This is a genomic window from Allobaculum fili, from assembly GCF_020969955.1.
GTDB lineage: Bacteria > Bacillota_I > Bacilli_A > Erysipelotrichales > Erysipelotrichaceae > Allobaculum > Allobaculum fili.
The window spans coordinates 1-41,236 of sequence record NZ_JAHDSX010000020.1 but is presented as its reverse complement, the minus strand read 5'-3'; the positions used below and the strand labels follow the sequence as shown (position 1 = coordinate 41,236).

The 41,236-nt window shown below is 49.8% G+C and carries 31 protein-coding genes and 1 rRNA gene; 3 read left to right on the top strand and 29 right to left on the bottom strand.

Annotated features, from left to right (window positions below):
• Positions 1-266: 266 nt before the first annotated feature.
• From Afil_RS06085 to Afil_RS06035, 11 genes are all read right to left on the bottom strand, one after another.
• A complete protein-coding gene (locus tag Afil_RS06085; protein ID WP_230267679.1) occupies positions 267-5,876 on the bottom strand; it encodes a SpaA isopeptide-forming pilin-related protein in 5,610 nt (1,869 codons plus the stop codon).
• A gap of 143 nt (positions 5,877-6,019) precedes the next feature.
• Positions 6,020-6,820, bottom strand: coding sequence for an isopeptide-forming domain-containing protein (locus Afil_RS06080; protein WP_230267678.1), 801 nt, complete (start codon positions 6,818-6,820; stop codon positions 6,020-6,022).
• The gene (locus tag Afil_RS06075; RefSeq protein ID WP_230267677.1) at positions 6,807-7,655 is read right to left on the bottom strand and encodes a class C sortase; all 849 of its coding nucleotides are present in this window, start codon (positions 7,653-7,655) and stop codon (positions 6,807-6,809) included. The genes Afil_RS06080 and Afil_RS06075 overlap by 14 nt, the downstream gene beginning before the upstream one ends.
• A 109-nt stretch (positions 7,656-7,764) precedes the next feature.
• Positions 7,765-9,324, bottom strand: a complete 1,560-nt coding sequence (locus Afil_RS06070; protein ID WP_230267676.1) for a SpaH/EbpB family LPXTG-anchored major pilin — start codon at positions 9,322-9,324, stop codon at positions 7,765-7,767.
• A gap of 325 nt (positions 9,325-9,649) precedes the next feature.
• A complete protein-coding gene (gene lepB, locus Afil_RS06065; RefSeq protein WP_230267675.1) occupies positions 9,650-10,252 on the bottom strand; it encodes a signal peptidase I in 603 nt (200 codons plus the stop codon).
• Positions 10,218-10,502, bottom strand: a complete 285-nt coding sequence (locus Afil_RS06060; RefSeq protein WP_230267674.1) for a hypothetical protein — start codon at positions 10,500-10,502, stop codon at positions 10,218-10,220. The genes lepB and Afil_RS06060 overlap by 35 nt, the downstream gene beginning before the upstream one ends.
• Positions 10,503-11,492: 990 nt before the next feature.
• The gene (rlmD, locus tag Afil_RS06055) at positions 11,493-12,710 is read right to left on the bottom strand and encodes a 23S rRNA (uracil(1939)-C(5))-methyltransferase RlmD (RefSeq protein ID WP_230267673.1); all 1,218 of its coding nucleotides are present in this window, start codon (positions 12,708-12,710) and stop codon (positions 11,493-11,495) included.
• A 97-nt stretch (positions 12,711-12,807) separates the two neighbouring features.
• Positions 12,808-13,578: a putative RNA methyltransferase gene (locus Afil_RS06050; RefSeq protein WP_230267672.1), complete on the bottom strand. Its 771-nt coding sequence runs from the start codon at positions 13,576-13,578 to the stop codon at positions 12,808-12,810.
• A 288-nt stretch (positions 13,579-13,866) separates the two neighbouring features.
• The gene (gene thiI / locus Afil_RS06045; RefSeq protein ID WP_230267671.1) at positions 13,867-15,066 is read right to left on the bottom strand and encodes a tRNA uracil 4-sulfurtransferase ThiI; all 1,200 of its coding nucleotides are present in this window, start codon (positions 15,064-15,066) and stop codon (positions 13,867-13,869) included.
• Complete coding sequence (locus tag Afil_RS06040; protein WP_230267670.1) at positions 15,050-16,177, bottom strand: cysteine desulfurase family protein; 1,128 nt, start codon at positions 16,175-16,177, stop codon at positions 15,050-15,052. Before Afil_RS06040 ends, thiI begins: the two co-directional genes overlap by 17 nt.
• Positions 16,174-17,958 carry a septation ring formation regulator EzrA gene (locus Afil_RS06035; protein ID WP_230267669.1) on the bottom strand — a complete coding sequence of 595 codons (1,785 nt, stop codon included), beginning with the start codon at positions 17,956-17,958 and terminating at the stop codon, positions 16,174-16,176. The genes Afil_RS06040 and Afil_RS06035 overlap by 4 nt, the downstream gene beginning before the upstream one ends.
• Before the next feature lie 468 nt (positions 17,959-18,426).
• Between Afil_RS06035 and rpsD the strand changes: the two genes are divergently transcribed.
• A complete protein-coding gene (gene rpsD, locus Afil_RS06030; protein ID WP_230267668.1) occupies positions 18,427-19,041 on the top strand; it encodes a 30S ribosomal protein S4 in 615 nt (204 codons plus the stop codon).
• Between the two features lie 368 nt (positions 19,042-19,409).
• On the opposite strand, the gene Afil_RS06025 is transcribed toward rpsD, so the two are convergent.
• The 13 genes from Afil_RS06025 to Afil_RS05965 form a co-directional block, all read right to left on the bottom strand.
• A complete protein-coding gene (locus Afil_RS06025; RefSeq protein ID WP_230267667.1) occupies positions 19,410-20,162 on the bottom strand; it encodes a hypothetical protein in 753 nt (250 codons plus the stop codon).
• 88 nt (positions 20,163-20,250) lie between these two features.
• Positions 20,251-20,718, bottom strand: a complete 468-nt coding sequence (locus tag Afil_RS06020; protein WP_230267666.1) for a hypothetical protein — start codon at positions 20,716-20,718, stop codon at positions 20,251-20,253.
• A 290-nt stretch (positions 20,719-21,008) separates the two neighbouring features.
• Positions 21,009-21,317 carry a single-stranded DNA-binding protein gene (locus Afil_RS06015; RefSeq protein ID WP_230267665.1) on the bottom strand — a complete coding sequence of 103 codons (309 nt, stop codon included), beginning with the start codon at positions 21,315-21,317 and terminating at the stop codon, positions 21,009-21,011.
• A 268-nt stretch (positions 21,318-21,585) separates the two neighbouring features.
• A complete protein-coding gene (locus Afil_RS06010; protein WP_230267664.1) occupies positions 21,586-22,887 on the bottom strand; it encodes a M16 family metallopeptidase in 1,302 nt (433 codons plus the stop codon).
• Positions 22,877-24,106 carry a M16 family metallopeptidase gene (locus Afil_RS06005; RefSeq protein ID WP_230267663.1) on the bottom strand — a complete coding sequence of 410 codons (1,230 nt, stop codon included), beginning with the start codon at positions 24,104-24,106 and terminating at the stop codon, positions 22,877-22,879. Before Afil_RS06005 ends, Afil_RS06010 begins: the two co-directional genes overlap by 11 nt.
• A 709-nt stretch (positions 24,107-24,815) precedes the next feature.
• Positions 24,816-26,117, bottom strand: coding sequence for an NlpC/P60 family protein (locus Afil_RS06000; RefSeq protein ID WP_230267662.1), 1,302 nt, complete (start codon positions 26,115-26,117; stop codon positions 24,816-24,818).
• A gap of 1,230 nt (positions 26,118-27,347) precedes the next feature.
• Positions 27,348-27,878, bottom strand: a complete 531-nt coding sequence (locus tag Afil_RS05995) for a tRNA (cytidine(34)-2'-O)-methyltransferase (RefSeq protein ID WP_230267661.1) — start codon at positions 27,876-27,878, stop codon at positions 27,348-27,350.
• A complete protein-coding gene (gene rdgB / locus Afil_RS05990) occupies positions 27,871-28,476 on the bottom strand; it encodes an RdgB/HAM1 family non-canonical purine NTP pyrophosphatase (protein WP_230267660.1) in 606 nt (201 codons plus the stop codon). Before rdgB ends, Afil_RS05995 begins: the two co-directional genes overlap by 8 nt.
• Before the next feature lie 508 nt (positions 28,477-28,984).
• Complete coding sequence (locus Afil_RS05985) at positions 28,985-29,149, bottom strand: hypothetical protein (RefSeq protein WP_230267659.1); 165 nt, start codon at positions 29,147-29,149, stop codon at positions 28,985-28,987.
• A gap of 102 nt (positions 29,150-29,251) precedes the next feature.
• Complete coding sequence (locus Afil_RS05980; protein WP_230267658.1) at positions 29,252-30,214, bottom strand: hypothetical protein; 963 nt, start codon at positions 30,212-30,214, stop codon at positions 29,252-29,254.
• Positions 30,193-31,944 (bottom strand): threonine--tRNA ligase, encoded by a 1,752-nt coding sequence (thrS, locus tag Afil_RS05975; protein ID WP_230267657.1) that lies wholly within the window; start codon positions 31,942-31,944, stop codon positions 30,193-30,195. The genes Afil_RS05980 and thrS overlap by 22 nt, the downstream gene beginning before the upstream one ends.
• 541 nt (positions 31,945-32,485) lie before the next feature.
• A complete protein-coding gene (locus Afil_RS05970; RefSeq protein ID WP_230267656.1) occupies positions 32,486-32,761 on the bottom strand; it encodes a hypothetical protein in 276 nt (91 codons plus the stop codon).
• Positions 32,762-32,908: 147 nt separating this feature from the next.
• On the bottom strand, positions 32,909-33,718 hold the full coding sequence (locus Afil_RS05965) for a DNA alkylation repair protein (RefSeq protein WP_230267655.1): 810 nt from the start codon (positions 33,716-33,718) through the stop codon (positions 32,909-32,911).
• A 257-nt stretch (positions 33,719-33,975) separates the two neighbouring features.
• On the opposite strand from Afil_RS05965, the gene Afil_RS05960 reads away from it, so the two are divergent.
• A complete protein-coding gene (locus tag Afil_RS05960; protein WP_230267654.1) occupies positions 33,976-36,144 on the top strand; it encodes a Tex-like N-terminal domain-containing protein in 2,169 nt (722 codons plus the stop codon).
• Positions 36,145-36,303: 159 nt separating this feature from the next.
• Here Afil_RS05960 and Afil_RS05955 read toward each other — a convergent pair whose 3' ends face one another.
• The 4 genes from Afil_RS05955 to Afil_RS05940 form a co-directional block, all read right to left on the bottom strand.
• Positions 36,304-37,539, bottom strand: coding sequence for a hypothetical protein (locus Afil_RS05955; protein WP_230267653.1), 1,236 nt, complete (start codon positions 37,537-37,539; stop codon positions 36,304-36,306).
• Positions 37,540-37,665: 126 nt separating this feature from the next.
• The gene (locus Afil_RS05950) at positions 37,666-38,088 is read right to left on the bottom strand and encodes a nuclear transport factor 2 family protein (protein ID WP_230267652.1); all 423 of its coding nucleotides are present in this window, start codon (positions 38,086-38,088) and stop codon (positions 37,666-37,668) included.
• A 94-nt stretch (positions 38,089-38,182) separates the two neighbouring features.
• Complete coding sequence (locus Afil_RS05945; RefSeq protein ID WP_230267651.1) at positions 38,183-40,072, bottom strand: heavy metal translocating P-type ATPase; 1,890 nt, start codon at positions 40,070-40,072, stop codon at positions 38,183-38,185.
• Positions 40,073-40,074: 2 nt separating this feature from the next.
• On the bottom strand, positions 40,075-40,290 hold the full coding sequence (locus Afil_RS05940) for a cation transporter (protein ID WP_230267650.1): 216 nt from the start codon (positions 40,288-40,290) through the stop codon (positions 40,075-40,077).
• 221 nt (positions 40,291-40,511) lie between these two features.
• Between Afil_RS05940 and Afil_RS05935 the strand changes: the two genes are divergently transcribed.
• Entirely contained in the window at positions 40,512-40,886 is a 375-nt protein-coding gene (locus tag Afil_RS05935; RefSeq protein ID WP_230267649.1) for an ArsR/SmtB family transcription factor, read from the top strand.
• A 109-nt stretch (positions 40,887-40,995) separates the two neighbouring features.
• Here Afil_RS05935 and rrf read toward each other — a convergent pair.
• Positions 40,996-41,103, bottom strand: a 5S ribosomal RNA gene (gene rrf / locus Afil_RS05930).
• Between the last annotated feature and the right edge of the window lie 133 nt (positions 41,104-41,236).

The following is a 41,236-nucleotide window of genomic DNA, read 5'->3' as shown; positions in this document are numbered from 1 at the left end:
ACCGGATCCGAAGTATGAAGAAAACGATGAAGAATAAAAAATACGCCAAGCGGGATCTCGAAAGGGATCCCGTTTAGCGTATCTAATATTCAGTCTCGCGTATACCCGTCGATTGTTTGACACTTACAAACAAACGGAGAATTTTCAAACTGTTCACCGACTCCGTATAAAAATCGCCCCGGATCGAAGGATATTGCCGATCCGGGGCGATTGATTTTGAATACGGTGTTTCTTAAGTCTGCTTTTTGGATTTGTGATTTGGAATTTTAATCCTTGCGGCGAAGAAGCAGCACAAGACAGGCTGCACTCAGAACCAGTGCACTTCCGCCTGCATAGAAGATAGACGTACCAACACCGCCAGTCTCTGGAAGTTCGTAAATCGGATGGTTCTGCACTTCAAAGATCACATTGCGATCCGTCTCGGACGCATTGGAATACGTGACCCCATTGCCGTTTGCCGGATAGATGACTTCGAAAAGCTGGTCGTTTGCCGAAGAAGTCCAGTATTTAGGGCAGGGCTTGCCATCTTCGCCGAGCTCATACACGTAATACGGATCGTTCCGGATTTCCAGATTGTCGATCACCGCATCCGCTGTCTTTTCCGTCGAGTCGGAAGCATCCTGCGGTGTGACCGTAATGGTCACTTTCTTAAGCGGCTGCTGTGATGCATCGTTCGGATCGGATTCTCGGTCATAAACGCCAAAGGTATAGTTTCCTGGCAGAAGACCGGCTTCAGAGAACGATTTGCGAATCGTGATTGAGAAGACAGGTTTCTTGTTTGTGAAAGTCAGATAAAGAATCTTATCCGGACTCAGTTCGGAAATGTTCACCCTCCCTTCTCTCGGGCGCTCGTTTTCCGCCGGGAAATGCTGTAAATCCTTATAAATATAGAAGTATTGAGGATCTTCGATCGAATTCGGATCGTATCCGGCCGGTACGCTCGTTTCTTCCACTTTGTACCAGATATTCGGCTCCAGTTTATTTCCATGCGCTTCGTTTGCGATAATCTGCCCGTTCGAATCCGTAGTGGCAGTGAAAGAATAACTGTTATTTTCATTCGCTTTAAACACCCCATTCGTCACCGTTCCCGCAGTGAATGAAAACGTTGCTCCGGCAAGGCCCTGCGTGGCATTGTTGGCGTCGACTTTTTTCAGGGTTACTTTCGGGGTGATGTTCACGCTCGATGAAGTACCGCCAATCGTATTGGTGGCCCACTTGGTAAACGTAGAAGATGGTGCGTCTTTTCCATAGCCCAGCCACGTGCAGCTGTTACTGATGGAGAATGAATTTTCTCCAGGCGGAACCTGAAGAGAAGCGGAATACGTAATGTGAATTCGTTTCTGATCCGGAAGGTTACGAATGATGACAGTTCCTTCTTCTTTACGGAATTCAACCGTAAAGTCGGTATACGCTGCTCCATCTGCTGTGACCTGAATCGTATCTGGAATGATTTCAATGACATCCGGATCATACGTATCCTGCAGATCGATGGTATCTGCACTCTCAATCAGATCCAGTCGATTTTCATTGAGATCAATCGAGTATTCAATCGTCGATTTCCCGGAAAGTGCAGTTGTATCGTCGACCAGCGTTGCGGAATCTTTCGAAATTGGATTGGACAGTTTCGTATTTTTCGTCTCTTCGTCGACTCCAATTCGGTTCTGGTCATGATACAGGTCAACATGGTTCACCACGGAAATTCGAGAATCCGATGCGATCGCTTCATCCCAGTCCACATTCAGCTTGGAAATCAAATGGATGGTGAAAGCCTGGCGAGGACTAACGTTGCTGACAATAATCGTTACCTTCTGCCCTTCAACGGTAATGCTGTCGATGGTCGGCTGATTTTCGCCAGTATTCGCCAGGAAGGCTCCTACGAAACTTGCATTATCAGAAATCGTATCCACAATTTTGAACGTTCCAGAGTAAGGGGTATTCGAATTTGTATCACCGCCCTGTCTGTTTACAAGAAGGGTCCAGTCATCGTAAATTTCATGATTCGACAGTTCGCCGTCCGCAATCTTTTCATCCAGAATCGGCTTGAGATTTGTATTGAATAGAGAAAGAACACTGTTCAGATTTGAATCATCCAGCTTTTTAAACTCGCCGTTCTGATACGCGAACCGGCTTCCGGCACTTTTATGGATGCTGTAGTACGAACGGAAACCATATTGCGCATCCGCCAGCTTTTTCGTTTCATTTCCCTGAATGGCTGAAAAACCATTTCCAGTGGATATATTGGCCTGATTGCGTTTCCAGATCAGATCCTGCTCCCCTCCGTTGAACGAATTTTCATCAGGCGTGGACTGGAGCAGAATATACAGCTTCTGCTTATCTCCATTTTCATCGATTAAAGAATAGTTCTCTTTAAACCGGATGTTTACGGTTCGATTATCGGAAGCATACGTCACTGTATACAGATCTTCATCAATCCGGCTTGTCTGGCTGTTAAAGGCAGTTAAAAAATCCTGATACGTATAAGAAGGCAAGCTGCCTGCTGGATAGCTCGTCGAGGTATGACTGACATCTCCCTCGATATTCTGGGTGCCGTCAAACGCGAATTCAAGGGTTCCTCTGTACAGACCAATCACGGATTCTCCTGGTACGTAATGGGTGAAGTACTCGCCCGACAAATTCGTCTGATTGGTAAGGGTATCCGAAAGGGTTGATTCTTTGCTGATCGTCGATCCGCTGACCTCAACCAGCCAGATTTGTCGACCGGCTTTCCATGTACCATTGGCCTCATGATCTTCCTGCGTGCTGAGATAAGAGACGCCGCGTTTTACCGCGCTCAGTTCTTCACTTGTAACGATCAGATGGGAAACGTGAATGTGCTGCTCCACAGGGACTACACTGTCTCCAATGCCTACGCCGACGGAACCATTCAGTTCGTTTGTAAGCATCAGGTTATCCGCACCGTCTTTCGCGCGAACATAGTAAATCAGTTCGTAGCTGAGTGCGTGTTCCGGTGTGTGTGCCCCTTTTATCTCATCCACTGAAGCCTTGTATTTGGAAAGATCAAACTGAAAACTCTGCTGGTCGTCCGGCAGTTTGAACCAGATCGTCCCCATCGCTTCTTTTCCAGGATCCTGTCGGCCGTCATAAACTTTCAGAGCTGCATAGCCTGTAAAGCTGAACTGATCGGAAATGGTTCCGCTGACGGAAAGCTCGTCGGTCAGAGCAGCCGATCCTACATTTGCCTTTCCATCTTCGTTGATTTTGATGGAGTACTGTACGGAGTGGATGGGAACTGTGAATTCAGTGACATTCGTCTTCTGACCCGCTGCATCGTAAACATCGCCGGTCATGGTCATCGGCGTGTTTTCTGTCAGCATTTCGCCCTTGGCTTTGGTTACAATCTCAGATTTCTGAATGTTCTGAGAAACGGTTCCCGAATGCGGTCCTGAGCTGCTGTACGTGTCGCCTGTATACGCCAGGTTGGTATACGTCATCTGTTCCTTATTCTCTGTGGCCATTTTCACCATCAGTTCCCGGTCAATCCGGATTTGGCATTTAATGTAGTAACGCTGGCCCCTCGACATGGTTTCAGGTGCTGGGATCCGGTATTCGCGAATTGTTCCATTATCCTGGTCTGTAAAAGTTACTTCATTTATAGGAATAGAGGTGTAATTCTGGTCATCGGATGAAGACTGGCAGTCCACCATGGAGACATAGGACAAGTAGCCAGGCTGCACCACATGGTCCACCTGAAAGTTCATGTAGTCGGTGACAACGCCGACAGGCCAGTCATCCATGTTGTATTCGCCGGCAATGACGCTGAGTTTGTAGGTCAGGTAGAGGTTCCCGTCGTCATCCGTCCTTGTTTCCTGTCCAAGATTGGATTTCCCAACGGTAAGCGTGCTTTGAAGCCGGTCATCTTCCCAGTCATAGCCTCTGCCATCGCTCGTACCAAATCGAATGCGTGAATCGTTTCGAATGTCCTGTACACCATGATTTAGCGCGTTTTTCGAATATTTGGCGGTATAAGTCAGTCTGTACTGCGTATTGGGCTGCAGCGTTCCTAGATAAAACCCTGCACGCGGCGCCGGTGCGCCTTCTACCGTATGCGTTACAGTTTCTTTTGGATTCGTTACGGGGTGATACGTAAGTTCAAGCGGGTCACTGGAGCCATTCCGGCTCAGAACGCAGCTGTACTGATCCTGTGGAATCTCCGTCGCGGTTCCATCCCTTGCAACGGAGAAAAACTGAATATTTTCATAAGGGGTAAAACCTTCTTTAAATTTCTGGCTCCATGAGCTGTAGTTGGGCCACCAGTCATCGACGATTGCATCGGGAGCAATCTGATCATCCGTCACAAAGCTGATCTGATAATGAATGATTGTGTTGCCCTCTTCGTCATAGGAATAGTTCTCGTGATTGCCGCCTTCTGGATTTTTTGCTTTTTTGAAATCGTGGACGGTCACATCGTTGTAGCTGGACAAGGTATCAAACTTAAAGGTGTAGTTTTTATCTCCAATCTGGTATTCCTGATTCGGGTTTTCCCAGATTTCTTCTCGATTGGCTAAAAGCGAATATTCGAATTGACCTGTTTTAATATCATTTTCTTCCAGTTCCAGATAGTTGCTGTAATCGATATGGAGATGATCTTCTGTTGGACAGGCATGAAGTCTTCCCAGTTCGATTGTCTTCGTTGATCCATCTTCTCTTTCGAAGGTGTGCATGAGAGGCGTTCCCTCTGCTGCCATATTGGAATGGAGGAAAGCAGGAATCGAATAATAGAATGAATGATTGTTGTCCACGATGGTTGTGTATTTCAGATTTTCATAATTCACGACCATTTTGAACTCGACGTTCATCTTGTACGTAATGTCATTTTCCGTGTTATCGTCATCCGGCTCAATTTCTGTCCATTCGGTCGGGGTGTTTCCTGAATTCTGAGGATAGCGATAATAAATCTTCGCTGCAGTCGGATGTTCGTTATATCCCTCGTCGCCGAGATTTCCTTCCGGATTCGATTCTGGAAATTTGGCTGCAGGACAGGACTCTGCTGTTTCGTCAGCCTGCGGTGAAATTTGAGCAGGTGTGTAAGAGAGGACCTGATTTGCGGCAGCCGGATTTGCGTTCTCCGCTTTTTTTGACGCTGCGCTTTCTTCCGTGGAAGCATCTGTTGAAGCTGCTTCAGCGGGATCGGCATCTAAAAGAACACGAACCGTTCCATAGACATGTTCATTGGCTACCGATTTGGAAACGATCTCTCCCTCATCGGCTTCCACAACATCCAGCGCTTCTTCATTTCCTTTAATGACAACCGCGCCTTTCAGTTTTCCCTCATCTTCGACAAAGGCGAGATCGCCTTCCGATGCCTGGTCAGCCGAACGCAGCAGGCCGCCCTCAAGAAGAGGATCCATCCAATCCTTGACGGACTGACTGGCAAAGCTGCTCATATCTGCTCCGGCATAGCTGTAGACAAAACGAAGGAAGCTTTCCTGAAGGTTTGTCGTATACGGATTTCCTTCCCAGGCTCCATATCGGGAATATGGTGCTTCACTGCCGTCTTCAAGAACCTGAAAGTTAGATGAACTTACATGTGAGCCAACTTGCGAAAGAGCGATTGCTGCCGCTTTGCCAGAAGAAGACGGCTCAGCCATTACATCCGCAAAAGCCGCTGTCCAGACGGATTCATCTTCCACATCCGCCTCGAGGTTGGCTTCGCATTGTCGTGTATGTTCGTGTTCAATCCGGGTGCAGTTCTCCTCGCAGGTATCGCTGTGTACATGTTTTTCCATACCGCAGTAGTACTGAGGTCTTGCCAGGGCTGTTGCAGGCAGAATCAGCGTATAGGCAGTCGCAAAAAGAGTCAGTATGGAAAGGACTCGGATTAAAATCGGATGTTTTTTCTGAAAGAATCTTTTCATTCCAGACATACGCTTCCTCCATTTCTTAATTGCTTCAAAACCGTGAATCGGATTTCCCTGCAGAAAGCCTGACGGCGTGGAAAACCCGCTCGTCGGCTGAAGGATCTCCGGTTCATTTTTTATGCGTAGTTCTTATTTCGCGTTTATTTCGATGTTTCTTTTCGCTTCAGGAAATACAGACCGATCAGCAGAAGACCGGAAAGAATAAACAGGCTTTCAAAAAGCGTCATTCCGGTCTGCGCTCCTGTTGGCGGCGTTTTTTTCGGTCTGGGTGCGCTGTTTGAGCTGCTGATGGAATTGCTGGTCGATTTACTGGATGAATGCGATGAATCGTCTGAGTTTGAAGAGCTCATGCTCGATGAAGTTGAACTCGAAGAAGATTCGGAAGAAGACGAATCCGAGGACGATGTAGAACTGTCAATCTCAATATCCGTATTCATTTTCGGCAGGGCGATTACATCGTAGGTATAGGTCTGTTCTTCTTCATCGAAATTTGGAACCGAAATTAAAAACGAACGGATGGGCTTGTAGCCAGGAGACGCTTCGTTCTGCATTACGAGATACAGACCTAACGGACACTCGCCAAAGCTGGCGATGCCGTTACGATCCACAGTCTGTGTGGTTCCCTCGATCTTGTGTTTCTTTACGAAATCTTCCAGATATTCAATGACCGCTTCTCTTTGCGGGTTGGAAAGATCCGCATTCGTTTCGGCAAACGTTTCATTCAGTTGAAATTTTGGATTGGTTTCTTCGTCGAGAACGATATCCGCCACCGGAATGATCGTCATGGAACCGCCGGAGATTGGCGTTCCATCGGCTTTGTGAATCGTCATCTGCAGAGAACCTGTTCGACTCAGATCAATTTCTTCTGCGGCTCGAACTGTCATCGGCACCATCAGCATGAGAGTCAAAACAATTCCAAACAGTTTTTTAAATCGAGTCATCGGCTTCTCCTTTCTTCGACTTTGGCTTTCTTGTCTTTATAAGCATCACGATGAGCAGGACCCCGAGAATAATGGCGCCGATCCAGAGGGCGACGATTTTCTCGTCGATCATTCCCGCTTCCTGATCCAGTGACCACTCCTCAACGTTTTCCGTACGCAGACCCGTGATTAAAATGCGGTGCGTGTTGATTCCATACGGAGTGCAGGTAACCAGAGTGACCTGGTCTTTCGTCGGATCGATCGTCAGCTGATCGAGTTCAGCCGGCAAAACGATTCGAATCGAGTCCACCGCGTACGTCAGTTTTTCGCCTAGAACGTTTAAAACGAAAAGGTCTCCTTCTTCCAGCTGATCCAGATCTGTGAACAGCTTTGCGGAAGGAAGGCCTCTATGCCCTGTAATGACCGCATGCGTTCCCGTTCCGCCAACCGGAAGAGACGAACCTTCCAGATGACCGGCTCCTGCAGCCAGGACGTCTTCGGAAGTTCCGTGGTAAATCGGAAGATTCACCTTGATTCGCGGGATCGAAATCGAACCCATGACCGTTGAATCCCCGATTTTTAACAGTTCGCCGTACTGCGCATGCTGTTCTGGGGTTGGATGATAGCGGTCTGCTCTTGTTAAAAGATCCGTATTATAGGCATTGGCCTGTTCGCGCATGGCTTTCAAATCTTCTTCATCTGTTTCCACAACCGCCTGCTCATAATGGGCAATGGAATGCGATCCAAGCGTGGTGTTCCACCAGTTTGAAAAACTTGGATAGGCCAGAAGACCAAGCCCGGCGATGAGAATGACAAGAATCAGAATTGTTCTTAGATGTTTCCTTAAAAACTTCAAACCCGTCTCCTCCTCTTTTCTGGAGAGTCTGGAAAACCTGGAAAATCACTCTTCCAGGCTTTCCAGACTCAGGGAGTCAGACTCCCTGAATCCTGTGGGTTATTGAAGATTAGTCTTCTTCTTTTTTTGCTTTCTTGCCTGCAGCCAGTGCGATTACTGCGCCAGCAGCAAGAATTCCGCCAGCTGCATAGAACAGAGTCGTACCCATGCCGCCGGTTTCAGGCAGGTTGGAGATTTTGGAGTCAACTACCGTAGCACCTTCGTGGTTCTCGCCTGATAAAGTTACTGTCGCTGCAGCTCCGCCGTCATCTTCTTTATGGCTGGCTGTGATTGTAATCGTCGTATCAGCAGCCAGCTTATAACCTTCCGGAGCTTTCGTTTCGACAAGGGTGTATGTTCCTGCATCCAGACCAGTCAGTACGAACGTTCCATCTTCACCAGATGTGAGCTTCGTTGTGTCGTCCTGCGCTGTCGACCAGCCGCTAAAAATGCCGTTAGTGAATGCAGCAAACCGATCGCCTTTCTTAAGAACGAACTCGGCTCCCTGAAGGGTGTTTCCCATGTTATCTGTCTTCGTGTTGGTCAGTTTATACGTGAAGACATATACATAGTCCTCTTTGGTCTGTCCTGTTCCTTCCCCATTCGGATTGTTGGAGTACTCCAGATAAACCTTGTTGTTGTTATAGAGCCCAGAAACGCCACTTTCAGCAACCATAGCGTGCGCATTCAGTTTGGCATTGTAGGTAACAACAACGCTGATTGCGTCATTCTCCTGAATTTCCGCAGGCAAATGAGCTTTCAGGTTATCGATAGTTACTGTCAGATTCTGGCCATCCTTTGCAGTAGTTGTTGGTACTTCAATTGCAGTAGTATTGTCGCCAACGAACATCTCTGCAGTCAGATTGCCTTCACTGACATAGTCAATTCCAGCACTCAGCGTGTCATGGAATACCAGCTTATAAGAATCGTAGTTTTTGATGTCCGCATACTGTGCAACTGTAGCAGTCAGTCTGAACTGGAAGGTGTCGCCAATTTCATGGTCAGCCGTTTCCCCCCAGCCTGCTGTATTGCTCTCATCATGATTGTCGTTGTCGCTAACTTCTTTATCGACGGTTGGTTTCGCGTTTTTCGGTGTAATTACTACATCAGTATTGGCGACCTGGAGAATGCTCAAACCAATAACGTCATCGGCAGATGAATCAACCGCTGTTGTATCTTTGATCAGATAGTAGCCAGGTGTGAGGTCAGTTGTGTTGGATGTAATTGCTTTTCCATTCTCGGTCAGAATTGGATGCAGTAATTTAGCAAGTGCCAGGCTTTGTTCTGCATTAAGACCATCAATTGCGTTAGCCACAGCCGCAGCATTCGGGTTGTCTCCGAGTGCTGTAATTTTGTCTGCCGAAAGCGGGCTATCGTCTCCTTTTAATGCAGCAATAATTGCAGCTTGCTCTGTTGTATCAGCGCTGGTTCCCCACTCGATGTCCACAAGTTTGTCGCCTTCCAGCTTACCGGTAAAAATCTGATAAGCCGTAAAAGCATGTCCCTCTGCAAAATTGGAGACAGTTACTGTCGTTGCTGAGATCGGCATCGCATTCATCATCGGCGCTGCAGTTCCGAGCATTGTCGAAAGGGCAATCGCGGATGAAATTAAAAATTTTCTGGATTTCATTGTTTTTCCTTTCTGTTGTCTTTTTCTCTTTTTGGGCTGTTCGAATTCAACTCCTGACGATTCAGATCTCCTGCAGTAAAGGAAGGTAAACGTCCGGGATAAATCAAGGAATGATGTTGGATCGAATTGATTCAGCCTTTCCTGTTTTGATACGGGTAAAACCTTCTTTTGTCTGCGTATCCCTTCTTTCTGGCTTGCTTAAGCCATTTTGTATGAATAAGGCGACTCTGCCTTCCCTGGCAAGAGACCTTTACTGCCTATACGAATTGATGTGAATCGGATCCATATTCGGAAGGACAATGAATCCGGATTATGGAAGAAACAGTTAACTGTCGCCGGCTGGTCCTGGGTTGGGCCAGAGGCGGAAGACGAGCCGTCCAACAATATCTTCAGAAGCGATAGGGCCGATTTCTGCGTTTCGGGAGTCCTTGGAAATGCTTCGATGATCGCCGAGAACGAACCAGCGTCCTTCGGGAACTTGATAAGGAAATTCGATATCGGGATCTCCGTACGCTTTGTCTGTCAGATAGGGTTCATCGATTTCTTCTCCATTCACAAAAACGGTTCCGTCTTCGTGAATGTCGATCCAGTCGCCTGGACCGGCCATGACGCGTTTTACGAGAATTTTGTTGTTGTAGTAGAAGGCGATGACATCGCCCGTTTCGAATTTGCTGTTTTTGATGGCGGCAACGATATCGCCTTCTTCCAGAGAAGGCGCCATGCTTGGTCCGTAAATTTCCAGAACGGGCATCCATAACATGGAAATCAGAACGGCCACCGCTGCCGCGACCAGGATGGTCTGAAGAATGCCGCGAACCGATTTCCAGTAGCGTTTTCGATAGCGGACGCGATCGATTTCGCTTCGGATCTCGGATACGGAAGGCATGTCTGGATCAGAGGGCTTCTTCGGTGCATTCTTCTGATTCATGATCGGAATAATTCTCCTTCAGACTTTCGAGATAGAGAGCAGCTGCCTGATCGGCTGCTTCAAATACGCCGGCCAGTTTCAAGGCCGCATGTGCCAGCGATTCGCTGTTTTCCAGATGGATCTGTCGCTGCGCAAGCTGAGCTTTCAGTTCTTCGTTTTCCTTGCGAAGCTTCTGATTTTCTTCCCGGGAGGCGAGCAGCAGTTCGAGAAGTTCAATGCGGGATTTGCGGCGCAGAGAGTTTTTATTCATAAACGCCTGTCCTTTCCACGAGATGAATCGGGCATCATCGATTTGAATTTTTCTTAAGGATTGTAAAATCTCTTATCTTCGTTCTTTTTCAAGTTCGTAAAGTTATACGAAAGCGGGGCGCTCGGGCTGCCGTACAAAACCCGGACTCTCTTCCTGAGGATTAGATGGTTTATGATGATCTTCGTGCGTTCCTGGTTTTACCCGAGACGGGAAAGCAAGGAATTCGATGTGCTGGGAAAGAAAGAGATGAGCGGGTCATTCGAAAAACGAAATACTAATGAAATTGAGGTGCAGGATTTTTGAGCGAGAGCAGGCTTCTTTGCTCAGCAGACCAGTTGGCGTTTCTGGTCATATGGCTTGCCTGGGCAAGCGAGTCAGCCCCTCAATGTATTTAGAATAGTGTCAGCTTTCGTGGCTTGCGATGTACTTTTTCTTAACGGTTTTGTCTAAATTAATCAGTATTCAATTTATGATGCTTTTATTCTGACAGTTTATATATATTTGAATTATTTCAATCGTTTGCACTTTTTACTTTCTGGTATTAATTTATCCAATTTGAATTTATTTATATTTCAACTACGGTAATTATTTTTAGCGAGAGCCTTGGTGAAATCCGACGGATTTATTTGCGTTTCTATACCTTATTTTTATTTATTTCTATCCTTTGATCTTTCGCCGAAAATGGCCTGTCCGCTCCTTTGGGCAGCTTTTTTTCCTGCGCGGATTTGCGCTGTCCTCTGTCTTCAGGCCCCCTCGGATCGGGTGCCTTTCGTGCCGTTAAGAAAGCCGATCTGCGCTAAAGAAAAATCCTCATGCATCTGGAAATCATCCAGAGGCATGAGGATTTTGTTCTGTGAATCTATCCCTCCTGTTCGGATCTTCAGCGTCTCCATCGTCTGACAGGCCACGGATCGAAGAGATAAAACGAACAGAAGGAGCAGAAGGGTTTGAAGGGAATGGAAAGAAGATCGATCGATTCCGTTTGGAATTTTATTTTTTGAGAGAAAGCTTTACGGCTGTCTCTACGTGCGGAGTCTGCGAGAAGAAATCAAAAGGCTGTACGCATTCGATCGCGTATTTCTTCTGCAAAACGTCCAGATCTTTTCCTAGCGTGGACGGATTGCACGAAACGTAGATCAGATTTTGCGGCTGTGCTTTCAGGATGGCGTCTTTCATGGTACGGTCCAGACCGCTTCTCGGCGGATCGACGACCAGCGTATCGACATGACGTTTCTGCGAAATCCGCTTCAGTTCCGTTGCCGCATCCTGACAGACGAAGGAAAGGTTTTCCTTGCCGTTGAGCAGTGCGTTTTCACTCGCGTTGGCCACTGCGTCTTCTACGGATTCGATACCGATAATTTCTTTAGCTTTATCCGCCGCAAAAAGCGAGATGGCTCCGATGCCGCAATAGGCTTCGACCATCAGATCGGTATGATCCGGCAGCCAGGATTCGATCAGCGTATATAAAGCGAGCGCCTGTTTCGTGTTGAGCTGAAAAAACGATTTGGGCAGAAGATTCAGCGTGAACTCGCCCAGCGTAAGCGTCATTTTCATATCGCCGCCCAGATGCAGCATCTGACGGCCAAACAGTTCGTGTTCCGGATCGTCCGGTTCCTTAATGGACTGCCAGACGGAAGCGGCATGATCTGACTTTTCCAGAATCTGCTCAACCAGACGTTCCGGGATGTCCATCTTTCCGGTAACCAGAACGATATGGATTTTGCCGTCAAATTCTTTCAGAACCAGATTTTTCAGGCCTTCCGGATGTTCTTTATCGGCAACGGGAAGTCCGGACTGGTCGATCAGCGTATTGAGTTCCATGCGGGCCCGTTCCAGACCTTTGGCATGAATCAGACAGCGTTCAACAGGAACGAAATCATTGGTTTCCCGCGCATACATGCCCGTGGTGACTTTGCCGTCTTTTAAGCCGAAGGGAAGCTTGCAGGCGTTGCGGTACTGCAGAGGATCCGGATTTTTGATGACAGGAAAAATCGGTCCTTCATAGTGCGCATAGCGGCGCAGCGCTTCCTTAAGGATCTGCTCTTTCATGCGGATCTGGCCTTTGTAGTCGACATGCATCAGCGCACAGCCGCCGCATTCTTTCGAAATCGGACAGGGCGATTTGCGCCGGCGCGGGGCTTCCTGGACGATCTTTTCCACATGACCCTGCGCATAGCTGCCGAAGTCGTGATCAATATCGATATCCACGATTTCATCGGGAATCGCACCGGGTGTACGAAGACCGCCTTCTTATTGACGTAGGCGATGCCTTCGCCGTTGATTCCCCATTTTTTTATTTTTGTTCTCATTTTGCTTTTCTCCAGGTGCTGATCACAAAGTCAAAGGTGACATCCAGACCGTTTTTCAGGTTTTTGACGCGCTCAAGGCCCTCAGCAGGTGACTTGTAGCGATACGGTGTCATTTCCAGCAGGCTCCAGACGTCATCGACATGAACGAGCTCGCTCAGCTCCGTACGATCGACAAGTTCAAAGCCTTCCGGCTGTTTTGGCTCATCGTTGAGACGGACGTTTTCATACAGGACTTCCTTCAGTTCCTTATGATGGTTTTTTCCGGGTCCGACTGTGATCAGTAAACCGTCCTCTTTTAAAACCCGTCTGGCTTCCTTTGCGGGGATCGGCGTAAAGATCGATGTCAGCAGATCCGCGCTCAGATCGGCAAACGGCAGTTCAAAAATGCTTCCGACAATGTATTGCGTCTGCTTGTCCTGACCGGCGGCATGTGCAATGGAAGGACGGCTTAAATCGATGCCGTATCCTTCTTCGACTTCCTTGGCAAAGCGTCGGGTGTAATAGCCTTCTCCGCAGCCAAGATCGATGTACATTCTGGGATGGAGGTCGTGGATCTTTTTCGCGATGGCTTCGCGTAAAAAATCATAGGCGCCGCTTTCGAGAAAGCGGGTACGGGCAGCCGACATGGCTTCGTTATCGCCGGTGACTTTCTGCTTGCGGCAGAGATTGACATACCCCTGTCTGGCCTGATCGAACGCGTGATTGTTCGGGCATTTCCAGGTGCGGTTTTCCTTATGCAGGGGCTGATGACAGATTGGACAGTTCATGCCCTCATTATAAAGCGCCCCTCGCTATTCTCCGGTTTTAGGCGCGTCTGGATTTTGGCGTCCGTCTTCTTTGCTTGCGGAAGGGTTGGGAAGCTGGAGCCCAAAGATGTCAGAACGGGTGACAAAACGGGAACAGAGGCTCTGTGTGCGCCTCGCATCTGGATCGAGAAGGAGACGGCGAATGCAGCAGGCAAGGAGCAGAACGCAAAACGCAAAGTTCAAAAGAAAAGCAGGGAGAATTTCGAACTGGAAATTCTTCCCTGCCTGTAGTTTTGAATACATTCTGGCTTAGAACAGATCGTCTTCCGCTTTATTTGGTTCTTCGAAATGAAGGCGGATGGTTTCCGCGTATTCAATGCAGTCGGAAACCATTTCCTGCCAGTCCCAGCGTTTTTCGTACTCGATGCATTTTTCGAGTTTCGGACGGGTTACTGGATTTTTCGGCGTGAAAATCGTGCAGCAGTCTTCGTAAGGCAAAATGGACGTTTCGTACGTACCGATCTTTCGGGCGATATCGATGATTTCGGTCTTATCCATGCATACGAGCGGACGGATGAGCGGCATGTTCGTCACGTTGTTGATGACGTACATGCTCTCCAGCGTCTGGCTGGCTACCTGGCCAACGCTTTCTCCCGTACCGATTGCGAGACAATGGCGTTTTTCCGCAAGTCCTGCTGCAATGCGCATCATCATACGGCGCATGAGCGTAATCGCATAGCTTTCCGGCGCGTTCTGATAAATGGCCAGCTGCAGCGTGGTAAACGGAACGACATGAACGACAACATCGCCCTGATACGGAGCGAGCAGCCGGGCGAGCGCATACACTTTTTCACGCGCTTCGGCGGAAGTGTACGGCGGGGCGGCAAAGTGCACGCATTCGATATGCACGCCGCGCTTCATCATGAGATAGCTGGCAACCGGAGAGTCAATACCGCCGGACAGCAGCATCATCGCCCGTCCGCCGACACCGACCGGGAATCCGCCGGCGCCTGGAATTTTCTCGGACATGATGTAGACCGCATCTTTGCGGACTTCGATCAGGATCGTCACTTCCGGATTGTGGACATCGACTTTCCAGTCGCTGCTTTTGAGAATGACGGTCGCCGCTGCGCGGTTGATGTAATCCGAATCGTGCTCGAACATTTTGTCGTGGCGTCTTGCACGGATTTTAAACGTGTGCGGAGTGCTTAAGTCCACACTGGCTTTAACGCCTTCGAGAATGGCGTCCATCGTCGGCTCCGTTTTAATCGCCGGAGAAAACGAGGAAATGCCAAAGACTTTGGAGACGATGTCGCACACTTTTTTTTGATCTTCGTCATGAAGATAAAGATACATGCGGTCGTACTGGGTTTCGAGTTCGAGCGTCGGAAATCCCTTGAGCGCTTTTTTCAGATTGTCTTTGAGCTTTTGAATGAAGTTCTGCCGGTTCTTGCCTTTCAGAGAAAGTTCGCCGTACCGGATCAGAATATGGTCATAACGGTAATCCATAAGCCTGGATGATCTCCTTTACACTGTCGATAAATGCGTCGGCCTCTTCGATGGTGTTTTCGCCCGAAAAGGACAGGCGGATATTGTGGGTCGCTTCCTTTAAGGAACAGCCCATGTTCAGAAGAACCGGGTTGGCCTGATGGGAACGGGACTCGCAGGTGCTGATGGCGGAAACGCAGATTCCCCGCTCATCGAGCGCGTTCTGCATGACCTGGCTGGTCATGGCATCAAAGCAGAGGCAAAGAATGGAGGAAGCCGCATTTTCCGGGGAGAGAACGTGCGCGCCGGGAATTTCATCGAGCCGTTCGATGATGTGATCCCGGACTTTTTTCATCTGTGCCTGGGTCTGCTTCTGGCCTTCGAGTGCCAGACGGATCGTCTTGGCCAGCGCGATGTGGACGGGCGCGTTTTCGGTGCCGCCGCGCATGCCCTGTTCCTGCTGGCCGCCAAAGATCAGCGGCTGAAGGACAAGGTTCTTTTTCTTCTTGAGAAGTGCGGATCCTTTCATGCCGTGGATCTTATGCGCAGACATCGTCATCAGATCGAGCTTTTCAAAAGGAATATCCACTTTGCCAAAGCTTTGCGTGCAGTCCGCATGGAAGACGCAGGTGGGATGGGTATGGACAACATCCGCAATCTCGCCGATCGGCGTAATAGCGCCGGTCTCATTGGAGACGTGAATGAGCGAGACGAGCAGGGTGTCCTTCGTCAGCGCGTCCTGTACGTCTTTGGCGTGAATGGTTCCGTCTTCGTGAATGGGCAGACGGACCACTTCAAAGCCGATCGATTCGAGAAAGTTCATCGCGGCCGTCGTGGAGGAATGTTCCGAGTTGGATGTGATAATGCGGTTTCCCCGATTCCTGTTGGCTAAAGCATAGCCGACGATCGCCATCGAATTGGATTCCGATGCACAGGAGGTAAAGAGGATTTCTTCCGGGGAGCATTTGAGCATGGAAGCGATGCGCGAGCGGCTCTGTTCGAGAAGCTTTGCTGCTTTTCTTCCCTGCTGATGAAGGGAATCCGGGTTTCCGTATTCATCGAGCAGTTTTACAAAAAGAGCAGCAACTTCCCTGCTCACAGGGGTGGTTGCTGCATGATCGAAATAAATCATACCTGGTTCATGACCGCCGGATCCTTGCGGGCAATCAGCTTCTCATAAATTCCCGGATGAAGCGTTTCGATAGCCTGCATGGCGATTTTGAGTGCTCGGGTATATTCCCCGTTCTGGAAGCACATTTCCGCTTTGGTCAGATCCGAATCAAGGGCCGGATAGGAAGAGCGGAAACGGTTGCCAAAGACGATGGCGTTTTCTACCATGACCGCTACGCCGGTGAGGTTGCTGGCGTTGGAATACAGCTTGTAAATGAAATCGATGGCATCCTGCAGCGTGCCGTTCAGCTTGTCGATGTCGAGCGTCTGGCTTTCGAGTACGTTCTGTACATCCGTAATTTTCTGTTCGCCGCGTTCGAGGTCCTGGTTGAAGGATTCGGATATGGCGGGCAGATTGCGAATGCTGGTGTTCAGACGCACTTCGTTGAGAATCAGCTCGAGCTTGATGAGCTGTTTGCGGGCGCGGCTTTCATCGGAAGAGGCACCGAGAAGCAGCTGCTTCATGTTGGCGACTTCCTTGCCGAACGCATCCGTACGGCTGATGAAGGAGCGGAATCCGCTGATGACTTCGACCTGGTAAACTTCGCTTTCTTCGAGCTGTTTCTGAATCTGGTCGCGCTGCGTCTTCAGCTCGTCGAGCTGTTCACGCGCCTTGGCAAAACGGGCGGTCCAGTCTTCGAGACCGAAGCGGTCCTTGATGGACGCGTACAGACGGATAATTTCCGCCAGTTCGGCTTCGCTCTGATCGACGGTGGCGAAGTTGTTTTCCAGGCTGGCCTGGATTTCGCTGAAGGCTACATGCTCCTGTGCGATGTCTTCGTTGAGGGCGAGCACCTGATCCGTGATGGCATCGAGCGCCGGCGCGGCTTTTTTCAGGTCGCCTTCATCGAGGCTGGCCACGGCATCTTCGAGCGCATTGGAAATGGCGTCGAGCTTGTCGTCTACGCCAAGGTAGGACGCGTCAATGCGTTCTTCTTCCATCCTGGCCACAGCCGTCTTGACTTCTTCAATCGCCTGCGGCAGTTCGGTTTTGGCCCGGCTGTACAGGGACGGATACACTTTTGCGATTTCTTCAAACTCATCGCATTCGTTCTGAATTTTGTCGCAGTCTTCACGGACTTCGGCAAAGCGCGCCTGGCCGAGATCTTCTTCAAGCTTCTGCAAAGACGTCTCCATGGAACTGATCATCTTATCCATGTAGGCGGTGCCGCTGAAGAAGCTGTCGCGTTTTTCGGCATAGTCCTTTTTCAGCTTGTCGGCGCGTTCAATAATGCGGGAGGCATTTTTGCGGACTTCGTCTTCGCGGGAAATGACGCGGTCCAGCGATTCTTCCACGATGCGGATTCTTTCTTCCGTATCGTCGAGAACGGTTTCGACTTCGTCCATCGCGCGGGCGGCTTTCTTATATTTATGACGGGTAAAGTATTCCGTCGCGCGGTTGTACAGATCTTCCGTGGCTTCGATCGACTGCAGACAGATCTTGTATTTCGGCTTGATCGACTTGAACCGGTCCGCAAGATCTTCGTTGTTTTCGGCAAACTGTCTGGCCTTGCGGTATTTGAATTCGAGATTGTTGTCGAGCATGTCGTTGACATCCGCTTCCAGGTCGTGCAGACGGCGGGAAACGCGTCTTTTCTTCATGGAGCGGGAAATGATGCCAACGATGATCAGAATAACAATCGCAATTCCTATATAAATCATGACCTCAATCGGAACGTGTCTGGTCACATACGTGTACATATTCAGGCACCAGTCCCGGACTTGGGTCCAGAGATTTTCCATATATAATCCTCCTGACATTCGGCTTTATAGTATAACAGACAACGCACACAAAACCACGCGGGCTTGGCCTGCCTGGACTATGGACGTTCTTCAACAGTTTCTATTGTGTCACAAAAAGCCGCGTTCCGTCTTCGGGATCTCTTCAATTTTGAGCAGGATTTTTTCTGCGGCTTTTCCCTCTACAATATTATTGCCCGCTGCGTACTGGATCTGGACAGTCCTGAAGCGTCACTTCCGGCTTAGGTTTGCGAAAAAAGGCGATGTCCGATCGGTTGTCATCTGGAAGGTTTGCTGATATAGTGGTTTGGCATGATTCAAACAGCATACAAATGCGTGAGTCAGGCGCCTGAGCTTAAGAGATGCGAGTAACAGCCAGCTGTTCTGAAGAAAACATCGTCCCAGGCACCCCTTACGAAGATTTGTATCCTGGTATTGTTTTTTTGCGAAGACAATAGGAGGAAAAACTAAATGTCCAGAATGACAGGTTCTACCTGGAAAGTTTCCCGCCGCCTGAGCTTCTCCATTTCGGAAACAGGCAAGGAACTCGCCAGACGTCCTTATGCTCCCGGCCAGCATGGAAAAACGCGCCGAATCAAACTCACTAACTACGGTATCCAGAAACAGGAAAAACAGAGAATCCGTAACGTTTATCAGCTCTCTGAAAAACAGTTCGCCAACCTCTACTTCAAGGCAAGCCGCATGGGCGGTTCTGCCGGTGAAAACTTCCTGGTTCTCCTCGAAAGCCGTCTCGACAACCTCGTATACCGCATGGGCTTCGCTCGCACACGCCGCGCTGCCCGTCAGCTCGTCAACCACGGTCACATCCTGGTAGACGGAAAGAAAGTGGATATCCCATCCTTCTCCGTTCGCCCGGGTTCCGTAATCGAAGTTGCTGAAAAAGACAAAAACAAACCGTTCATTGTTGATGCTCTTGCAGCTGCTCCAGCTGCCGTTGACTTCGTTGAAGTGGACAAAGATCAGAAAAAAGGCAAATACCTCCGCACTCCGGAACGTGCCGAACTGTTCAAAGACCAGCCAATCAACGAACTGCTCGTTGTTGAGTACTACAACCGCAAATCCTAATAGATTTCAAAGTAAGTCTCATGAGTTTAAAAAGCCGAAGATTCGTCTTCGGCTTTTTCTTTTTGGGTGCATTTTCAAAAAATAAGGTCCGCTCTGCCGGCACAATTGTGTCGCAAAGCGGACCATTTTCTGTCGATCCACCTGTTGAACGGACGAAACCCGACTGAACGGACTCGGTGATCCGGCATGCCCTGCAGCGGTGTATCTCTGCGGCCATGCAGCCATGCAGGCGTACATCCGTACAGTCCGGCAGGCCGCCATTCTTTTCTTTCAGCTGCCCCTGCCCAGCTCAGACAAATCTGAAATCCGCTGGACATATTCGTCTAGAGGTATTTGCCGGACATATTTACTGGATGTATGTCCCTGGCTTATTTACTTCCCTTTCGTGTGCGCTTTCTCTTTCTGGCTTTGGCCGCTGCGACATTTTCCAGACGCTCAACGACCCGATCGACCTGCGCTCTGGCTTCTGTGATCCACAACTCCGCCGACTGGTTCTGCAGCTGAGCCAGTTGATCGCTTTGCGTTTTCCAAAGTTCGAGCGCGTCATCATACGCGCCTTCTTCTATACAGGCAATCAGATATACCGTAAGGGCAAAATACAGGGAATCAAAACGTTCTTTCGTCCAGCCCCAGACGGCATAGCCCTGTTCCAGCAAGGCGATCCATCGTTTACAAAGCGGCTTTCTCTGCGCGGGCAGTTCGTTCCAGTGTTCGAGCAGCATTGCTTCGGCCAGACTGGCGAAGGCTTCGCAAAGCCGCCAGTTCGCTGCGGCTTCGGACTCGAGAAAGCTCTCGGCCATACAGTCGATCGCAATGGCGCCCTGCCAGTACAGCCGGTCGGCTTCGCTTCGCGCTGCCAGCTCCTCCACGTTATGAAACCGTCGTCTCCAGATGTCGGACTGGACCGCTTCCTCGGGCGGAAGCCACATCTTTTCATAATCTGCCCGCCGGGGATGCACCGCAAAGAACCGGCGGATATAGCGGTCTTCTACCGTTTTCTTTTTCCAGCCGATCGTCAGGCGGTATTCCGTATTCTTACCGGATGCGGCCGCCTCCAGAATCTGCAGTGGCACCTTCTCTTCCAGTACCGGGTTTTCTTCCTGTTCAAAACGAATGTCCATAGCTGCTCCCTGAGCGATTTCCCATTTCTAAACCGTTCGCAAAACCGTTTTCTTTTCGCTCAGTCGTTTATACGGTTCTCCTGGACGCTTAAGCTTCTCGATCCGGATTTTTTTCGTATTCTTCGCCTTCTGCCGGCAAGTCGGGAAGAGTGACTTCCCTTTCGGTTTCCGATTTTGCGGATACGCCCTCGAGCAGATCGCCATAGCGCATTTCCGTCATCCCGCTTTTAAAGGGAATCGGACTGTCTTCATCCGCAATGAGCTGTACGCAAAGCTTGCCGTCGTGGATGCACAGATTGATTTCTTCGAGATCCTCAATCTGCTCTTCATCAAGCGGACAGTAAATCAAGCCGATCTCTTCGTCTTCGTATTCCACAATGGCCTGGTTATGACCCAGAGGGGTGATTTCGAGATCTTCCAGCAAAATTCGATCAAATGACTTCAGGGGAAAATAAAGCGAACGCGCTTCGAGTTCCTGTTCTTCCTGCCGCAGCTCCTCCTGCTCTTTTTCCTGCTGGCGAGCGCGCGCTTCGCCAAGTTTATCCAGTAATCCCATACTCTTTTCCTTTCCTAAAATTCTCAGATCCCCTTTGTTTTACTGGAAACAAGCTTGTTGCCTGTCGATCGATGTTTCGCCCGTTCGATCGGCTGACTCTGCCGGCTGTTTCCGTTTTTCTTGCGAATAAACGATCTTTCGTTTTCCGCACGCCCCTTAAACGAGCAGATCCGTTTTCTGGCTCCGCCCTGTTTTTCCTATTGTACCTGTCCAGTGTAGACTCGGCCAGCACGGCAAAACGATCCGTCCTGGAAGAGGGGCGGATCGTTTTGGACTGTGTATGGGCGGTATCAGTGTATGTATTCAATCTTTTCGGCGATCAGGGTGACGTTCGAAACGGTTCGTCCGTCTTTTTGAAGCGGTCTGGACTGAATGCGGCCCTTCGCGGTAATCCAGGCGTTCAGGCGGGCACAGCTGGCTAGCGTTTCGGCTGCCCCGCGCCACACTTCCAGACTCATCAGATCGCTTTCAAACTCGCCTTTGGAATTGGCGAACGGGCGTTCGACCTCGATCAGAACGCTGCACGTTTTCCAGCCTTGCGGATTGGTTTTCAATTCTGGAATCGAAGCGATTTTGCCTGCCAGACAGAACTGATTCATGTCTTTCCTCCTTTCCTTCTCTCTTCTCTTTCGGATAAAGCTCTGCTGAAAACACGCTCAGTATAGAAAGAAAGGCAGAATCGCTCAAATCGCCTATTTCATGACAATCGAAGAAAAAGTGGCCATTCTCATGCATTTGATTGATGAGAATGACCGCTTTTTAAATGAATATCATGTTTTCGGCGCATTTGATCCATTCCGGATCCAATCGTCAGTCTGTCGATTGGATCCGGTTCAAGGCTCGTCTCGAAATAGGGATCCCAGCCGTTTACGCCACTAAGCCTTCAGAGGGTTCTTCGTCCAGGAAGTCTTCCTCCTTGCTGATCGGCTGCACGAACGTTTCGCTCGTATGGCTGAAATCGAGCGAAGCGATGTAGGCGTTGAGATCGTCCAGAGTAATGGAGTTGAGGATGTCGAGGTCTTCAAACGGATCCCCCAGACCGAAGCCGTAGCGAACGGTTGCGGACGCCAGACCGTCAAAGTTGTCGTACATGCGAATGGCGCTTGCTTTGTCCCGGATCAGAACGGATTCGAAAATTTCCTGGGAGAGCGGCTGCTTCTTGTTGAGAATTTCACTCATCGTCCAGCAAAATTCTTCCGGTCGATCGCTCTGCGCGTAAATCAGAATGTAGGCGTGATCGTCATCAAGATCCGCTTCGGCACCGAAGATCGATCCGATGATTTTCTGATCGATCCAGTTCTGGCATTCCGGATTCAGCGTGGAAAAGCGTCCGTTCAGCCACAGGTTCAGCATGTAGTCCTTGCGAATCTGATCGCGGGTATCGCCCGTGAGCGGCTTCATCTTGACGCCCAGGCAGACGTAGGTCAGATCCACGTCCATCGGGATGATGGCCTTGCGCCGGCACACGTCTTCCGGCTCTTCAGGGAGCACTTTTCTGGAAGGAACCGCCAGCTTCGCCGGGTATTCCTTTTCCTTGTTTTCGATCCAGTCCATAAGCGGGTCGAGATCGTGACCGGTCACGCCGACCAGAACGAGATTGGACGGGTCGTACCAGGTCTCGTAAAACGCCTTCAGATCTTCCGGTTTCATGTTCTGAATGTCTTCCGGGCGGCCGAGAATTTCCTCGCGCATCGGATGATTGACGTACAGCGAGGAAAAGGTTTCCCGCAGCAGGCGCATTTCCGGCTCCTGCTCGTACTGCGAGTACTCGGAAAGGATAATTCCCTTTTCCTTATTGACGCTCGCTTCATCGATGTCGAGCGTCTGAACAAAATCGATCAGGATATCGAGGGGCGGAATCGGATCGTCGTTGGTCCAGATGTAGTAGCACGTTTCGTTATAGGACGTGTAGGCGTTGCTTTTGGCCTGTACGGCGGCGAGATCGTACGTCACGTCTTTTCCGTTCAGGCGGAACATCTGGTGTTCCAGAAAGTGGGCACAGCCCTGCGGATGATCGATCCGCTCGCCGTTGAGATCATCGCTCAGATTTGTACTTCCCGCGGGAATGCCGATCATGAAGAGCGAACGGGCGTAATCGGGTTTATGAATGAGAATGACTTTCATGCCGTTGGCAAGCGTCTTCTCTTTTCGTTCCATGTTAAGCGGCATACTGCTCCTTTCCCTGCGGTCCTTTCGCTTCGGCCTGCATGACCGAAGACGTTACCGCGAGTTTCAGCTTGCCGGCTGCGCGGGCTACATCGTCAAGGGTAACGGCACGGACGCTTTCGATCACATCGCCGATATCGTCAGTGCGGTGCAGAATCTGGTTCAGGAATTCCTGTTCAATCATGCGCGCGGCACTATCCGACTGGCCCTTAAGGCTGTCGATCATTTCGGCTTTGACCATTTCAAAAGTCGCCGGATCCACTTCCTTGTTTTTCACCTGCTCCAGAATGTGACGGACGAGCTCTTCGACTTTAGGCAGCGCGCTGCGCGCCGCGCCGGTCGTGATGAGCAGCAGGCCGGAAAAGCGAACGAGCGATGTGCTGATCGAATAGCACAGGCTGTTTTTCTCGCGCACTTCTTCAAACAGAAGCGATACGGAGCTTCCGCCTAAAAGCGAGTCGAGAACAAGAAGCGCATAGTAGTCGTCATCGTCGGGAAGAATGTCCGTCGTGTACACCTGACAGAGGGCGCTCTGCGCGATTTCCCGCTCTTCGCTGACGCGAACAGGCGTTGGAAACGCTTCAACTTTTTCCCACGTTGTGTAAATGTCCTGCGAGTCGATGGATCTGTCGATATGGCGGCTGAATTCTTCCGAGAACGTACCGCAGCTGATCATTTCGCAGGGCGTCTTCATCAGTCTGGAGTACAGGCTGCGAATGTCTTCGAGGGTGACGCGGTCAATGTCTTCGATGGCGCCGCGGATCGGGATCGATACGGATTCGTAGTCCGTAAACGCCTGAAACGCCATTTCCAGCGAGCGCAGATCCGGCTGCTGGGCCATGGAGCTCAGGTTGAGACGCAGCAGATACTTGGCCTCGTCTAATACCGGCTGGGTAAGCAGCGGATGAAACAGGTGCTGGTCGAACAGATCGATCAGTAAAGCGGTATAGCTTTTTTCGCCGATCAGATTTTCCCGCAAAAAGCGCATGCCATATTCGATGCGCAAATAGTTGCCGTAGGCGCAGAGGCTGTATGCACAGCGGGTGCCGTACGCCATCGCACTGGCTTTGCCGGCGGCTTCGCGGCTGCTGTATTTCTCAGTACTTCGACTGAGCATGGCATTGAGCAGATTCCAGGATGTGATGTCTTTTCGCTCAAGAGGAACAAACCAGCGAACGCTCAGTGAAGTTTCAGTAAATTTTTCGGTTTTGATTTGTTTCATAAATGTTCTTTCGTTTCTCTAGTTTACCGTTCGAGAACCGGCTTTCTGGATTCAAAGACGGGATTCTTTTCCAGAAGAACCGCTCTCAAAACGAGCGCGTGAGTATCGAGTTTGCCTAAAAGATAAGGGGCAGTACCATTTTTGAAATCTTTAAAAACGGCTTTTCTTTCAATAGATCACCGCTAACACATTACCAAAGTTTGGAAATCCCGGGGAAATGAGCTCCTGATTCGGAAAGTCCAAAGATAGCAAAGGATAGACATTATACAATTAAGATTGTTTTAGTGCCATAAATATAGTTCGCCTATATTTTTGCGTTTCAAGTGAATACGGTGTTTACGCAGTCTGATCGTCTGGCGATGTTGTCTGACCGAAGCTTTTTTCTTTTTTGCGCTTCCTTATTCCTGTGCGATTCATATGCGCTGATAAATCTGCAGGGTATCCTGTTCCCTCCTCGTTTTGCGCACCCGTTCTGAAAATCCTCCTCCTTCGACCTGGCCCTTTCTGCAAGCGGTTTCACTCAAAAAGACGATACAAAAAGCCGGAATGAGCCTTTTTTCAAAACGCAGAAGGTTCATATCCGGCTAAGAATCGCTCTGTACGGGGATTTTCTATCCCGGCAGAACCAGGAATGGGATTTTATGCTTTTGCGGCTTAGAAGCCATGAAAAAAAGCCGCCAGCGAATTGCTGACAGCTTGAAGTTCATTTCTAGCGTACGTGAATGTAGCCAATCAGTACGGAAGTGCAGTTTACAGAGAAGAGAACGGTTGTGTTGCCGTTGAATCCGCCGTGTACTGCCATGCCGTTACCGGCATAAATTGCAACGTGTCCGCTGTAGATGATGATATCACCTGGAACAGGGTTGCTTGTCCAGTCACCGAGTACTGCGTAATCCTGAGGCCATCCGTGGAAGTTAATGCCGGCTGCCGCAAGAGAGTTGGTAACGAGCATCGTGCAGTCCTGGAATACGCCAAGCTGGCTCATGGCTGCCTGATAGATGGTGTTGGCCTTATCATAGGAAGGCGCTGGATCTGGTGTGGGTTCTACTGGAGCTGGATCCGGCTGCGGAGTCGGAGTTGGATCCGGGGTAACGATTGGATCGGAATAATCCGGCTGAGTATCAACAGGGGTCACAACGCCAGGTTCTTCGACAACGTCGTTAGGATCTGGTGCAGGTACTGTCGGCTCTGTTGTATCCAGAATTTCCGTATTGTCGGTTACAGGCGTATCTACCGGTGCTTCTGGTTCTACAGGAATCAGAGTTGCGACACCGTTTTCGTCTACGTTGTAGCCGTCGATTGTGGTGCTGGTCATCAGGGAACCGTCTGCGTTGAACGCGTAAGTGGTTCCGTCAACATCCTTCAGTGTATCGGTGTTAAGAACGCCGTTTTCGTTATAGTAGTAACGTCCGCCGTTTTCATCGCGCCAGCCAGTCTTTACAAGACCCTGGTCGTCGGAATAATAAACCGCTCCGTCAGCCTGAATCTCACCGATTACGGTACGTCCATTTTCGTCAAAATAGTAACGTCCGCCATCGAGATCCTTCCAGGAATTTTTTACAGCCTGTCCGTTTTCATCCAGGTAAAATTTTCCAGTTGCGTCGTTAACCCAAGTGGAAGCTACCGGGAATCCTTTTTCGTTGCTGTAGGTACCGTCTTCGTTCCAGCCGGCTGCAAGAGCACCACTCTGCTGGAAGTTATAGGTCATACCCTGGATTTCTGATTTGCCGGTTACGGCCTGACCGTTATTATCAAAGTAATAAGTTTCGTTATTGATATTCTGCCAGCCGCGCTGCATTTCTCCGTTCTGATCGAAATAGTATGTTGCGCCGTCGATTACCGTGAGACCTTTCGCTCTCTGGTGATCGTCAAATACATAATAACTTACTTCTCCATTGGAATGCCAGCCAGGCTGGACTTCGTAAGCATGAACGGTAGAAAGAATGGGGCCGGAAGCACAAAGACATAAGGCAACTGCCAAAAGTTTACTGTGTTTTTCAACAAAATTCATTTCTATCTCACCTCTTTTTCGAACATCCATACCTTAGCACGACTTATTTTGAGACGCAAAATTCCCCAAAAAATATCTTCGGAATTTCTTAAGAATTTCTAACGTGGTTTTTTCCTGAGGCCCTTTAAGTAAAGGACCTCAAAATAGTTTGTGGGAATTCGTGTGATAATTCATGAAATTTTGAAAGCAATTCGCACACTTCTCTATTCCATTTAGAACAACATAAATGATGTTTTTTTTTCAGAAGAAAATCGGATATCCAATATGTATGATTTCGTCAACCATAACGATTCATAAACGGCTTTTTCCCCGATTTTGACCCAATTGGGCCGTTTAAGGGACGTTCAAGGACAGACAAATACCCGAGTATGTCGGTTTTTGGACGATAAATTGGCTGGCCGCTATGAGCCAGAATCGCAAAATGGATGATTTTCCTCTTCTTTTCGGGGAGTTTGGCACCCTCATCCGGTCCGGTAAATTCTTAACGGCTGTTAACTTTTAAAGCCGGCCCTGTTTCCTTTCTTTTCGGCCTGCATACGGCAAGAGCTGCCTTTGTTCAGCCTTCAACCGATCCGTCAGACCATGGATCGAAAAGCCGTCCGCTCTTTCTATCGCTCTTTCTATATAGAAACGAAAGAGAAAGCCTCTCCATGCGCCTCACGCATTCCTAGCCCAGGATGTCCGGATGCCTGCAGACTCATCCCTGTACGCTTACTTCCTGCTCAGGCCCACACGTCTTTATTCTCTTCTTGGCAAACTCGTCTTCGTCAGGTGCTCAGTCGAGCGGCTGGATCCGGATCTTTCTGTATTTCTGTCTTCTCCTCCTGTATTCCCTACTTCCTGTATTTCCTATATAAGGAAAGGACCGGTTCGAAATGCGCCAGGCAGCGGGCTGTTTTCGGGTTTATTTGCGTCCAGAAAGGTATCGGATTGAACACGCCTCAGGATTAAGAAAGCCTATAGATTTTTATCCCTTTATATATTTTTATCCCTTTATATATAGAAAGGCATTGGAAAAAAGCGTCTCGTTTTATAAGCGAATAGCAACGGAATAACATAAAGACTTTGAGCGGAGGTCCATCAAAAAAAGCCGTCTGAACCAGGACAGGAAGGTTTCGCTTCATGTCTATTGTTCAGACAGCCATATGTGTTTTCTGTGAGCGGGTCGCAAAGGGTCATACAAGGTTTCTGCCGGGCGTGCAGTTCTGCCAGCAAACAGGAGAGGATGTTCTAGTCCTGTACAGGCGGCTGATAGTTTTCCAGAAAATCTTCGCCTTTGAGCTGCTCCGAAAAGGAGAGATTTGGATAATTTTGCTGGCGAAGCGCCTCATACACCATGATCGCCGTGCAGTTGCCCAGGTTGAGACTGCGCGCGTTGGGCACCATCGGCAGGCGCATGCACCTCTCGATATTGCGCTTGAGAATGGCTTTATCCACTCCCGTGCTTTCCTTGCCTAAAACAAAATAGACATCTTCATCCGGGTTGGAGAAGTCAAAGGAAGAAGGCGGCTGCTTGCCGTAACGGGTCAGAAAGAAGCAGCGCTCCTCGGGGTTTTTCGAAGCAAAATCGTCCCAGTTTTTATAAATGCGGATGTCCGCATCCTTTATATAATCCATACCTGCCCGCCGCAGATACTTGTCTTCAAACGTGAAGCCAAGCGGTTCGATCAGGTGCAGAACCGATCCCGTGGCCATACAGGTTCTTATTATGTTGCCAGTATTTGCCGGTATTTCGGGCTCATAAAGTACAACGTTAATCATTATTTGCACCTGACTTTTTCTTCCAGTCTTTCATCATCTGCTCCAGAGCATTGTGCCGATGACTGGCCGCGTTTTTCTTTTCCGGAGCAACGTTGGCGCTCGTCGTGCCAAATGGCGGATAGTAGAAAATCGGATCGTAGCCAAAGCCGTGTTCGCCTTCGATGCGATCATGAATCCGTCCTTCCATTACGCCGCGGTAGACGTGTTCGGTACCGTCCTCTTCGATCCAGGCGATGGCGCAGACGAAGCGGGCGGATCTTTCGTCGCCTTTTTTATCGGCAATCTCATCCAGAATCGCCTGATTCTTAATGTCGTAGCTGGTGTCTTCTCCCATGAAGCGGGCGGAATAAATGCCGGGGGCTCCGTTCAGGGCATCCACTTCCAGACCGGAGTCGTCCGAAAAGACGGAAGCCTTGACCAGCTTATGCAGAGCACGGGCTTTAATGAGCGCGTTTTCTTCAAAGGTTTTTCCGTCTTCTACAATTTCCGGTTCCTTCTCAAGATCTTTCAGGGTGCGAATCTGCACGTCCTTTCCGAGCATCTGCCCAAATTCTTCGGCTTTATGCGCGTTGCCGGTCGCAATCCAGACCGTTTTCATTGAGATTCCTTCTTTCCATATCGGTTTACCAAAGATTCAGTCGGCTTAATCTGAACCACGCATTTTGAGCTCGTATTCAGGATTCGCTGGCGGCTCTGCAAAAGCCGATGTTTCTCGTTTTCCGGGGGTATATTGCCGTTTTTGGATAGGCATCGGTCATTTTCGACACACTAACGGCGTTTTACGGCAAAATCAAGCTTCTACTTTCAGTGTACTGAGCGTTGTAAGCCCTTTTTCTTTCGGAAAGCAGCTGTCGATCGGCTTCGATTTTTTCTCTGGTAAAGCGGGACTGTCGTCCTGTTTTCGCTTTTACGTTTGCGGATTTCAAAAAGAGTCTATCAAAACGGCGGACATCTTCCTATTTAGAGTACTGCACATCCGGAAGAATCCAGAATTCGGACCGGAAGACGAACGCTTTTGATTTTGAAAACAGCGCCGCGAAAAAAAAGAAGACAGCTTTTGCGGCTGTCTTCTTCTCATTTTACTGGATCTTGAATCCGTCGCCGGTTCAGTTTTGCCACAGTTCCTTTTGCAAAACGGGTGCGGGCGTATTGAAATACGGCGAATGTTCAATGTTTTCGAAAATGAGAAATAACATGTACTGCTCAAACGTAAGGCCTAAAGACTGGGCTTTATCTTTCAGAAACTGTACATGTGCCTGTTCTTCGTTCATGACATGGCCCTCCACAAGCTCAGTGTAGGCAAAGCCTGAGGAAGGAAAAAGTCCAATGCCTGAACAAAGAAAGGACTGGCATTTTTATTTCTCAATCGTGTCTTACTTTACAAGCAGACCTTCCGGCAGTTTCATGCCAAAGACGTCGAGGAATTTGGTGATGTCTTCTTCTACATCAGCGGCTTTTTCAAAGTGGATGTTCTGCTGTGCCCAGGTCTTGGCTGCGAGTTTCGCATTTGGAACACCGAGTTTATCCGGTGTGAGCAGATCGACATCTTCTTCGATCTTGGCTTCGTCTGCCGTTTTCAGATAGTCAGCCATTTTGTCGATGGCATTCTGGTAATCTTTGGCGTGATCTTTCTTCACGAACAGAGCGGCCTGCGGATAGCCTTTCTGGCTGGTTTCGTGTTTTTCCTGCCAGAGCTGCTGCAGATCGGCCTGTACTTTCAGTTCGGTACCGTTTTCCTTGGCTTTGGCTACAGCACCAGCGGCTGCAGGCTGTGCAAGCAGAGCGGCATCCACTTTTCCGGAAACCAGAGCGGTAGACGCTTCGGCTACCGACGGATAGTATTCGCTGGTCGCCTGCAGATCCGGATAGACTTCATCAAAGACAAGTCCAGGAACAGCGCCTTCGCCAAACAGAGCGATTTTCATATCCGGCGCATTCCAGGTTTCATCGGCGCTGACTACATACAGGTTGCCCCAGGTCAGAACGCCTTCAAGCTGATAGGCTTCAGCTTCTTTCCAGGTTTTTACACCCAGGTTGATTGGAGCGACGATCATATCGTAGTCGCCCTCTTTCTTGGACAGTTCGCTGACCAGCAGATCCTGGCCTTCAACATATTCCACATCCGCGTCATCGACTTCGAGGCCAAGTGTAGCTAGAGCCGGTGCACCCTGCGGGCAGAGTACTTTCAAAGGTTCAGCAAGAGCCGTTTCCGATCCTTTGGACGATGTGGAAGATGCTTCGCTGCTGGATGCAGCAGGAGCTGGTGAGCTGCAGGCAGCCAGGCCGAGTGCGAGCAGTCCGCACAGGGCGGGTTTTAATCGATGGTAAAGAGACATTTGTCGTCAACCTCCTTCTTAAAGCGATCAAGAGCCTCATTGAGCGTCAGAGTTACCGCGTCCTTGCTTCCGGATTTACGGATGGTTACCGTTCCGGCTTCCATATCGCGGTCGCCGACAACAAGCTGATACGGAATTTTCTTCATCTGGGCTTCACGAATGCGGTAGCCGAGTTTCTCATTGCGATCATCGACGCTGACACGCATGCCGAGTTTTTCGAGGGCATCTGCCACTTCTCTGGCGTACGCCGCATGTTTTTCCTGATGAACCGGAATGACAACGAACTGTTTCGGGGCCAGCCACAGCGGGAAGTGACCGCCGAAGTGCTCAATCAGAATACCGATAAAGCGTTCGATGGATCCATAAATTACACGGTGCAGCATGAGCGGTGTTTTTCTCGAGCCGTCCGCATCTACGTAAGTGCATTCAAAACGTTCTGGCAGGTTCATGTCGAGCTGGATCGTTCCGCACTGCCAGTCACGGCCGAGGGAATCCTTGATATGGATATCCAGTTTCGGTCCGTAGAAGGCGCCGTCGCCCGGGTTTACGGTGTAGTCCTTGCCGGCTTTGACGCAGGCATCCGCGAGGGCTTTTTCGGATTTATCCCAGATTTCGATGGTTCCGATGTAGTCCTTTTCCGGACGAGTGGACAGTTCGATCGTGTACGGCAGACCGAATACGCCGTAAATCTGGTCGATCAGATCCAGAACGCCCTTAACTTCGGATTCGATCTGATCCGGAGTTACGAAAATATGCGCATCATCCTGGGTAAACGTACGAACGCGGAACAGACCGTTCAGCGCGCCGGACGCTTCGTGGCGGTGAACCTGACCCAGTTCGCCGATTCGCAGCGGCAGATCCTTGTAGGAGTGCAGGTCGTTGTTATAGACGAGCAGCGCACCCGGGCAATTCATAGGCTTGATGGCAAAATCGCGGTCGTCCACTTTGGATGTGTACATGTTGTTCTTGTAGTGATCCCAGTGGCCGGAGCGTTCCCAAAGTTCACGGGACATCATGATTGGTGTCTTGATGAACTTGTAACCGTTTTTGGCATGAATGTCGTACCAGTAGTTTTCAAGCAGATTCCGCAGAATCATACCATCCGGCAGGAAAATCGGCATACCTGGTGCATATTCCGAAACCGTAAACAGGTTCATTTCACGGCCAAGTTTCTTGTGGTCGCGTTTTTTCGCTTCTTCGAGCGCTGCCAGATAGTCGTCGAGCTGTTCCTTGGTATCAAAGGCAATACCGTAAACACGCTGAAGCATTTTGTTGTTCTTGTCGCCTTTCCAGTAGGCGCCGGAGTGCTTGAGCAGTTTTACGTTTTTCAGTTCTTTCACGGAATCCACGTGCGGTCCGCGGCAGAGGTCGGTAAATTCACCCTGCGAATAGACGGTGATGTTTCCGTCTTCGAGTCCGTCGATCAGATCTTCCTTGTACAGATCGTCCGCGAACATTTCACGGGCTTCTTCCTTGGACACTTCGCGGCGAACAATGCGCTTGCCGTCCTTGGCGATCTTCTTCATTTCCTTTTCGATTTTGACGAGGTCTTCATCGGTCAGACTGACATCGCCAAGATCCATATCGTAGTAGAAGCCATCGCTGATGACCGGTCCAACCCAGAACTTTGCCTGAGGATACAGACGTTTCACTGCCTGCGCCATCAGATGGGCTGCAGAATGGTTCAGCGTAGAAAGATGTTCATCTTCAAGAATGTTGATGAGTTCCATAACAGTTTCTGTCCTTTCTTGCGAGTGTGATTTCATGCCTGTCGAATCTGTTCCGCTCTCCGACAGACGCTTTGCCTTTTGGGCATAAAAAAACGGCAGGAATCCATAAGGACGCCTGCCGTGCGCGGTACCACCTTAGTTCAGACTGCTTCTTTCTTCCAGCAATGAAATGCGTTCGATCTTCATGTCGAACAAGAATCCGATCGTTTGAATTCGATATCCAGCGGATCGGGTGGAACAGGAAGAACCATTGACGAAACAGCCAGCTCTTGACGCCTTAACGCGGACGAACGGCACACCTTTTCAGGGGCGATTCCAAGGGAGTAATCTTCCGGTTCTTCAAAGAGCTCGCATCGACCGCTCTTCTTTCTGGATCCAAATCTCGGAAAACCATGTCCTTTTCAGCATCGTTGCCCTGATTATAAGGCGCTCTGTGAACTTCTGTCAAAACGATGCCCGCACCATGCAGACTTTCCCAGAGCTTTTGTGCGAACCGGCAAAAGATAGAAAGCGGCTTCTACTTTGCCGGTCTGAATGCACCTTATCGGCGGCGAAAGCGGCGGGTCAGAACAGGAACCGCACAGAGGACTGCCGCCAGCGTTGCCGCTGCCGCAAACAGCCATTCCGCCGGAAAACCTGGCATCGTCAAGCCGTCTGGAAAGAGCAGGATTTCGATCGCCGACTGCACATGGGCGATCAGAACCAGGATCGAAAAGCCGAAGACTACAGCCAGCGCAGCGATGCCGGCTTCGAGCAGAGCGATTTTCTTTCCGGATTTTTCGATGGTACCCGTAAGCAAAGAAGATTTGTTTTTCATAGTTGTACACCTCATCCTTCTCTTTTCGAAAAGAAACCGGCTTTCGATCGACCTTTGAGGAAGGATCGAACCGCTTTCTTTCTTTACCTGCATTTTACCGGCCGTAAACGAGGCCCTTTGGGATGGGGTGAATTTGGCAGAAATCGTTTAGCGCTTTGCTTCTTTCAGTTTCTTTCGCAGGGCACGAAGCTTCTCCTTGTCGTCATTGGAAATGCGCAGGCTTTCCACGCACTTGGCGATCGCCCGCAAACGAACATCCCGAGAAATCGCTGGATCCTCCAGAATGGACCAGGCCAGATCCGGCTTGTAAATCATCACTTCACAAAGCATCCAGCCCTTTATGTCGATCAGCTGTTTCGTGTCGTTTTGCCCTTTCGCCTGCAAAGCCAGATCGACCCATTGTCTGGCATCCGGCCGTTTTGGGGCCCGCTTTAAAATCCAGAGGAGACCAAGGCGCACAGCGTATTCGTTTTCGTTTTGGAGAAAATCGCTGGCCATGCTCAGCAGATCTTCATCGCTTAAATACCGAAAGCTCAGTCCGTCCGTAATCGCCCAGGATGTGCAGGCACACAGAAAATCTTCTGCGGCGCTTCTGGCTTCCTGTGGATCTCGAAGTTCATTGAGAAGACGAACGTGCAAAAGATCTTCTTCGTAATAGAGATGCGGCTTTTCCTGAAGAAATGCTGTCTTTTGCACCGGGGTCATTTTCTTTTTAATCGCATCCAGGTCCCCGACCCGAACGCCAAGAACGCGGGACGAATCGATCGTCGGCGTCAGCGAAGCGGAAAAGGCGGCCCGTCTGGGATTGGCGTACGCTTCGATCTGCGTACGAATGGGCAGCCTTTCTCTCGTTTCATCCAGCTCTTGTACGGGATCGTGTGCCTGTTCGTATACTTGCTCGTATACATGACCGCACATTGGCTCGTGTCCTTGTTCTTTTTCTGCATGAGCTTTCATGGCCTTTCTTCCTTTCTTTTTCGCCAATTCGTAATTGGAAATCCTCATTCTCTACAATATATATATTCGTCCAGATCCGTTGGCTTTTTCGTCGGCTCTATGCGGCGCATCCAGACGCTTTTGGAACGCTTTTATCCGCTTCGAGTTTCTTGTGAACTGCCCTTTGACTGGGCTTCAATTCAGCTTCGATTCGGCCTCGATCCTGCATCTGTCATCGATCCGATTGCATTCTCTCTTCTGGATGATATCCTGAAAAAATGGATATCTTAAAACGTACCGCCGAACTTCTCGGCCTGCCTGAGCGTCAGGTTCAGGCTGCACACGATCTGCTCGAAGAAGGAGCCACCATTCCTTTTATCGCCCGCTATCGCAAGGAGCAGACCGGTTCTCTCGATGAGGACCAGCTGCGAAACATTGAACAGACCTGGAAATACCAGACCGCTCTGCAGGAGCGAAAGGAAACCGTTCTGGCCGCGCTTCAGGAAAAAAGCGTTCTGAACGACGATTTGAAAAAAGCCGTTCTCGATGCTGCAACTCAGGCGGAGCTGGAAGAAATTTATCGTCCCTACAAGGAAAAGCGCAAAACCAAAGCATCCGCCGCGATCGAAGCCGGGTTTGGTCCGATTGCGGATTCTCTGTTCGAACTCAAAACCCGTCCGGATACGCTTGATGACGATACCCTCGAACAGGCCGGCTACATTCTCGCCGAACGCATTGCCAACACCCCTGCCGTCCGTCAGGCCGTTCGCAAGGAGCTTCTTGAAAAAGAATCCCTGACGAGCACGCTGAAAAAAGATGCCGAAGATCCGCAGGGCATTTATGAAATGTTCTACGACTTCACCAATCCGATCAAAACCATTCCGCACCATCGCGTCCTCGCTATGGACCGGGCGGAAAAGGAAAAAGTCATCACCGTATCCATTACCAGCGACAACGAAGACATCGAACGCCGGATCCGGCAGATCCTTTTTGGCCGCAAGCCGGTCAGCGACTGGATGATGGCCGTCATTCATGACGCGCTCATCCGTCTCATTCTGCCTTCCGTCAAACGCGAAATCCGCAGTGAGCTGCGCGAAAACGCACACAAAAAAGCCATTCAGGGCTTTGCATCCAATCTCGAACACCTGCTCATGGCTAGACCGTTAAAAGGACAGGTCATTCTCTCATGGGATCCAGGCTACCTGAACGGATGCAAGCTGGCCGTTCTTTCCAAAGAAGGCAGCCTGCTCCATACGTGCGTCGTCTATCCGTTCAAGCACGGATCCAAAGTGGCTCCGGAAGCCCGCTTTTATCAGGAAGCCGTCGCAAAAACGAAGGAACTGCTGCGCCGCTTCCATCCCACGCTGATCGTCATCGGCAACGGTACTGCCAGTCAGGAATCGATCGAACTGATTTCTTCGATTCTTCCCGAATTCCCGGAAGTTTCCTATGTGATCGGAAACGAAGCCGGCGCTTCGGTTTACTCCGCTTCCCCGCTGGCCAAGGAAGAATTCCCGGATCTGCCCGTCGAAGAGCGTTCCGCCATTTCCATCGGGCGTCGCATACAGGATCCGCTTTCCGAACTCGTGAAAATCGATCCCCAGTCTCTGGGCATTGGCGAATACCAGCACGATGTGTCCCAGAAGCAGCTGCGCGAAACGCTCGACTTTGTAACCGATAAAGTCGTTAACCGCGTCGGTGTCAACGTCAACACGGCTTCCGTCAGCCTGCTTCGCCATATCGCCGGTCTGAAAAAGCCGCAGATCAGCAAAATCCTGAAAGCCAGAGAAAACCGTCCGTTTACAGACCGTACGGAACTGGCGAGTCTGCTTTCCGATACGATTTATGAGCAGAGCATCGGCTTTTTGCGCATTCACTCCGGATCGAACCCGCTTGATAACACCGGCATTCATCCCGAAAGCTATCCGTTAGCCGCCCGGATTCTGGAAAAAACGAATCTGTCTTTAAACGACATGCACAGCGATGGGTTTTCCAGAACGCTCAAATCCCTGAATGCGCAGCGTCTGTCTCAGGAACTGGGCAGCGATCCGTATACGGTAAGCGACATTTTAAGCGAACTCGCCTCCCCCGGACTCGACCCGCGTGACGCGCTCGATGGCCCGATTCTGAAGAAAGGCATTTTGCATCTGGAAGATTTGCAGCCGGGAATGGAAATGGAAGGCACCGTCCGCAACGTCACAAGCTTCGGCGCGTTCGTCGACATTGGAGTTCATGAAGACGGTCTGGTCCATATTTCCCAGCTGGCAGACCGCTTTGTCAAAGATCCCAATGAGATCGTTCATGTCGGTCAGGTCGTACGCACCCGCATTCTTGAAGTCGATCCCAAGCGCAAACGGATTGCACTGACCATGCGCAGTCAAACGGCACCGGAAGCTTCGAATCGTTCCGCCGATCGCAAAAATCGCAGACTGCCAAAACGTCGATAGACGAAACAAAGGCAGGCAAAACGAAAATAAGCCAAAATAACATCAAAAAAAAACAGTCCTCGATTGCAGGAAGCGTTTGATCGCGTACCCGCAAAGAGGACTGTTTTTGTATGTTCAACTATCTGAATGCTCCGATATCTGGATGCTTCGAGTCACGACTCAGGCTTTTTCTTTTTTAAGCAGCTGATCGATGGTCGGACCCTGACGAAGACTGGGAAGCAGAGCCGACATGCCTGCATAAATATTGAGCAGGCAGAAGACGAGGAAGAAGAGGCCGCTGGCTTTGTTCATGTACGGAATTTTTGTCAGCAAGTCGATTCCGCCTGTTACAAAGCCCATGCCCGAGCAGAACATGGCCAGCGAACGATACGCCGGTGCCTTTCGCGTGGCCGGAATGATCGCGACCAGATACAGACCCGCAAACAGCTGAACCACCCCGAAAAACGTCGGCTGAATCGAAAAGGAAATCACGTCATGCAAAGACTGGAGCGAGAGCGTAGATCCTGCAAACAGACCAAAGCAGACCGCGAAAATCAGATTAAGCGAACCGTAAGGCGAACCTTTAAACATATTGATCAGGGCACTGCAGTAAAAGATAATGCCAAGAACGATACGAATAATACCGGCAGACATCACCGAATCATCGCCCAGACCGAAAAACGGAATGGCAAAGCTCAGGCTGCCAAACGTCGCGCAAATAAAGGCGACAATCATATCCGGGCTGCTCAGGCGTTCCTGACGCGGATGAAGCGGTTCTTTACTCGTCTTATCCGCTTTGGATTTCGGATAGGACGGCAGACCGGCTGTCTTCTCGCTTTCCTTAAAGAAGGATTTGCCTTCCGGCAGCGGAAAGCCAAACTCTTCGTACAGTCTGGACAGACCATAGTAAAAACTGAGCATCGCAAAGACAAACATCAGCCAGCCGCCAAGGACGAGAACGCCATGGAGTTCGAACGTATCACCGATGCCCAGGCAGAGCAGACCGAGGCCGACAATCAGTGTCCGCAGAAAAATATAGCCAGGCTGCATTCTTCTCCGCCAGGCAGCGCTGATCGTTAAGATAGCACCAATCATATACATGACCCCATAGAGGACCGGATGATACGGGGCGCCGATTACGCGCATGCCTAAGGCAACCAGCGTATCCACACCGGGAATAAATCCGAGAAGAATGGTTGCGAGAAGGTTGGTATTGCCGCGCGAAAAACCGCGGACCATGTTAATTAAAGAAGCAATCAGCGTACCCGCCGAAAGCAGCAGCCAGACCATGCTCAAGGAAAAGAGCGTCAGGTTGTCAATCGACGGAAATACCGAGACGTACCAGATCAGCAAGGCGAAAATCGCAAAGAAAAAGGCCAGGGCGCCATCTGGCGAAGCAATAGTAGAGCGTTTCATATGGATCTCCTATCCAGTCTCAAAACTGGATCGTTTAATTTTGTCCTGCCAAATGACGCCCTGTTCGCCCTCAGGCCTGATCCGGCAGAAAATGAAAAATCCGGGAAAGTCCCGGATTCTGCATGCTTAGCGTACCGATTTGGATTCGATCTGAATCGTACGTTTTACGATGTACCAGAAACCGTTGACTTTTACCAGCGAGTCAAGATAGTACACATATTCATCGGTGGTGACGATTGGATCGTTCGTGCGGGTTTTCACGATGCAGCTGGTAGCCGCTGTCGCACTCTGATCGAGATGAATCAGATCCACAACTGTGGAGCCGCTGTTATGGAAAATCAGATCATACTTTTCCATATGGCTGGCAATGTGTTCGCGGATAGCTTCTCTTCCGGTTAAATCGACCGCAGCCTTTCCATCTTCTTCAATCGTGAATTCTGCGTCGGCAGAAAAGGCTTCAAGGACTTTATTCAGATCCTTTTTGTCCAGATTTCTGGAAACCTCACCGATCAGTTCGGCGATCTCCAGCTTGTTTTCATGTTCTTTCATATGGATCCCTCCTTCTTCTATGATAGGAAAAACCACGCGATTGCGATCGAATGGTGCCCGCGTCCGCTCTTTCCTTCAAAAAAGCCGGGGCTGATTATTTCAGCTCCGGCGTATTGAGACGGTATTTGCGCGTACGCAGGGCACGCATGGAATTGAGAATGCAGAGAACGGAAACACCGACATCGGCGAATACAGCGCCCCACATGTTGACGATACCCAGTGCGCCAAGCACGAGCATCAGAATTTTAACGAAGATCGCGAAAATGATGTTCTCGCGGGCAATCTTCAGGGTGTTGCGGGAAATACGAATGGCGGTAATCAGCGAATCGAGCTGATCGTCCATCAGAACAACGTCCGCGGCTTCAATGGCCGCATCGCTGCCCAGGCCGCCCATTGCAATACCGACATCGGCCATGCCCAGTACCGGCGCGTCGTTAATGCCGTCGCCGACATAGGCGGTAATGCCTTCCTTGTTCTGAAGAATCTTTTCCAGCCATTCGACTTTCTGCTCCGGCAGAAGCTGGGCGTGTACTTCGTCAATGCCAGCCTGTGTGGCTACCGCTTCGGCGACACCTTTGGCATCACCGGTAAGCATGACGAATCGTTTTACGCCATATTTGCGAAGCAGATCGGTAACGGTTCTGGCTTCTTCTTTGGGCTCGTCAGCAACTTCAATCACTCCGGCAAGTTTCTGATCGCAGGCGGTGTAAACCACAGTTCCAAAGCCAGATCCTTTCGGCAGGTCATCGGCCGGAATGCCTAATGAAAGCATCAGCTTTTCATTGCCGACGGCAACCGATTTTCCATCGATCTGAGCAATGATGCCTTTACCGGCGACTTCTTCGACATTGGAAACGCCCTCTTTCGGGTTTTCCAGTCTGGCCGCACGCTCAATGCTTAAGGCAATCGGGTGCGTCGAATACGATTCCGCTTTCGCGCAGAGTTGTAAAAGCTCTTCGCGCGGTATGGATACCGGGGTAATCGATGTGACTTCAAACGTACCTTTAGTCAGCGTTCCGGTCTTATCGAAAACAATGGTTTTGACATCGGCCAGATCCTGCAGATATGTACTTCCCTTAACGAGAATGCCGCAGCGGGAAGCGCCGCCAATTCCGCCAAAGAAAGCCAGAGGTACGGAAATAACCAGAGCACACGGGCACGAAATAACGAGGAATTCCAGTGCGCGGTAAACCCAGGTTGCCCATTGTCCTGTGATCAGCGAAGGGATAATCGCCAGAGCGATGGCACTGCATACAACAATTGGCGTGTAGACACGGGCAAATTTGGTGATGAACTGTTCGGAACGGCTCTTCTTGTCGGTCGCGTTTTCAACCAGATCGAGAATGCGGGAAACCGTCGAGTTCGAGAATTCCCGGCTGACTTTGACATGGAGCAGTCCGTTCTGGTTGATGCATCCGGAAATGACTTCGTCGCCAGGACGAACCGTTTTCGGAACGCTCTCGCCGGTCAGCGCGGACGTATCGATTGAACCGGTACCGGTAAGAACCGTACCGTCCAGAGGAATGCGTTCACCCGGTTTAATGACAATCGTCTGACCGACTTTGACTTCATCCGGATCGACTTCCTTCACGGAGCCGTCTTCTTCGACCAGGTTGGCATATTCCGGACGGATATCCATCAGTGCGGAAATGTTCTTGCGCGAGCGCTCCAGCGCGTAGGACTGGAACCATTCGCCGACCTGATAAAACAGCATAACCGCTACGGCTTCAGAGTATTCGCCAAGAGCGAAGGCACCCAGGCTGGCTAAGGTCATCAGGAAGTTTTCATCCATGAAGTCCTTGTTTTTAATGTTCTTGAGTGTTTTCTTGAGAACACCCCAGGAAATGTAAAGATAGATGGCCAGATAGAGAAGCGCCTGAAGAAGGGCTGGCCATTGAATCCAGATTGAAGAAAGCGCAAGCGCTGCATAGGCCGCCGCGCTGATCAGGATTTTCCTGAGATTTTTCTTTTGTTTCTTTGTCATAGCTATCTGTAGATCACAACGTCATCATCGATATACGCCATGCGCTTCGCGATGGATTCAATGATGGCTTTCTGTGATTCGGCCGGGGCTTCAATGACGAGTTTCTGCGTCATCAGATTGACCGAGCACTTTTCAACTCCTTCCGTCTGTTCTGCACAGCTCTGCAGTTTCGAAGCACAAGTGGGACAGTCCACTTCGATTTTGTATGTTTTCTTCATAACGTTCTCCTTTTATGACTATGTTTTTTTTATGACTATGTTTTCTTCCTGTTTCTGGGATACATTGAATCACTTATTAGTTGAACGATTGTTCAACTATTTACGTTTCTATTATATCGACTCTGCATGGGTTTGCAACAGAAACATCCCCATTTTCTGAACGGATTTGAATGGCCTTCTGGGGCGGGCTCTAGAGAATGATTTCGCGTAAAAAACGGATCATGCGGTATGATACAGGCATGAATACGCATGAACCTCTGTACGAAAGCCTGGATCAGGCAGCCGTAGAAAACGCCATTGAATCGCTTCCCTGTCCGGAAATTCTGGAACGGCTGGCGGATTTTTATAAAGTCATGGGCGATCAGACCCGGCTGAAAATTCTGATTGCGCTGGAAAAGAAAGAACTGTGCGTGTCGGATCTGTGCAATGTGATCGGCATGTCCCGTTCCGCGGTTTCCCATCAGCTCAAGGCGCTTAAAGCCGCCAAACTGATCCGCAGCCGGAAAGACGGAAAAGCTGTGTACTACTTCCTGGATGACGAACATATCCATTCCGTTGTGAAAGTGGCCCTCACCCACATTCTTGAAGAAGATTAGTTTCTTTTTCAAAGCCGCTTTGGTCCGCCGATTCCATTCGGTTTCCAACGCACAGAAAAATCCCCGAAAGATATCGGATTTCTCCTTTATCCTTCGGGGATTTCATTTTGTCTGGCAGCTTCCTATCTTTGCCTTGCGGCTATTGTCGGCGTTCTGCAGCTTAACTGACCGGGTTCGATATGTTTCCGGGTGTATCCTGCAGGCTATCGCCACCATACTTAGATTTTTTGAATGGATCTTCCAAAAACAAACATCAGTCTTCCAACATAACGATCTAACGCGATCGTTGGTTTCGTAGTGGCTTCTTGCGTATAGCTTTCTCGAATCTTAGATTAAGCTTTCGACCGATT

Excerpts from the sequence above, each read along its gene's own strand:
- Afil_RS06085 (WP_230267679.1), bottom strand. The coding sequence starts at position 5,876 with ATGAAAAGATTCTTTCAGAAAAAACATCCGATTTTAATCCGAGTCCTT.
- Afil_RS06080 (WP_230267678.1), bottom strand. The coding sequence starts at position 6,820 with ATGACTCGATTTAAAAAACTGTTTGGAATTGTTTTGACTCTCATGCTG.
- Afil_RS06070 (WP_230267676.1), bottom strand. The coding sequence starts at position 9,324 with ATGAAATCCAGAAAATTTTTAATTTCATCCGCGATTGCCCTTTCGACA.
- lepB (WP_230267675.1), bottom strand. The coding sequence starts at position 10,252 with ATGAATCAGAAGAATGCACCGAAGAAGCCCTCTGATCCAGACATGCCT.
- Afil_RS06060 (WP_230267674.1), bottom strand. The coding sequence starts at position 10,502 with ATGAATAAAAACTCTCTGCGCCGCAAATCCCGCATTGAACTTCTCGAA.
- Afil_RS06050 (WP_230267672.1), bottom strand. The coding sequence starts at position 13,578 with ATGAACTGTCCAATCTGTCATCAGCCCCTGCATAAGGAAAACCGCACC.
- thiI (WP_230267671.1), bottom strand. The coding sequence starts at position 15,066 with ATGGATTACCGTTATGACCATATTCTGATCCGGTACGGCGAACTTTCT.
- Afil_RS06040 (WP_230267670.1), bottom strand. The coding sequence starts at position 16,177 with ATGATTTATTTCGATCATGCAGCAACCACCCCTGTGAGCAGGGAAGTT.
- Afil_RS06035 (WP_230267669.1), bottom strand. The coding sequence starts at position 17,958 with ATGGAAAATCTCTGGACCCAAGTCCGGGACTGGTGCCTGAATATGTAC.
- rpsD (WP_230267668.1), top strand. The coding sequence starts at position 18,427 with ATGTCCAGAATGACAGGTTCTACCTGGAAAGTTTCCCGCCGCCTGAGC.
- Afil_RS06025 (WP_230267667.1), bottom strand. The coding sequence starts at position 20,162 with ATGGACATTCGTTTTGAACAGGAAGAAAACCCGGTACTGGAAGAGAAG.
- Afil_RS06020 (WP_230267666.1), bottom strand. The coding sequence starts at position 20,718 with ATGGGATTACTGGATAAACTTGGCGAAGCGCGCGCTCGCCAGCAGGAA.
- Afil_RS06015 (WP_230267665.1), bottom strand. The coding sequence starts at position 21,317 with ATGAATCAGTTCTGTCTGGCAGGCAAAATCGCTTCGATTCCAGAATTG.
- Afil_RS06010 (WP_230267664.1), bottom strand. The coding sequence starts at position 22,887 with ATGCCGCTTAACATGGAACGAAAAGAGAAGACGCTTGCCAACGGCATG.
- Afil_RS06005 (WP_230267663.1), bottom strand. The coding sequence starts at position 24,106 with ATGAAACAAATCAAAACCGAAAAATTTACTGAAACTTCACTGAGCGTT.
- Afil_RS06000 (WP_230267662.1), bottom strand. The coding sequence starts at position 26,117 with ATGAATTTTGTTGAAAAACACAGTAAACTTTTGGCAGTTGCCTTATGT.
- Afil_RS05995 (WP_230267661.1), bottom strand. The coding sequence starts at position 27,878 with ATGATTAACGTTGTACTTTATGAGCCCGAAATACCGGCAAATACTGGC.
- rdgB (WP_230267660.1), bottom strand. The coding sequence starts at position 28,476 with ATGAAAACGGTCTGGATTGCGACCGGCAACGCGCATAAAGCCGAAGAA.
- Afil_RS05985 (WP_230267659.1), bottom strand. The coding sequence starts at position 29,149 with ATGAACGAAGAACAGGCACATGTACAGTTTCTGAAAGATAAAGCCCAG.
- Afil_RS05980 (WP_230267658.1), bottom strand. The coding sequence starts at position 30,214 with ATGTCTCTTTACCATCGATTAAAACCCGCCCTGTGCGGACTGCTCGCA.
- thrS (WP_230267657.1), bottom strand. The coding sequence starts at position 31,944 with ATGGAACTCATCAACATTCTTGAAGATGAACATCTTTCTACGCTGAAC.
- Afil_RS05970 (WP_230267656.1), bottom strand. The coding sequence starts at position 32,761 with ATGAAAAACAAATCTTCTTTGCTTACGGGTACCATCGAAAAATCCGGA.
- Afil_RS05965 (WP_230267655.1), bottom strand. The coding sequence starts at position 33,718 with ATGAAAGCTCATGCAGAAAAAGAACAAGGACACGAGCCAATGTGCGGT.
- Afil_RS05960 (WP_230267654.1), top strand. The coding sequence starts at position 33,976 with ATGGATATCTTAAAACGTACCGCCGAACTTCTCGGCCTGCCTGAGCGT.
- Afil_RS05955 (WP_230267653.1), bottom strand. The coding sequence starts at position 37,539 with ATGAAACGCTCTACTATTGCTTCGCCAGATGGCGCCCTGGCCTTTTTC.
- Afil_RS05950 (WP_230267652.1), bottom strand. The coding sequence starts at position 38,088 with ATGAAAGAACATGAAAACAAGCTGGAGATCGCCGAACTGATCGGTGAG.
- Afil_RS05945 (WP_230267651.1), bottom strand. The coding sequence starts at position 40,072 with ATGACAAAGAAACAAAAGAAAAATCTCAGGAAAATCCTGATCAGCGCG.
- Afil_RS05940 (WP_230267650.1), bottom strand. The coding sequence starts at position 40,290 with ATGAAGAAAACATACAAAATCGAAGTGGACTGTCCCACTTGTGCTTCG.
- Afil_RS05935 (WP_230267649.1), top strand. The coding sequence starts at position 40,512 with ATGCGGTATGATACAGGCATGAATACGCATGAACCTCTGTACGAAAGC.